Raw genomic sequence first — 57,671 nt, forward strand, 5'->3', positions numbered from 1 at the left:
AGACCGATGAAGACGTACGGGAGGTCCTCGGCGGCCCGGCGGTCCATGACCGCGGTGATCTCCTCGCGGGCCTCCTCGACGGTGCGCGGGTCGTCCGGGGAGCGGTGGGCGACCTCCAGGTCGATCATGTGCTGTCAGTAGTTGGCGCCGGACTGGGAGATCTGGCGGGGCTTGATCCGGGCGTGCACGCGCAGGTCGTCCAGGGGCCGCCAGTCGAGGGTGTCGTCGTCCGCGAGGGAGCGCAGGACGGGGAGGGTCTCCTCCCACCGCTCCACCACGTCGCGCAGGCCGGACGGTGCCCGGTCCAGGGTGCTGCTCAGGTCGAGTACGCGTTCCTTCGCCAGGAGGCCGGGAAACGGATCACCGTCCTGGGCGGAGAACGTGCCGAGCGCGAACGGGCCGGCAGGTTGCGCGAGCGTTGCCATCAGATTTCCTCCTGCTGGGTTGCGGTCTACTGTGGCCTCGATCGACCAATCACGGGAATAGATCCTGTGGATGTGCCGAATCCATGGCGTGGATGGTCCTTGCTCGCGTACGTCTCGCATGGGTGGTGCCTGGTGAACCTGTCCCGACTCGACCTCAACCTGGTCCTCGCCCTGCGCGCGCTGCTGGAGGAGCGCAACGTCACCCGGGCCGGCGAGCGCGTCGGACTCAGCCAGCCCGCGATGAGCGCCGCGCTGTCCCGGCTGCGCCGCCACTTCGACGACGAACTGCTCGCCCGCACCGGCAACGCCTACGAGCTGACGCCCCTCGGGGTGGCCCTGAGGGATCGCAGCGCCACCGCCTGCGACCTGCTGGAACGGGTCTTCGCCAGCCAGGCCGACTTCGATCCGGCCGTCGAGAGCCGCGAGTTCACCCTGCTCGCCTCCGACTACGGCGCCGCCGTGTTCGGCTCCGCGCTCGCCCGCGCCCTGCACCGGGAAGCGCCCGGCATCCGGCTCGCGTTCCAGCACTCGACGCCCGCCGCGGTCGAGAACACCGCCACGGTGCTGAGCACCGTCGACGGTCTGCTGCTGCCGCACGGCATCATCGACGGCTTCCCCGCCGTCGACCTCCACCAGGACCGCTGGCTGTGCATGGTCGCCGACGACCACCCCGACGTCGGCGACGAACTCACCCTCGACCAGCTCGCCCGCCTGCCCTGGGCCGTCTACCAGCGCCCCTACGACGCCCCCGCCGCCCGCCAGCTCAGCATGATCGGCATCAGCCCCCGGGTGGAGGTCTCGGTGCAGACCTTCCAGTTGCTGCCCCACATGGTCGAGGGCACGAGTCGCGTCGCGATGATCCAGGAGCGCCTGGCGCGCCGGGCGGTTCGCGCGGCCGCGGTACGGGTTCTGCCCTGTCCCTTCGAAGCGGTGCCCGTACAGGAAGCGATGTGGTGGCACCCGGTGCACACCCAGGACGCCGCCCACATCTGGCTCCGCCGGAAGGCCGGGGAGGTGGGGGCGACGCTCATGGAGCGGTAGCCGCACCCGCCGATGCGCAACCCGTCGGGGACGCGGCTGCGGCTTGCGCGTGGCTGGTCGCGCAGTTTCCCGCGCCTTTGAGGGGGGTGCTCTGCCGTATCTGAATGAGGTCAGGCCAGTTGCTCCGGCAGGGGGCGGGGACCGGCCGTGGCCGCCCGGCGCCGGGACACCCACAGCCCTGCCGCGACGAGGGCGGCGAACAGCCCCAGCACGCCCACGGCTCCCGCCAGGCTTTCCACCGCCGACTCCCCGGCGAGCAGCACCAGCGGGCAGATGAACTCGCCGCCGAAGAAGGCCGCCGTCCACAGTCCCGTACCGCGGCCCCGGTCCTCGAACGCCAGCCGGGACATGGCACTGGTGAGAAGGGCGGGAAGCAGCATGCCGGTGCCCACGCAGTTGACGACGGCCCCGAGGACCAGCAATGGCGCGTTGGCCGCCAGGAACATCACCCCGAAGCCGGCCGCGCAGACCGCGAGAACGACGGGCAGCATCGGGTCGGGAGAGCGCTTGAGACGGGCGAAGGTGACCGCACCGCCCACGGTGGCGGCACTCGCGACCGCGGTGGCCAGGCCGATCACGCCGGAGTTCTCCACCCCCAGGGTCGTCGAGCAGATACGCCATCTCCACCGGGACGGTGTAGAAGACCATCGCCCCGAAGAAGGTGAGGGCACAGATGCCCGCCAACTGCCGCCAGGGGAAGGTGCGTTGGAGTGCGACTGCGGCGGAGGTCTTCTCCGCGGCCGGGTGGGACGGCGGGTTGGTCAGGACGGTGGCCATCAGCGGGGCGAGCGCCAGGCTCACGGCGTAGACCCAGAAGGGCATACGCCAGCCCGCGGATCCGGCGGCGCCTCCCAGCACGAAGAAGACGGTGGCCGACGCGGAGGCGCACATGGTCTGCAGGGCCAGGTACTTCACCCTCCGGTGGCCCGAGTAGTAGTCGCCGATCAGCGTCGTGCAGCACGTCATGATCGCGGCCTCGGCGACACCGACGAGGGCGCGACTGGCGATGATCGCCCCCAGCGAATCCAGCCACAGCGGCGCGGTGCCGAACACGGCGTACAGCAGGGTCGCCACGATCACCAGCCGTGTGCGGCCGAGCCGGTCCACGATCACGCCGGCGAACGGGGCCAGCAGGGCCAGTGCCAGCGCCGGAACGGTCAGCGCGAGCGGCACCAACGCCTTGGCTCCCGGTACGGACGCGAAGTGGTCCTGCATCTTCGGCAGTACCGGGGCGATGAGCACCGCCCCCAGGATCGGAAGGCAGCTGCCCGCCATCAGCAGGGTCACACGCAGCACATGAGCCGGGCCCGAGACGGGGACGGAGGACGGAGGGACATCGCCGACCGCGGTGGGAGACGGCGACGGAACGGAACCGGGCATGGCGACTCCAGGGACGGTGTACGGAAGCAGGCATGCCTGACACGGGCGCCGACGGCGCACGGCATGCCGGGGACGGCCGCACACCGGCCGACTGGTCCGGACAGCGGCGTGCGGGTAGGGACGACTATGGGTCGCCGGGTCCCCGGTCGCCATCCTCTCCGCGATCCGAATCCGCTATCCCGCTCATCCACGCCATGGATGAGCTGCTGGTACACCCCGGGTGTCACGAGGGCATGCCGCAGAGCGGTTCCACCCTCGTGCCCGTGGTGGAACCGCTCCGGGTCCGGTCTGAGTAGGGGTCAGAACGCTCCGGGCGTACGGCCCAGGGTTCCGTCGGGGTCGCCGGGGTCGGCGCCCTTGACCTGGCCGAAGTAGAGCTCGACCTGGGAGCGGAAGCGCTCGACGGCGGCGCGGTCGCTCATGAACTTCGCGAAGGCGTCGGGGTCGGTGTTCTTGTACGAGGCCAGGGGCTGGAGGCCGGCCGGCGGGGCGACGTCCTTGCGGACGGACCAGGTCCAGGTGGCGATGGCGTTCTTCTGTACGGCCTGGGAGTCGAGCCAGCTCAGGAAGAGCTTGGCGCCGGCCTTGTGGGGTGCGTTCTTGAAGACGGCGCCGCGCTGGGTCCAGGAGTTGAAGCGCTCGGAGTTCGAGAAGACCTGGGTGCCGTTGGGGCGGGCGTCGCCGCCGACGGCGACGGAGGCGAGGTAGTCGCCGCTCGCCACCCCTGCGGCCGATCCCGGGACGCCACGGATCAACTTGGGGTTCTGCTTGACCAGTTGGGCGAGGTAGTTCCAGCCGTACTTGTCGACGATCTGCTTGTAGCCGAAGAGCACGGCGTCGTCGTCGTTCGGGTAGGTCAGGATCAGCTTGTTCTTGAAGGCGGGCTTCAGCAGGTCCGTGGCCTTGAAGTCGCCTGGCTTCGTGGGGAGTTGCTTGGTGTTGACCAGGTAGGAGAAGGCGCCGTAGAAGACGCCGGTGTAGTAGCCGTCCCTGTCCTTGGCGTTGGGGAAGACCTTGTCCCAGCCGACCGGCTTGTACTTGAGCAGCTCGCCCTGGTTCTTCCAGCGGTCGAAGTCCTGGGTGGTCTGGAGGATCGCGGCGTCGGCGACGAGGTGGCCGGTGGCGAGCTGGTTGTCGATGCGGGCGTCGTGGTACTTGCTCAGGTCGGTGACCAGGTGCAGTCGGACGTCCGGGAACTGCTGGTGGAACGCGGCGGCCAGGCTGTCCCACTGGCCGGGGGCGTCGCCGCCGATGTAGACGGTGACCTTGCCGCCCTCGGCCTTGGCCGCCTTGTGGAGCGCCTGGAGCTGGTCCTGCTCGCTCGCGGTGGCGGGTCGGTGCGTGGCCGTGTCGGCCATGGCGGTCGTGGTGACTGCGGTGAGGGCCAGGGCGGTGGCGATGGCCGCGCCGATCAGCTTGTTCCTGTGCTGCATGGCGTTGTGCTGCCTTTCCTGTGCAGGCAATCGTTTGATAGTTCAAACGTTGCGATGTGCGGCACGCTACGTCGATTGGTTTGAAGATTCAAACAAGGATCGATAGGATGTGACCATGCCCACTACGCCACGCTGGCTGGATGCCGAGGAGCGGCGAGCCTGGCTCGCCTACGTCGAGTTCTCCACTCATCTGTCCGACCACCTGAACCGCCAGCTGCGGCGCGACGCGGGGCTGACGCACGCCGACTACACCCTCCTCGCCCACCTCTCCTCGCTCCCGGACCAGACTCTGACCATGTCGGAGCTGGCCGAGCGCCTGAGGATCACGCGTAGTCGGCTCACTCACGCGGTGACCCGCCTCCAACAGGCCGGCTACGTGGACCGCCGCGACGACCCCGCGAACCGGCGCAACCAGCTCGCCGTGCTCACCGAGGGAGGGCGACGGCTCCTGGAACGGGTGGCACCCGGCCATGTCGAGGCCGTACGACATGCGATCTTCGACGCGCTGACGCCCGAGCAGGTCCGCCAGTTCGCGGAGATCGGCGAGGCGATCAACGCCGCACTGCAACATGTGGACGCCGCTCAGGACGACGAAGAGGCGCTGCCCTGGCGTCGCCGGTAGGGGCGGATCACGGAGCTTGCGCCTGTGCCGTGTGGTCGGTCCTGTACGTCACCGGGTGCGCCAGGACTCCAGCCGTTGGGCAGCCGTTGGGTGATCGTGCGCAGGTCGGCCTCCTGTGCTCGGACGGCCTGGGCGAGTTCGTGCAGGTTGCGGTGCAGGAAGGTCGCGGCCCGGGAGGCCACGAGGCGACCGGCGTGCGCACTGGGCGCCGATGGCGGCGTCGGCCCGCCGGTGGCGCTCCAACAGCTCGCGTGGTGCCTGCCGGTTCTGCGCTGACTGAGCGAGCTGGGCCTGACCGTGGCCTGGATCCCGGGCTGCTGACGTCCGCACTCCACTGCGAGTCGGCCGGAGCGCACGTTCATCCACGTCCGTCATCCTCGTCATGATGGCGTCGCGTTGTCGGCCTGAGCTCGGCGGCCATCCTCTGTCGGTGTCGGTGTCGGCTGACGCTTTGGGCAAGGCGCTACAGGCCGCCTGATTCGTTGTTCGCGAACTCCAGGTGTTCCCGCAGCCACCGCTCGGTGCTGTTGATGTGCATGAGCGCGGCGGCCTGGCTGAGAGAGGCGTCGCCGATGGCCAGTGCCTCGTAGATGGCTTCGTGCTCGGCCAAGGTCCGTCCCGCGGCCTGGGAGTCGACCAGTCCGCGCCAGACGCGGGCGCGGAGAGTACGGCCCGAGATCCCGTCCAGGATGGTCAGGAGCGTTTCGTTCGCGGTGGCCGAGACGACAGCGCGGTGGAAAGCCGCGTCATGGACGTTCAGCGACTCGACGTCCTCATGTGCCTCTCGCATCGCGTCCAGGTGTTGCTTCACCTCGGCCAGGGCTGTGTCCGACATGCGAGTGGCGGCCGGCGAGGTGGCAGCGGGCTCGAGCAACCGTCGCACCTCCATCAGATCCAGCAGTGCACCCGAGTCGCCTTGGAGCAGATCCAGCAGTGCACCCGAGTCGCCTTGGAGCAGTTCCACCGCGCCGCCGAGGCCTTCGAGCAGGACACTGGGCTGAAGACTGGTGACGTAGGTGCCGTCGCCGCGCCGCACCTCCAGGACCCTCGCCACGGCCAGGGCCTTGACGGCCTCGCGGGCCAGGTTGCGGGACAGGCCCAGCTGAGCGGCCAGATCCGGTTCCGGTGGCAGTTTCGACCCGGGAGGCAGTGCTCCCGTCCGGATGAGCTCCCGGATCTGATCGATGGCTCTGTCCGTCAGGGACAAATGGATCTCCTTGCCTCGACGGCGTCAACGCGTATGTCCGCTTCGGCCGGCACTTGGAGGCGCGCGGACTGGCCCAGAATCGCACCGATGGTCACTGAGGCGGAGTTCCTCGTTCCGAGTGATCTGCTCCCGATTCCGCATGCCGGCAATGACGTTGATGGTAACCGCGCGTTTGGACGGAATGGCGACGGCGCCGGCGGCAGGGTCGCGCAGTGCTTCTCACAGGTCCGAGGGAGGGTCCTGACGTTTGTCCGCCGACCGGTCGCCAGAGAGCAGACAAAACGATGTCGGCACCGAGATGAGCCCGTCCCGTGGACGAGAGGTACGGGACCTCGTGACTCCGATTGGGCGTGCGGCAACACGCATACATGGAATGCCTGGTGAGTAATGAAAGCCTCCATATATGGTCATCATGCCTAAAGCGCCTTTGTGTGGAAGGGTTTTCATCCCTTCAAAGCCGTTGACACCGGTGGGTCACATGCTCGAACTTCATGCGTAACACCTGGCGCCTGGGTCTCGTGAGTGCGGCGCCTCAACACCCGTTCAGCCCTTGGGATTTCCCTGCGCACTCTGCCCCGGTGCGCACGGTCTCTTCCCGCCACATGGAACTGGGAGTGCGATCATGTCTTCTGGAGGACTGTCCCGGCGAACGCTGTTGGGCGCCGCAGGTGCCGCAGCGGCGACCGCGCTGCCTGTGCTGCCGGCCTTGTCCGGCCTTGTGACCGAGGCAGCGGCGGCCGGCCCGCAGACCAATCTGAGCAACCTGGCGAACATGCGGTTCGGCATGTTCAACCACTTCAACATGGGCACGTTCACCGACGAGGAGTGGGCCGCTCCGAACCAGAACCCGATGCTGTTCGCCCCCACGGCGGTGGACTGTGAGCAGTGGGCGGCGGCGGCCGAGGCGGCCGGGATGAGCTACGGCGTGCTGACGACCAAGCATCACGACGGGTTCTGCCTGTGGCCGACCGCGTACAACGACTACAACGTCGCGAACAGCTCCTACCCGCACGACATCGTCGCCCAGTACGTCACGGCATTCCGAGCCAAAGGCCTGAAGGTGGGCCTGTACTTCTCGATCTGGGACCGCAGTTACACGGTGCAGGCCTACGACACCCGTCACGGTGTGGCCGCGGACCAGGTGATCCAGCCGGGCGATCTGACGTACATCCTGAACCAGATCACCGAGTTGCTGACCAACTACGGCGCCATCGACATGTTCGTCACCGACGGCTACGCGTGGCAGATGGGCCAGGCGGCCGTCTCGTACCAGCGCATCCGGGAGCACGTGAAGTCGCTCCAGCCGGACATCGTCATGGTCGACCACGGCGGGCTGTCGGTGCCCTTCCTCGGGGACGCGATCTACTTCGAGGAGCCGCTGGGCATCACCTCTCCCGCCGGTAACACCTACGCGTCCCTGCAGGGGCAGACCATCAGCAACGGATGGTTCTGGCATCCCTCCACGCCGACCACCGACCCGTTGAGCAAGGCGTCGATCCTGTCCCATCTGGCGGATCTGGAACCGAAGTACACCTCGTTCATCCTCAACTGCCCGCCCGGCCGTACCGGTGTCCTGGACACGAACATCGTGACCCGGCTCTCCGAGGTCGGAGCAGCCTGGAGCCCCGACACCTCACGGCCGGCGCTCCCGACGCAACTGCCGCGCGCGGAGCACCCGGTGACCCCGGTCAGTGCGTACGCGACCGGCTTCCACACCGGCGAAGGGCCGATGAACGCGATCGACGGGCTGAGCGACAAGGGTTTCGAGACCTGCTGGTCGACCTGGAACCTGTCGCTCCCGCAGGCGATCACCATCGACCTGGGCGGAGTGTGGAGCGACGTCTCGACGCTGGAGTACCTGCCCAAGCAGTGGAACCGCACCGGGACCACGGACGGAGACATCACTTCCTATACCGTCCACACCAGTACCGACGGCACCACGTTCACCCAGGTCGCGACCGGTACGTGGACCGGCGACCACGCCACCAAGGTGGCAGAGTGGCCGGCCGGGCTCGTGGGGTATGTGCGTATCCAGGCCGACGCCGGCACCGGCGGATACGCCAACGTCGGCGGGATCAGAATCGGCGGAAGGACCGCCAAACCCGTTCTGCAGTCGCGGGTCCTGCCCGGCGACTCGACGGTCTACCGCCTGGTGAACCGCAAGAGCGGTCAGGTGGCCGACGTCTACAACTTCGGCACCGCGAACGGCAGCAACGTCCAGCAGTGGCCCTGGCTGAACAACACGGCACAGAAGTGGACCTTCATATCCACCGGCGACGGCTACTACAAGATCAAGAACGTCAACAGCGGCAAGCTGATGGAAGTTGCCGGCCTTTCCCGCGCCGACGGCGGCAACGTGGGTATCTGGTCGGACGACAGTGTGCCGCAGCAGCACTGGGCCGTGACTCCCACCGGCGACGGCTACTACTACCTCACCAACCGCTTGAGCGGACTGTCGCTCAACGTGGACGGAGGTTCCACTGAGGGCGGGGCCAACGTCGATCAGTGGACCTACAACCGAGCGGCACAGGAACAGTGGCAGATCCTCGCTCTGTGATGAGTCGTTCGGCGAAGACGAGCGATCCGCCGCAGACGCCCGACCGCGTGCCGTAGGACGCTCCCGCGGCCGGGCGAGGCGCGGCGATGACTAGGGGACCACCGGCAGCAGCAGGTGGGAATCGTAGGCATCGCCCGTGCGGATCAGGTGGGCGCCCTTGTTGCGGGTCGGCGTGCCGAGGTCGCCGCCGGGCAGGCTGTCGGCCGCAAGGTCGCCCACCGGATGCCCGGCGATCTCCACCACCAGCGTCTCCCCGGCGTGCAGCATCATCGACGTGGGCCACAGGCCCAGTTCGACCACCACGGGCTCACCGGGCGTGAGCAGGTCCTCCTCGGTGTGCAGGAGATACGGCTCACTCGGTGTGGAACGCTCCGGGTCCAGAGCGCGGTGGGAGGCCCGGATCCGGCCCAGTGGGCCCGAGTAGGCCACCATCGCGGGAAGTGTCGCCCCCTTCGCCGCCGCGGCGGTGAGTCCCGCGCGCTGCTAGCCGGCCACCGTGACGCGGTACAGCCGCCGCCCCTGGGCGTCGGTCTTGCAGACCGCGGCGAACAGGTCGGCGTCGTCCGCGTCTTCGGTCTCCACCCACAGGTGCAGGTTGAGGCAGCCGGAGATCTCGGTGTCCTTCGCCGCCCTGTAGGCGAACTTCACCGAGGACGTGAGGTCGTCGCCCCGGTAGCGGGCCACCGACTCCTGAGCCGGCACCTTGTCGGAGAGTGTGTTCGAGGACGACGCGTCGAGGTGCAGGGTGCGCCACTGCTGACGAGCCAGTGGCCACTCGCTGTCTTCGTGCTGTTCCAGTTCCGCAGGATCCACGAGATGGCCGCCGCCAGCATCGCGGCGACAAGTGCGACGCCTGCCGAACTCCGGGCGATGGAAGTGGCCGTGGAGACGTGCCGTCAGGGCTTCGTCCACGGACAGGTCGAGGTGTTCGACCAGGCCGACGACGACTTCCATGCCGCGGTCGCGGCGGCCTCGCACAACAGCTTCCTGGTCGACGCGGTGCCTGACGCACGCCGGCTGGTTCTTGGTGAACTGGCCGGTCTTGACCGTGATTTCGGCTTCGGCGGGGAGCGCCGCCTTGGACGCCGTCTGCCGTGCGGCGGACGGAGGCTGCTCGGCGAGGCGAACGCGGCCCGGAACAAGGCCCGTTGGAGTGGCTGGGCTGTCGCCGCGGGGCGGTCCTTCGCCGCGGAGCGAGCCTCGTGCGCAGGCTGTCGACCGCCGACGATCCAACTCGAAGGAAGGTCGACGGCAACCTTTTCGCCTCGCGCGGCCACTGAGCAGCGGAACACCGGCTCGCTCTTCCGAACGGATGCACATGCAAGGAACAAGACAGGCCGCGCGGCAGCGCAGACGTCGACGCGGACTGATGATGGGCACTACAGCGGTGCTGATCGCCGCAGGCCTTCTGGTCTGCCTGTTCGTGGCGATGAAACCCGACCGCAAGGCGGACGAAGGGCAGGCCCGAGCCACGTCCGTCGCCGAGTACCAGGGGACCGTGCCGCCGACGTCGCCCGGGCGGAAGCCGTCCACGCCGTCCCCGTCCGCCGCCTCCCCGAGCGTTTCAAAGAGCTCTGCGGCCACGCCGACGACCTCCGCGACCGCACCGACGGCGCGGTCATCGGCTCGGCCGCGGACGGCTCCCGCCACACCGTCCCTGGCCGGGCGAATCCGGCCCAGGACCACATACCAGGGAGTCGCCACCGTCTACAAGGCCGGGGTGGGAGACGGCGCCTGCTCGTACGGGCCGAGCGGCGACATGATGATCGCGGCGATGAACACCACCGACTACGAGACGTCCAGAGCCTGCGGGGCATACGTGCTCGTTCGGACGGCGAGCGGCGCCTCCGTCACGGTCCGGATCACCAACGAATGTCCGCTGCCCTGTGCGCCCGGTCAACTCGACCTCAGCGAACAGGCCTTCGCCAAACTGGTCCCTGTCTCGACGGGCCGGATCGCGATCACCTGGAGCCTGCTGAGCCCAGCCACGGCGGGCACGCTGTCGATCCGCTACAAGACCGGTTCCAGCCCCTACTGGTGCGGCATCCAGGCAATGGGCCACCGCAACCCGCTGGCTCGGCTGGAGGTCCGCGCAGGCGGTGGCTGGCGCCAACTGGTCCGCACCGACTACAACTACTTCCTTTCCCCCGACGGAAGCGGATGCGGCGGCGCGATCAGACTCACCGACATCTACGGGGAACAACTGACCGTCAACGGGATCGCGCTGCGGCCTGAAGTCGTGCAGCCCACGCGGGTCCAGTTCGCCCGCCACTGACTCGCCCGCCGATCCCGTCGGCCTTCGGTGTGCCGACGGGATCAGCGGGGGCGGGCACGGGCCAGGCCCGGTGGCAGTGCAGGACCATGTGGTCGCCTTCGGTGAAGGCGCGCTCGACGAGCCGTGACCTTGGTCTTCTTCAGGTCGCTCATGACGCCGCCGTCGGGTCGGGTACCGGGTGTGGCCCGGCGAGTGCGTCGAGCAGGCGGTCGGCCCCGGCAGGGACGGACAGGGTCCGGCCGGCGAGGTCGGTGGGAGTTTGGCCCGAGTTGAGAACCGCCCACCCGAGAGGCCGTACAGGTCCGCCGTACGGTGCGCCGTGGTGCAGCGGTGCCCCCAGCGAATCGTGGGAGCACTTTCGGTCACAGATCTGACTCCCCGTCAGTTCTCGGTATTCTCCCCCGGCCCCCACAGGCGAGGCGGCAACAGTGAGGCTCCGGCCCTGGACCAGGGCCTGTGAGCCGCAGTCTGCCGTCCCCTCATGCCTGAGGAAGCCATGACTCCCACCCCCCACCTCGCCGAACACGCCGCTCGTGTGGAGCGTCCCGCCCCCTTCCAGCCCGTCGAACACTCGCTTCTCGCGCACGCCGGGACCACGACGGTGGACGTCGTGGTCCCGGTCTACAACGAGGAACGCGCCCTGCCCGGGTGCCTACGTACCCTCCACGCCCGCCTGTCCCAGGGCTTCCCGTTTCCCTGGCGGATCACCGTCGCCGACAACGCGAGCACCGACGAAACCCTGGCCACCGCCCGTCGCCTCGCGGACGAACTGCCCGGTGTCTCCGTCGTCCACCTGGACCGCAAGGGCCGGGGACTCGCACTGCGCACGGTCTGGGGAGCCAGCGACGCGGACATCGTGGCGTACATGGACGTGGACCTCTCCACCGGCCTCGACGGGCTGCTCCCACTGGTCGCGCCCCTGGCCAGCGGCCACTCGGACCTCGCGATCGGCTCCCGGCTGGCTCCCGGCGCACGCACGGTGCGCGGGCCGCGCCGCGAGTTCGTCTCCCGCTGCTACAACGGCATCATCCGGCTCACTCACGGAGTCCGCTTCACCGACGCCCAGTGCGGCTTCAAGGCGGCCCGCACGGAGGTGCTGCGGCCACTGCTGGAAGTGACCCGCGACGACGCGTGGTTCTTCGACACCGAGCTGCTCCTGCTCGCCGAGCACAACGGACTGCGGATCCACGAGGTCCCGGTCGACTGGGTCGAGGACATCGACACCCGGGTGGACGTGGTGAGCACGGCCAAGGACGACCTGCGGGGCCTGTGGCGCATGGCGCGGCTCAAGGCGTCAGGTGACGCCCGGGTCGAAGTGGTGCCGCGCCCCGAGCCGGCCGCCGAGCACCCCGACGCCGTCCTCGCACCCTCCACCGGACGCGGCGCGCTGTCGTGGGAGGTCGGCTGCTTCGTCGCGATCGGTGTCGTCTCCACGGCCGGACAGGCCCTGCTGTACTGGTTGTTGCGCGGTTGGTGGTCTCCGGCCGTCGCCAACCTGATCTCCCTGTTCGTCCTCACAGTCCTGAACACCGAGGCGAACCGGCGCCTCACCTTCCGCCACTCCACCTCCCCGCCCGCCCGCGTGCACCTCGGCGCAGGGGGCCTGTTCCTGCTCGGCTACGTGGTCACGTCCGCGGCGGTGCTGTGGTTCAAGTGGCTCGATCCCGGCGCCTCACCGGCCGCGGAGACCGCGGTCCTCACCACCGCCTCCGTAGCGGTCACCTGTGTCCGCTTCGCCGTTCTGCGACTGGCGGTCTTCGCCGACCCCCGTAGCCGTAACCGTTGACGAGAGCGAATCCCCACATGAGCAACCACGCGCACATCAGGCCCGCACCGGCGGCGTCGGCACCCGACGGGAACAGCGCGCAGACGACTACGGCCGTCCGCCGGCTCCCCGGCTGGGCAGCACCCGCCGCGCTCGGAGCCGTCCTCGTCCTCGCGGCCGTTCTGTACGGTTGGGCGCTGAACTCCCTCGGCTGGGGGAACAGTTACTACTCGGCCGCCGTGAAGTCGATGGGGAAGAACTGGACCAACTTCCTCTTCGGCTCCTTCGATCCCGCGGGCGTGATCACGGTCGACAAGCCGCCGGCCGCGCTGTGGCCGCAGGTGATCAGCAGCAAGATCTTCGGGATGCACGGCTGGGCGCTGATCCTCCCTCAACTCCTCGAAGGAGTGGCCGGGGTGCTGGTGCTGCACCGCACGGTGCGCCGCTGGGCGGGGGAGGCGGCGGCACTCGTCGCGGCTCTGGTACTCACGCTGACGCCCATCACCGTGGCCATCAACCGGGACAACAACCCCGACACACTGTTGATACTCCTTCTGGTGTCGGCGGCGTACGCGCTCACCCGTGCGCTTCAGGCCGAGGGCAGGGCCGCGACCTGGTGGCTGTGCGCGAGCGGGTTTCTGATCGGGTGCGGGTTCCTCACCAAAATGCTCGCCGCCTGGATGGTCGTTCCCGCGTTCGCCGTCGCCTGGCTCGTGGGAGGAAGCGGCGCCTGGATACCGCGAGTGCGGCGTCTGCTGGGCGCGGCGGCCATCCTGGCGGCGTCCTCCCTGTGGTGGGTCGCCATGGTCGACTGGTGGCCGGGCGACCGCCCCTACATCGGTGGCAGCAAGGACGGCTCGGCCTGGGATCTCGTGATCGGCTACAACGGGCTGGGGAGGGTCTTCGGGTCCAGCGACGGAACGCCGCAGGGGATGGGCGGATCAGGCGGCGGATTCGCCGGCGGATTCGGCGGCCAACCGGGCCTCAGCCGTCTGTTCGAGGCGCAAGTGGGCGGTCAGATCAGTTGGTTGCTGCCGGTCTGCGGGCTGGCTCTGGTCGTCGCCGTCGTCGGCGCGGTACTGCGCCGACGCGGCAGGGTGTCCGACTCCGCCGTGCTGCCGGCCTCCGGCTGGCTGCTGTGGGGGACCTGGCTGGTGGTGTGCGCGGCCGTGTTCTCGACCCAGAAGGGCATCTTCCACCCCTACTACACCACTCAACTCGCCCCGGCGATCGCCGCGTTGTGCGGCGGGCTGACGGCCGCCCTGGTCCGCGTCCACCGTGCCGGCCTGCGCTGGGCGCCTCCGGTCGGTGTGGCCGCGGTCGTGGTGAGCGTGGCCTGGGCCGTGGTGCTGATCCGCCGGGAGCCCGACTGGAACGGCTGGCTGGTGTGGCCCGTGCTGTTGATCGCCTGCGCCGCGGTCGTTCTGCTGGTGCTCTCACGGCGCCGTGGCCGGCTGCTGACGGTCGCCGGCTGTGCCGCGGTCGCCTCGGTGCTGCTGGCGCCGGGGGCGTGGGCGGTGACCGTACCCGCCTCGACCGGCATGGGGGGTTCCAACCCGACGGCCGGTCCGACGACGCTCGGGTTCGGCGGTGGCGGTGGTCTGCCCCAGCAGGGCGGGAACAGCGGCGACCTTCCCTCGGGCATGCCGTCCGGGATGCCGTCGAACGTGCCGGGCGTCCCCGGCGGTGGTGCCTCTTCGGGACAGACCGGTGAACCCCCGTCCGGCGGAATGCCCTCCGGCATGCCCACCGGGGGAGGGAACGGCATACCCGGTGCACCCGGGGAAGCGGGCTCGAACGATCGCGGCACACCCTCGTTCCCGGGTGCCGGTTCGGGAATGGCCCCTGGTGGGGGCCGCGGCTTCGGCGATGGGGACCTCACCGCCGACCAGCGCAAGATCATCCGCTACGCCGTCGAGCAGGCACCTGACGCACGCATCAAGCTCGCCGTCGAGGGCGGTGCCCTCAGCGCCAGCGCCTTCATCCTCGGCACCGACGAGACCGTCATCGCCATGGGCGGCTTCACCAACAGCGACAACTCGCCGTCGGTGGCCGAGTTGGAGAAATGGACCAAGGACGGCGAACTACGCTACATCCTGGGCTCCAACACGAACGGCGGCAGCGCGCCGGGCCTGTCCGGCGGATACACCAAGCAGCGCTCCGACTGGATCGCCGAGAACTGCACCAAGGTTCCGGCGTCGGCATACGGCGGCACCTCCGACACGTCGGCGCAGAACAACGCCGGTGGTGTGATGGGGTTCGGAGGAAGCAACGTGCTCTACGACTGCGCCGCCAAGTAGCCGTCGTCCGAGCGACGGCCGCCACACAGCAGAACGGACCAGCAGACGCATGACCGAGCAGCTCACAGCAGCGCGGCCGCGACGTCGACTCCTCGTGGTCGAGGACGAGCCCAGCATCCGCACCCTGTTGGAGGCGACGCTCCGCCTGACCGGATACGAGGTGCGCAGCACCGACACCGGTCAGGCGGCCCTCCTGGAGATCGAACGCCTGGAACCGCATCTGGTGCTGCTGGACGTGATGCTTCCCGACCTGGACGGCTTCGAGGTGACCCGCAGGCTGCGGGCGGCGGGCAACGACTGTCCGATCCTGTTCCTGACCGCCCGCACCGGCACCGACGACCGCATCACGGGACTCAGTGCCGGCGGGGACGACTACGTCGCCAAACCCTTCAGCATCGAGGAGGTGCTGCTGCGCATCGAGGCCATCCTGCGCCGCACGGCGCCGGCCACCGAATGGCAGGCGGTGGAGAGCGTTCTGCGCTACGCCGACCTCGAACTCGACGAGGGCGCCCACGAGGTGCACCGGGCGGGACAGTACATCGCCCTGTCGCCCACCGAGTTCAAACTCCTGGCCTACCTCCTGTCGAACGCGGGCCAGGTGGTGAGCAAGGTACAGATCCTCGACCACGTCTGGAGCTACGACTTCGCGGGCGACTCCCGGATCATCGAGACATACGTCAGGTACCTGCGCAGGAAGATCGACTGCTTCGAGCCGCCGCTGATCCACACCGTGCGCGGCGTCGGCTACTGCCTCCGGCGTCCCCGCGACCACGCAGGGGCGCCGGACCAGTGACCCGCTTCCTGCCCCGGCCGCCCAAGTCGGTGCGGCGGCGCCTCGTCCTCGGCGCCACCCTGCTCGCCACCGTGGCGGTTCTGACCTCCCAGGCGATCGGCTACGTGGTGCTTCACTCCTGGCTGCTGGACCGCGTCGACGCGCAGCTCGTCGAATTCCATCCACCGGATCCCGCCTACTTCGACGCGCTCCGGGACACGCTCCCAGCCCCGGGAGCACGACAGGACGTGCTCCCCTCGGACTTCCACATCTACTTCTACGACGCCTCCGGGGCCCACCTGCCTAGCTCCCTGGGTTCCGCGACCAGGCCAGGACCTCGGCTGGCCGATCGGGCGAAGGACCTCGGGCTGCGGGACGGGCACCCCGAGACCGTGGCCGCCGTCAGTGGTGACGGCCGCTGGCGGGTGCTGCTGAACCCTGGTCCGGACGGCATGAGCGCGGTGGTCGCCCTGCCGCTCGACACCGTCGACGGCGCCACCTCGAAACTCCTGTGGCTGAACGCCGTGTTACTCGCCGTCACGGTCGTCGCCCTGATCGCCCTGGGCCGGTGGGTGGTTCGGCTGGGACTCCTGCCCCTGACCAGAATGGAACGGACGGCTCAGGACATCACCGCGGGCCGGCTCGATCTTCGGTTGGCCGACACCGATGCGCGTACCGAGATCGGACGGCTCGGACGGGTCCTGAACTCCATGCTCGACCGCCTGCAGAAGGCGCTCTTGGCACGGGAGACCTCGGAGGCCCGCCTTCGCCGGTTCGTCGCCGATGCCGGACACGAGCTGCGCACTCCGCTCACTGTCATCCAGGGCTACGCCCAACTCGGCCTCCGACCGGAACCGCGCTCGGCCCTCGAACAGTTCGAGGCCAACCGGTTCATCGCCCAGAACGCGGAACGCATGAGCCTGCTCGTCGACGACCTCCAGTTGCTCGCGACCCTGGACAAAGAGCCCTCCTACCGCAGGGAGCGGGTCGACCTGCTGTCCCTCGCGGCGGACGCCGTCAGCGCCGCAGCCGTCCACAGTGAGTCCCACCCCGTCGGCCTCGGCCCGCTGCACACCCCGACGGACCCCACCGGGGCGGAAGAGCTGGACGTAGCGGAGACCGTCGGCGACCCGCACCGACTGGGTCAGATCGTGGAGAACCTGCTCTCCAACGCCCGCACCCACACCCCGCCGGGCACCCGCGTCCAGGTGCGCGTCGGCACGACCCAGGCAGGTCCCGGAACCGGGGGTACGGACCGGCCCGGACGCACCACCGCGTCGCGCCCCCTGCCGGAAGGGCTGCCGGTCAGTGTGATCGAGGTGGCGGACGACGGACCCGGCCTCGAACCGGTCGAAGCCAAGCTCGTTTTCGAGCGCTTCTACCGCGCCGACCCCGCCCGCTCCCGCATCCATGGCGGCAGCGGCCTCGGCCTGGCCATCGCCGCGACCATCGCCGAGGGGCACGGCGGCCGCCTCGAACTCGACACGGCCCCCGGGCGGGGCTGCGTCTTCCGCCTGGTCCTGCCCGCGGTCGACTAACGACAGGGGGTGACAGAGACCGCTGCGGTCAGCGGAACTCAACGGGTATGTGCGGAAGGATCCTTGGGGATGCCGGCTCGGGATGCGAGCGGCCGACCGGTCACCAGGAGTGCGTCGACGGCGAGCGCATCCTCGTTCTGAGCCGGATCCGGCCCATCGCGGCGCCGTCCCACCAGACTGCCCGCCCACCCCAGCAGGAAGGCCGTGGGTACGGAGATCGTGGCGGGGTTGCTCGGGCCGAACCACGCGAAGTCGGCCGCCGGGAAGAGTGCCGTCGGACTGCCCGACACCGCCGAGGAGAACAGGTACAAGCCGATCGTCAGCGCTGTTCCGCCTTAGATCGTCCACAGCACACCCGTGCGGTTGAACCGGTTCCAGTAGAACGTGTACAGCAGGGCCGGTGCCGCGGTCGACGCGGATGTGGTCGTGGCGAGTTGGGCCAGGAAGCCGGCGGAGTGGCCCTGGGCGATCACCGCGAGTGCGATGCCGGCGGCGCCGAAGAGCGCCACGGCGAGGCGGGCGGTCTTGAGTTCGCCCGACGGGTCCGACTGCCTGTGCCGCGCGACGTAGTGGTAGGAATCGCGGGCGAGGGCACCGGCAGCCGCCAGTGTGGTGCCGCCGACGACCGACAGAACGCACAGGAACAGGGCGCAGGCCACCGTGGCGAACATCAGGTTGCCGAGTCCGTTCGCGGTCCCGCCTGTCAGGTTCCGTGCCAGGAGCATCAGCGCGCCGTCGGCATGGGCCTGCCCGCTGAAGATCTCACGAGTGCCGATCCGTGCCGAGGCCGTGAATCCCAGCAGTATCAGCGCGACGCACAGGAAAGCGACGACACCGGCCGCGTATCGGATGGAACGTCGTGCCGTGGCGGAGTCCTTCATCGCGTAGACCCGGCTGAGGACGTGCGGCATGCAGGCGCTGCCCAGGACGAGCGCCAACTGCCCTCCGGCGAAGTCGAGGCGCGTGCTGCTCCCGACGCCGATCGTGCCGCCGGGGGACATGTACCGGCCCTGCTGGGTGCTGCCCTGCGAGGCGGCGCTGATCAGGGCGTCGACGTCGCCGTGGAACGCGCGGACGGCGTAGGCGCAGAGCACGAACATCGCTGTGCCGATCACCGTGACGGCCAGTACCTGCACGGAGGTGAGCCCCTTGGCGCCGCTGAGCACTCCGCAGGTGACGACCAGACAGCCGATCAGTACGGTGCACAGCTTCTGGACGCCGATCCCGGTGAAGCCGAGCAGGGAGGCGGTGATGCTGCCGGCGGCCATCAACTGCACGATCGCCTCGCCGAATCCCGGCCCTGGTGGGAGCCGGTACGCGTCTCATCACTTGACCTTTCGGTGAACCCTACCGTACGGTACAAATTTACTGAACGGTGCAGTACAGCTATGGGTGGTTGGGATGCCCGCCGGCTCCGGATCCCGGGGCACTCAGGTGGCCCCGGATCCGGAGGCTCTCAGGTCCCGTCCGGACGAGACAGGGCGACGCCGAGGCGGTGTGCGAGGCCGTCGTACGGAATGCCGAAGGTCTCCAGGACGGTGGCGCCCCCGGGACCGATCTGGAACGTCGCGACGTCGGTGTAGACGCGGTCGACGCAGCCGACGCCGGTGAGCGGGTAGGTGCACTCCGGGACCAGTTTGGGCGCGCCCTGCTTGGTGAACAGCGTCATCATCACGAACACCCGCTTGGCGCCGATCGCCAGGTCCATCGCTCCGCCGACGGCCGGGACGGCGTCGGGGGCGCCGGTGTGCCAGTTGGCGAGGTCGCCGGCTGCGGACACCTGGAAGGCGCCCAGTACGCAGATGTCGAGGTGACCGCCGCGCATCATGGCGAAGGAGTCGGCGTGGTGGAAGTAGGCGGCTCCGGGCAGTTCGGTGACCGGGATCTTGCCCGCGTTGATGAGGTCGGGGTCGATCTGCCCGTCTCGGGCCGCCGGTCCCATGTTGAGCATGCCGTTCTCGGTGTGCAGCACCACCCCCGCACCCGCCGGAAGGTGGTCGGCCACCAGGGTCGGCTGGCCGATGCCCAGGTTGACGTAGGAGCCGTGCGGGATGTCACGCGCCACCCGTGCGGCCATCTCGTGCTTGGTCAGCGGACCCCGGTCGAGGTGCTCCACGAGGGGCGGAGGTGAACTCGTCGGATTCGTCATGCTGCGGGCACCACCTGTACGACGCGGTCGACATAGATGCCGGGGGTCACCACGGCCTCGGGATCGAGTGTGCCGATATCGACGATCTCGCCCACCTGGGCCACCACCGTGGCCGCCGCCGTGGCCATGACCGGCCCGAAGTTGCGGGCGGTCCTGCGGTAGACGAGGTTGCCCATCAGGTCGGCCCGGTGGGCCCTGATCAGGGCGACGTCCCCCTTGATCGGGTATTCCAGCACATGCGTCCGGCCCGCTATCTCCCGAGTCTCCTTGCCCTTGGCGAGCAGAGTGCCGGCTCCGGTGGGGGAGTAGAACGCGCCGATCCCGGCACCGGCCGCGCGCAGTCGCTCGGCGAGCGTGCCCTGCGGGACCAGCTCCAGTTCGACGCGTCCCTCGCGGTACAGCCGGTCGAAGACCCATGAGTCGGCCTGCCGGGGGAACGAGCACACCATCCGGCGCACCCGCCCCTTGTCCAGCAGGGCCGCGAGTCCGGTGTCGCCGTTTCCGGCGTTGTTCGACACCACCGTCAGCCCGGTCGCGCCCTGCCGGATGAGTGCCTCGATCAGGTCGGCCGGCATGCCGGCCGTGCCGAACCCGCCCACCAGCACGGTCGAGCCGTCCTGGATGCCGGCGACGGCCTCGTCGGGATCCCCGCACGTCATGACGTTCACACCGCACTCTCCAGGACCACGGCCAACGCCTGTCCGACGCCGATGCAGATCGCGGCGACACCCCACCGCTGTCCCGACGCGCGCAGACGCGCGGCCAGCGTGCCGAGGATCCGGCCGCCCGAGGCCCCGAGCGGATGACCGACGGCGATGGCGCCCCCCTTGGTGTTGACGATCGCCGGGTCGATCTTCCAAGCGTCCACGCAGGCCAGCGACTGCACGGCGAAGGCCTCGTTCAGCTCGACCGCCGACACGTCGGCCCAGGAGATCCCGGCCCGCTTCAGCGCCCGCTCGGCCGCCTCGACCGGCGCGAACCCGAACATCTGCGGGTCGAGCGCCGACACCCCGCGCCCGGCGATACGGGCCAGCGGCGTGCTGCCGATCCGGGAGGCCGCCGCTTCCGAGCCGATCAGCACGGCGGACGCGCCGTCGCTGAGCGGCGAGGCGTTGCCCGCCGTGATGCGGCCGTCGGGCCGGAAGGCCGGCTTGAGCCCGGCCAGCTTCTGCGGCGTGGATCCGGGCCTGATCCCCTCGTCACGGGAGAGGACGGACTCGCCGTCCACCACGACCGGCACCACCAGGTCGTCGTAGAAGCCCTCCTCCCAGGCGGCGTGCGCGAGGGTGTGGGAGCGGGCGGCGAACACGTCCTGGCGCTCCCTGGAGATCCCGAACCGGTCGTTGAGCTGCTCGTTGGCCTCACCGAGGGAGACGGTCCACTCCTTCGGCATGCGTTCGTTGACCTGTCGCCAGCCCAGGGTGGTCGACAGGGCGGTCACATGGCCCGCGGGGAAGGCCCGGGACGGCTTGGGCAGGACCCATGGAGCCCGGGTCATCGACTCCACGCCGCCGGTCAGGACGATGTCGGCGTCGCCGCTCTCCACGGCGCGCGAGCCGATGATCGCCGCGTCGAGGGAGGAGCCGCAGAGCCGGTTCACGGTCTCCGCCGGCACCGTCGTCGGCAGCCCCGCCAGGAGGACCGCCATCCTGCCGACGTTGCGGTTGTCCTCGCCCGCACCGTTGACGTTGCCCCAGACCACGTCGTCGAGGGCGGCGGGATCGAGCGTGGGCACCTTGCCCAGCACCGCTGTGACCGCCGTGGCGGCGAGGTCGTCGGGCCTGATCTCGGCGAGCGCCCCGCCGTAGCGGCCGAAGGGCGTGCGCACTGCGCTGTAAACGAAGCTGGCAACCATGGACGCGACGCTAGGTCCCTGCTATTAATCACGTCCAATATCTATTGGCGCATGATTTATCACTGAGGCAGATAAGCTGCGGTCATGGAGCTCCGCCAGATCCGCTACGTCCTCGCACTCGCCGAGGAGTGCCACTTCGGCCGCGCCGCCGAGCGACTCCACGTGGCCCAGTCCGCCCTCTCCCAGCAGCTGAAGCAATTGGAGCGCGAGCTGGGCACGACGCTGTTCACCCGGTCGACGAGGCGGGTCGAACTCACCGAGGCCGGCCGTCAGCTGGTCGCCTACGGACGGTCGATCGTGGCCGAGGTCGGACGGGCCGAGGAGCAGATGGCGCTGCTTGCCACCGGCCGTGCGGGGCGGGTGTCCATCGGCTTCGTCGGCACCGCCACGTACGACGTCCTGCCGCAGATCGCCCGGCGGGTACGGGAGCGGCTCCCGAACGTGGCCCTCGAACTGCACGGTGAACTGCTCAACCCCACGCTGGTCGAAGGCCTTCGCGAGGGCGTCTACGATCTCGCCCTGCTGCGCTCCGACGCCCTGCCGGACGTCGGCCTGAACCTCACCGCCCTGCGGTCCGAACGACTGGTGGCCGCCCTGCCCGCCGGGCACCGGCTCGCCGACCGGAGCCGGGTCTCCCTCGCGGAACTCGCCGACGAGTCCTTCGTCGTCCACCCCTCGCAGGGCCGGTCCTCCATGCACGGCCGGGTCCTGGCGGCCTGCGCCCGTGCCGGCTTCGTACCCTCACCGCTGACGGAAGTGGGCGAGACGTCCACCCTGGTCGTCTTCGTCGCGGCCGGCCACGGAGTCGCACTGGTCCCGGAATCGGTACAGAGCCTCCGCCTCGACAGGGTCGTCTACGTCCCGCTCGCCGAGACCGAGACCGTCACCCTGGGGCTCGCACGCCGACAACTGCGGAACTCGCGGGCCACCGAACGGATAGCGGCGATGATCGAGCAGTACATGTCGAGCAGCGCCGAACAGCGGTAGGCGACACGGCGGGGGACCGGTGACGGGGAGTCGGTGGGCGCCCTGTGCACGCCCCGGCGCGCTCGGAGCCGGTGGTGCCGTCTCGACCCTTGGCCTACACGTTCCCCGGACGCACACTGTGGTGGTGTTGGTATTGAGCCAGGCAGGTGCAGCTTGATCGGCTCCGTCAGGATTCCCCGAGCCCATCGCTTCGCCACCGCGCAGATCGAGCCGGACCGTCAGGTGGAGCTCTGGGAGCGGCACAACGCGGAGTCCTTGATCGCCCTCGCCTGCCGGCCGCCGGTCGCCGGGTCGTTCTCGGCCGCCGAGGTGAACCTCCAGCTCGAGCGGGTCCATCTCGCCCGGGTCCGTGGCACCCGGCACGTGGTCGAGCGCTCCTCCGAGCTGGTCGAGGCCAAACCGACCGGGGCGATCGTCGTCTACATGGCCATCACGGGAGAGGCGGTCTTCGAGCAGAACGGACACCGTCGCGTGCTGCGGCCCGGGCAGCTCCTGGTCTGCGATGCCGACCGCCCCTTCGTCCGTGGGTTCGGCCACGGACTGGAGGAGCTGGCGGTGAAGGTTCCCCGTGCGGAGTTCTCCGCGCTCACCGGCCTGCCGAGCGTGCCCACCCCCGTCGTCGTCGACGTGGGCGTCGGCGAGAACGCACACGGACGGGCCCTGGCCAGGCTCGCGGGACGGGCGGTCCGCCGCGACCGACCGGTGCCGGCCGACGAGCAGGCGATCGTCGAACTCGTTTCGGTGCTTGCCGCCTGTGACCATGTCGGGCTGCCCGTGACCCACAGAGCGACGGCCCGGATGTTCATCGAGGAGAACTTCACCGACCCGACGCTCCGCGCGGCCGACATCGCGTCCGGCACGGGCATCAGCGAGCGGCATCTGTCGCGTCTGTTCGCGGCCGCCGGCACCAGCGTGCCCGCACACATCCTCTCGCGCCGGCTGGACACGGCGTACAGCATGCTGACCTCCGGCTCCGCGAGCGGCCGGCGCACGTCGGACGTGGCGGCACGGTGCGGCTTCACGTCGCTCGCGTACTTCTCCCGCACCTTCCACGAGCGGTTCGGCATCACCGCGGGCGAGGTGCGCGCGGGGTCCGTCTGACGGATCCGCGGCCCGGCATCCTCATTTCCGCCATGTCGGCGCGGATCGTTGGAGCCGCCGGGGTGTGACCGCCGACACTCGACGCACCAGCCCGGTGCCCCTGACCGGGACGAAGAAAGGTGTGTCACATGCCCGTGTTCGACGATGGCCAATCCGAGACCCGTCCGCCCGCGTCATCGGTGGTCGAGACCGACGTCCTCATCGTCGGCTCAGGACCGGCCGGCGCGTCGGCGGCGTTGTTCCTGTCGACCCTGGGCGTCGACAACATGGTGATCACGAAGTACCGGTGGACGGCGAACACCCCGAGGGCCCACATCACCAACCAACGGGCGATGGAGATCTTCCGGGACATGGGCATCGAGGACCAGGTTCTCGCCGATTCCACGCCCCACCACCTGGTCGGCGACACGGTGTTCTGCACGTCGATCGCCGGCGAGGAGATCGGGCGCATCCACACCTGGGGGACCCACCCGGCCCGCGAAGCCGACTACCAGCTGGCGTCGCCCTGCCTCGTGGTGGACATCCCACAGACCTATCTCGAACCGATCCTGGTCAAGAACGCGACCGTACGAGGCACCCAGACGCGGTTCTCCACGGAGTACGTCTCGCACGTGCAGGACGCGGACGGCGTGGACGTCCTGGCCCGGGACCGGCTGACCGGGGCGGAGTACACCATCCGGGCCAAGTACCTGATCGGTGCCGACGGTGCCCGCTCCAAGGTCGCCGCGGACATCGGCCTGCGCTACGAGGGCGCGATGGACATCGCCGGGTCGATGAACATCACGTTCAAGGCCGACATCGAGGCCTACGTCGGTCACCGGCCGTCGGTCCTCTACTGGGTGATCCAGCCGGGCGCGAACGTCGGAGGCATCGGGGCCGGCCTGGTGCGCATGGTGCGGCCGTGGAACGAGTGGCTGATCGTCTGGGGCTACGACATCAACGACGAGCCCCCCGTCGTCGACGAGGCCTCCGCGACGCAGATCGTGCGCGACCTGCTCGGCATGCCCGACATCGACGTCGAGATCACCGGCACCAGCCTGTGGGGCAACAACGAGATGTACGCCGAGCACATCCAGAAGGGCCGCGTCTTCTGTGCCGGGGACGCGATCCACCGGCACCCGCCGAGCAACGGTCTGGGCTCCAACACCTCGATCCAGGACTCCTACAACCTGGCCTGGAAGCTCGCCCTCGTGCTGCGCGGCCAGGCCGACCCGAGTCTGCTCGACACCTACTCGGCCGAGCGGGCGCCGGTGGCCGAGCGCATCGTCCGGCGGGCGAACCGGTCCAGCCGTGAGTTCGTGCAGTTCTTCGAGGTGCTCGGGCTGCTCGACGCCACGACCGAGGACGAGATGGTCGCGGCGATCGAGGAGCGGAAGGCGAACACGCCCGAGGGCGCGGCCAAGCGCGCCGCCCTGGTCGACGCGATGGAGCTGAAGAACTACGAGTTCAACGCCCACGGGGTGGACCTCGGACAGCACTACGAGTCGGCCGCGGTCGTCTCCGACGGATCCTCGCTGCCCGAGCCCAGCCGCGATCCCGACCTGTACTACGAGATGTCCACCGTGCCCGGGGCGCATCTGCCGCACGCCTGGGTCGGCGACACGATGGAGCGGAAGGCGATGATGGACCTCGCCCCCTACGACCGGTTCACCCTCGTCACCGGCATCGCCGGCCAGGAGTGGGCCTCGGTGGCGGACAAGGTCGCGCACGAGTTCGGGATTCCCCTCGCGACCGTCGTCATCGGGCCGGGCCAGGAGGTCACCGACCTGTACTACGACTGGGCGAAGCTGCGCGAGGTCGACGAGAGCGGGGTCGTACTGGTGCGTCCCGACAAGCACATCGCCTGGCGCTCGACGACGATGCCCGAGGACCCCGGGAGCGCCCTGCGGACGGCGCTGCGGCAGATCCTGGGGAAGGCGTGAAGGGCATGCGCTTCGACCACGACACCCTCGCTCAGCGTGTGCGGTTCGCCTCGGCCTCGGCGGCGGAGAACCTCCTGGACGAGATCAAGGAGCTCGGCGCGGCCCGGGTCATGGTGATCGCCGCGGAGGCCGAACGCGAACTGGCCCACCGGATCGCCGGGCAGTTGCCCGTGGCGCACTGGCACCACGAGGTGGCCATGCACGTGCCGGTCGAGGTCGCCGAACGGGCCCGAGAACAGGCCGCGGCCCATCGCGTCGACGCCCTCGTCTGTATCGGCGGCGGCTCGACGACCGGCTTGGCCAAGGCCGTGGCGCTCACCACCGGTGTGCCCATTGTGGCGGTGCCGACGACCTACGCGGGCTCGGAGGCCACCAACGTCTGGGGACTCACCGAGCACGCCCGCAAGACCACCGGCACCGACCCCCGGGTGCTCCCGCGAACGATCGTGTACGACGCGACGCTCATGCTCACCCTGCCGGTCGACCTGAGTGTGGCGTCCGGGCTCAACGCCCTGGCCCACTGCGTCGATTCGATGTGGGCGCCGCGGGCCGACCCGATCGACCGGGCACTGGCCGGCGAGGGCATCCGGGCCCTGAACGTCGGACTGCCGCTGGTCGTCTCCGAGCCGGGCGGCCTCGACGGGCGTGAACACGCCCTGTACGGCGCCTATCTCTCCGCGGTGGCGTTCGCCTCCGCGGGCTCGGGGCTGCACCACAAGATCTGTCACGTGCTCGGCGGCATGTTCGATCTTCCGCACGCCCAGACCCATGCCGTCGTCCTGCCCCACGTACTCGCCTTCAACGTGCCGTCGGCACCGGACGCCGAGCGACGTATCGCCGCCGCCTTCGACGCAGGGTCGGCGACCGACGGGCTCGCCCGGCTGCGCACCCGGCTCGACGCGCCCCGGGCTCTTCGCGACTACGGCATGCCGGAATCCGGCATCGGCCCCGCCGCGGAGGCGATCCTCGCCGCTGTGCCGCCGGGCAATCCGACCCCCGTGACCGCCGACAACATCACCGGGCTGCTGCACGCGGCCTGGGAAGGAGCAGAGCCCCGATGACCGACACCGTCTCCGCCGAACAGGAGCGTCGCGAGGCGGACCTGGTCGAGCGCGTCGTCCGTTCGTTCGACGGCTGTTCCGACCCGCGGCTCAAGCAGCTGATGACCTCGCTCGTGCACCATCTGCACGCCTTCGCCCGCGAGGTCCGTCTGACCGAGGAGGAGTGGACCAAGGGCATCGAGTTCCTGACCGCCGCCGGACACATGACGGACGACAAGCGGCAGGAATTCATCCTGCTCTCCGACGTACTCGGACTGTCGATGCAGACCATCGGCATCAACAACGAGGCGTACGGCGACGCGACCGAGGCGACCGTCTTCGGACCGTTCTTCGTCGAGAACAGCCCCGAGATCCCCCCAGGCGGCTCCATCTCCGGCGTCGCGTCCGGAGAACCGTGCTGGGTGGAGGGCACCGTCTCCGACAGTGACGGCGCGCCGGTCGCCGGTGCGCGCATCGAGGTCTGGGAGGCCGACGCCGAGGGCCTCTACGACGTCCAGCACGACGACGGCCGGACCGCGGCCCGCGGCCATCTCTTCTCCGACGCCGAGGGACGCTACTCGTTCTGGGGCGTCACGCCGACGCCGTACCCCATTCCCCACGACGGTCCCGTGGGCAAGATGCTCGCGGCCGTCGGCCGATCCCCCATGCGAGCCTCGCATCTGCACTTCATGGTCAGTGCCGCGGGGCAGCGCACGCTGGTCACCCACATCTTCGTCAGCGGCGACGAACTGCTCGACTCGGACACGGTGTTCGGGGTCAAGGAGTCCCTGGTGAAGAAGTTCGAACGCCAGGCCCCCGGCTCCCCGACGCCGGACGGCCGCGCGGTGGACGACTCATGGTCACGAGTCTCCTTCGACATCGTGCTGGCCCCGGCCGGTACGTGATCGTTCGGCACGGGCCGAGGGGGTCGGGCCGCTCGACGCGGTGAGCGCGTGCGCCCGGCCCCCTGGGCAGCAGTGCCCTCCCGGCCGGTACGGGTCTCCCGAACGCGTGCGGCCGGGATCGGGCCCGGCGGCGTCCGGCCGCCGCGCCCGTAGCAATCCCGCCTTCCCGCACGGAGGAGAACCGTATGACGGGCACCGTCACCAACTTCAGTTACGGCGTCGTGACGCCGATCGCCGCCTACCTGATGGCCACCGTCGGGTCGGCACTCGGGCTGAGGTGTACGACACGGTCGCTGCGCCGCCCACATCACAGAGGCAGATGGCTGGCTCTGGGCTCCATATCATTCGGCTGCGGCATCTGGGCCATGCACTTCACCGCCATGATCGGCTTCGACATCGAGGGTGTGGCGGTTCGCTACGACCGCGACCAGGTGTTCTTCAGCCTCGCGGTCGTCATCGTCTGCGTCGCCGTCGGCATGTTCCTCGCCGGCTACCGGGGCCGGTCGGCGGTGATCCTGACAATCGCGGGCATCATCACCGGGAACGGGGTGGTGACCATGCAGGGCCTCGGTATGAGTGCCATCAAGATCGACGGCAGCCTCCACTACGACGGCACCATCGTGATTCTCACCTTCGTCTTCACCCTCGTCATCACCACGGTGGCGCTGTGGGGAGCGGTCTCCATCCACGCCCTGTGGTCCAGCATGGGCGCGAGCCTGATCATGGGCGTGGCGGTGACCGGCATGCACTACATCGGCATGACCGCCCTCACCATCCGGCTCAACGGCCACACCACGATCGACGAGTCGACGAGCAATCTTGGGTTCCTCATGGTCATGCTCGCCGGCCCGCTCCTGGTCCTCCTGGTCGCCACGACCATCGTCATGTTCGACCCCGACATGCTGGACGCCGAGGGCGACGTGGACTGGGCGGCACACGCGCCGCGCGGGTCCGGCTCCGCCCACCCCGTGCGCTAGGAGCCCCCGCCGCGCCGCGTGCAAGCGGGCGCGCGCCGGCTGTCGTACGCCTCCACCGAGCAACGAGAACGCGGTCGCCGAGCACTCGCCCGGCGGCCGCGTCGTGGTTTGGCGGGCCCGCCGGTTCCTGGTCCGTGTACTCCTCCCCGGCGAAGTAACCCTCGCGACACACGGACGAAAGAACTGTCCGCCGAACGCTCGACATGGCGAGAGCTGAGGTCTATTTTGGAATCAGATTTCACCTGACGGAATGGAGGTCAAGTGTGAGCAGGGCACCTATAGAGGGGTCTGCCTCGGTGGCGATCGCCGGCGGTGGGCCCGTTGGCATGGCGCTCGCCATCGACCTTGCACAGCGCGGCGTGGCAAGCGTGGTCTTCGAAAGCCGTGCGGAAGCAGACCGCTTCTCGGCGCGCACCAACATGACAAATGTCCGTTCGATGGAGCACTTCCGCCGTTGGGGGATAGCCGACGCGCTGCGGGAGAACGACCCCGTGAGCCCGCGGATCCAACGCGACGTGGCCTTCGTGACACGGCTGAACGGGCATCTGATCCAGCACTTCCCCCGGGCCTACGAGTGGTCCGAGCGGCTGCCGATCGCCTCGGAGGTCGCCGAGTGGGCGCCCAACGAGGCGATCGAGAAGACCCTTCGGGCCCGGGCCGCGCAACTCCCGCTGATCGACGTGCGCTTCGGGCACACGGTCGAGTCGTTCGAGCAGGACGACGACGGCGTCACCGTGCACGTGACCGCGCCCGACGGGCCGCAGGTGTTCCGCAGCGACTACCTCGTGGCCGCGGACGGCAGCCGTTCGCGGCTGCGCAGCCGGATCCTCAACGTGCGGTTGGAGGGCAAGGCCAACCTGGCGCGGAGCTTCCTCTGGCATCTGCGTGCCCCCGGGCTGGCCGAGCACTGGAAGGCCTCGCCCATGGTGTCGATGACGCTCTTCTACAACGAGGACCGCTACTGCGACAGCCTGGTACCGCAGTCCGGCGAGGACCAGTGGGCGTACTTCTGTTCTCCGGTGCCCGGTCACATGGACGGTGACGACTGGGAGGCGTGCCGCGACATGCTCTTCCGGTCGGTCGGCGCCGAGTTCGAGGTCGAACCGCTGGAGGGCGGAACGTTCATCACCCACTCGATGCAGGCGCCGCGCTACGACTTCGGCCGGGTACTGCTGGCGGGAGACGCCGCCCACTTGGTCTCCCCGATGGGCGGGTTCGGTATGAACATCGGCATCGGGGACGCGGCCGACCTCGGATGGAAGCTGGCGGCACTCGTCCAGGGATGGGGCGGCCCCCTGCTCCTGGCGAGCTACAGCATCGAGCGGGGTGAGGCGGCCCGGTTCATCCTCGACGGCTGCGAGCGCAACCAGGCCGTGGGCGCGTCGCAGCTGGTGCGCGACGGTATAGAGGACCCCGGTCCTGAGGGCGATGCGGTGCGTGCCCAGGTCGCCGAAGACATCCAGGTGCAGAAGGCGCGACAGTTCAAGCGCATGGGCGGCCAGTTGGGCTACCGCTACTCCAGCTCGCCGATCGTCCTGCGCGACGGCGTCGAGGAGCCGCCGGCCGACTTCGAGGACTACGTCCCTTCGGCGGCGCCGGGCAACCGGGCTCCCCACCACTGGCTCAAAGACGGTTCTTCCCTCTACGACCACATCGGCCCGGGATTCACCCTTCTGGTGCTGGACGAGTTCGACACCGAGCCGCTGCGCCGAGCGGCCGCGGCGCGCGGCGTCCCCCTCGACGTGGTCACCCCCGGCGAGCCCGACCGGGCCGCCCTGCACGACCTGTACCTGGCACCCGCGACGCTGCTCCGCTCGGATCACCACGTCGCCTGGCGCGGCCACGCGATCGACGACGTCGACCGGCTGCTCGACGTCGTCACCGGTTCGTCGGCCTGGCCGACGACCGTCACCCCGTGAATCGCGCCGCTCGGCGCCCCACCACGTAAAGGAGTCTCACCATGCCCAAGGTCACCCGTCTCGGCCACGTCGGCCTGTTCGTCACCGACCCGGAGGTCATGCTCGAGTTCTACTCGGGCTTCCTCGGTATGACCGTGACCGACCGCGACGAGCGGCGCGTCTTCCTCAGCTCGCGCCCCGGCGAGGAGCACCACGAACTGCTCCTGGCGAAGAACGCGGAGCGGCACACCGACCCCCAGCAACTGTCCTTCGTGGTCGAGTCGTTGTCGGACCTGCGGGAGTTCTACGCGCAGATCGTCGAGCGGAAGTACTCGATCGACCACATCAACAACCACGGCAACGCGATCGGCTGCTACTTCCGCGACCCGGAGGACAACCGCGTCGAGGTCTACTGGCACACCGGTATCGACTGGCCGCAGCCCTTCAGCGAGGCGATCGACCTGTCCCTGAGCGAGGCGGAGCTGCTCGGCCTGCTGGACGAGATGCAGGCGTCCGCGTGATCGCGCCCGGACTCCCAAGAGGGGAACGTCCTTGAAGGAAGCCATGTTTGCCGAGGTCGTCGGATTCGCCGGCCATCGGGACACTCCCATAGAGGGCTACCTCGCCCGGCCCGTGACCACCGAGCCGACCCCCGGAGTCGTGGTGCTCCACCACGCACCGGGACTCGACCCGTGGTGCAAGGAGGTGGTGCGGAACTTCGCGGCCCGGGGCTACACGGCTCTCTCTCCGCACCTCTATCACCGGCGCGGTCCCGGCCATTGGGCGGACGTCGCCGCCGCCGCACGTGCGGAGGGGCTCGCCAAGGCGATGCCCAACGACCAGGTGATGGGCGACATCGCGGGCGCCGCAGCGTACTTGCGGGCGCAGCCGGGCGCCAACGGGAAGGTCGGAGTGATCGGTTTCTGCTCCGGCGGCCGGCAGGCGTTCCTGGCGGCCTGCGACGTGCCCTCGCTCGACGCGGCCGTGGACTGCTGGGGCGGGAGCATCCTCCCGCAACCCCCCGATCCCCATCGCCCGGGTCCGGCGCCGAAGGGCGTCATCCACAGGGCGCCGGACATGTCGATGCCGCTTCTGGGGATCTTCGGCAACGACGATCTCAACCCCACCCCGGAGCAGGTCGACGAGATCGAACGCGTGCTGACGAAGCACGGGAAGTCGTTCAGGTTCTTCCGCTACGACGGCGCCGGCCATGCGTTCTTCGCCTCGGACAAGCCTAACTACCGGCAGGAGCAGGCCGTGGACGGGTGGGAGCGGGTCTTCGAGTTCTACGACGAACACCTGCGCTGAAGGAGGACGGTATGTGCACGTGGATGACCGAGCAGATCGGTATCGCCGGTGCCGCGCGGGGAGTGCCGGACTGGCTGAAGGTGACGCAGGCCAACGTCTTCTACGACCACCCCGTCAGCGCTCCGTACGACCACGCGTTGATCATCGATTTCGTTAACCCTGAAGCCGGCGTGGGCGCTCGGGTCGGGATCGAGCTCAGCGCCGCCTCGGCGCGGGAACTGGTGCGAGCCATCACGGCAGCACTCGAAAGCCCGGAGGCCCAGGCCGACCTCGCGGCCCAGTCGCAGGTCCCGGCCGGTTCGGAACAGGAAACCGTGTCGTAACTCTTGTGGGGTTCCGGGCACGCTGCTAGGTTCACCGCATTCCATCTAGTGGAATTTGATTCCGCATCTAATCTCCGCCTTGAAGGTCTCAACGGCCGGCCCCGGATGGATCTGCGGGAAACAAGGAGTCGTACATGCACAAGGACGTGTTTGCAGACATTCCGGTAAGTCGGCGCACCAGGACCGCCGTCGTCGGACTGAGCGTGGTGCTCGGTCTGACGGCCGCCGGCTGCGCCACCTCGGACAGCACCGCCGCAACCCAGGGGGCCACCTCGCCCCGTAGTTCCAGCTCCGCCGACCCCTGGGCGGTGACAGATCTGGCCGACTACACCGGCGGCAAGTCGGGGGCGGCCGACACCGGCCTCTCACCGGTGAAGATCGGGTGGGTCAACCAGCAGGGCGGGTCGCTGGAATACCCGAACGCCACGCTCGGGGCCCGGGCGGCGGTGAAGTACGTCAACGAGAAACTTGGCGGGATCGACGGTCATCCGCTCGAACTGAGCACCTGTTACGTGGTGGACAGCGAGCAGGAGGGCAACTCCTGCGGGCTGAAGATGACCAACGACAACGACATCAAGACCGTGCTCGTCGGCACTCTGATCAACGGCGGCCAGTCCATGCGGGCGGTCGTCCAGGGCAGCAAGCCCATCCTGATGTCGAACTCGATCAGCGCGCCGGACGCCACCGGCAAGAACGTCTTCATCTTCAACGGCAACCCGGACTCGATCTTCGGAGGGCTGGCGACCTACCTCGACGACAAGGTCAAGGCCAAGAGCGTGGCCGTCATCTACCCGCAGGACGCCCAGAGCATCGGCGGCGTGGACGTGATCCGCAAGGACCTCAAGAAGCTCGGCATCAAGCTCAAGGCGGTCGGATTCGACCCGTCGACGACCAATCTCACCGCGGCCGCGGTCGCCGCCGGCGTCCAGACGGCCGACGCCGTCGTACCGCTGGTGTCGTCGCCGCCGAACTGCGTCTCGGCGGCCAAGGCCCTGGACTCCCTGGCGGTCAAGGCCCCGATCGTGTCGACCGGCTCCTTCTGCTTCTCCAAGGCAGTCGCCCAGGGGCTGGGCGGCGAAGCGCCGAAGTGGCTGCAACTGTCGACACAGACCAACGTCGCCGACACATCCCTCACCGATGTGCGGGCCTACCTCAAGCAGTCGCAAGCGGCCTCGCTGAGCGCCGGCGCCCAGACCGACTCCGACGCGACGCTCGCCTGGAGCCTGGTCATGACAGCGACGAAGTTCCTCAACGCGGCCGGTGGCGCGGACGCGACCACGAAGACCGTGGCGAAGGCCGCCCAGTCGTTCCACGGTCCGATGCTTCTGGGCAGCGAGACGGTCAAGTGCGGTGCCTACAGCGATCAGCCGGGACTCTGCGGCGCCCAGAGCCGGGTCTTCGAGCACACCGGCGGCAACACCTTCTCCGCGGTCACCGACTGGATCACCCCGTCCGGGCTCTGACGGCGACCACACGTCGTACCCCCACCGCGATCTCGATCAACCCTTTGCAACGACCCGTCCCCGCGACCGCGGCGGACGAAGACGAGGAGACACCATGAGCGCCCCAGCGAGCGCCACGATCCGGCCCCGTGAGCCGAACCCGCGTCCCGAGGACCTGGTGCAGCACGCGGCGGCCTTCCGAGACCGACTGCGGGACGAGCAGGAAGCCACGGAGGAGCGGGGCGCCTACTCGCCCGAGACTCACGAGCTCTTCCGGCAGGCCGGCTTCTACCGGACCCTCCTGCCCCGACGCTACGGCGGCTACGAATTCGACGTACCCACCTTCTTGCAGGTGATCGTCGAGATCGCCCGCGGATGTCCCGGAACCGGCTGGGGCCTGTGCCTCGCGGCCGGGCACGGCCTGCAGATCGGCGGGCTCTACGGCGAGGCCGCCCAGGCCGGTGCCATAGGACCCGACGGGGACTTCGCCGCACCCATGCGCGGCATCCCGATGGGCACGGCCACCCGAACCGAGCAGGGCGCGTGGCGGATATCGGGGACCTGGGACTACTGCTCGGGATCGCCGTACTCCACCCACGCGATGCTCGCGGTCCGCCTCGACGAGGGTGACGGTCCGGCCGGCGGCCAGGGGCTGGCGTTGGTGCCGCGCGCGGACTGGACGCTGATGGACGACTGGCGGCACCGCTCCTTCGGGATGCGGGGGAGCGGATCCAACAGCATCCAGGTCGACGGAGCGGTGGTCCCCGACGAGTTCGTCGTCCGCGGAAACCCGCTGGGGTTCGGCGGGAAGCCGGCGACCCCCGGTTACCGGCTGCACGGGAATCCCATGTACGCCGGCCACTCCATGGGCTACCTGCAACTGGAGATCACGTCGGTGCTGGTGGGCTGTGCCTACGCGGCGCTGGACGAGTACGAGCGGATCATCCGCGCCAAGAAGACCCCCGGACCACACGGCGTCCCGCGGTTCCAGACGGCCGACTACCAGCGCCACTGGGGTGTGGCCAGCGGCAAGGCCAGCGCGGCGGAGGACGTCCTTCTGCGCAGCAGCGAGTTCTACATGGGGCTCTGCCGGGAGGCCGTTGCCGGCGACAAGGGGTTCGCCCCGGAGCAGCTGATGCGGATCCACGCCAGCACCCACCACGCGGTCAACCTCGCCTGGGAAGCGGTCGAGCTGTTGTTCCGCACCTCCGGAACCAGTGAGGGAGGGCGCAACGGCTCGCGCATGCAGCGGTACTACCGGGACATCTCCACGGCACGGACCAACGTCGGGCTGCAGTGGGAGACCTTCGCCACCGCGCTGGCCAAGGAGCACTTCGGTCTGAAGGCCGACGGACTCGTCTGAGCCGGCGGCACGGCCGAAGGAGAAAGCTCATGGAGACACTTGTTCTTTTCGCGCTGCTGGGGCTCGGTTCGGGCGCGGTCATCGCCGGCATCGCGCTGGGTGTGGTGCTCGGCTGGCGCGGCAGCGGAACGATCAACCTGGCCGCGGGCGCGACGGTCATGGTCGCCGGCTATGTGTTCTGGGCGCTGCGCACCGGGTTCTTCGGGTTCGCGCTGCAGACCGTCCCGGCCATCGTTCTGACACTGCTGTTCATGGCCCTCTACGCCGTGGTCGTGGAGTTGGTCGCCGTCAGACCACTGCGCAGCGCCTCCCCGCTGGCCAAGCTCGTGGCGTCGTTGGGTGTGCTGCTGCTGACTCAGGCGTTGGTCCTGCTGACCTTCGGCAGCGCGCCCCGGAACAGCCCGTCGGTGCTCACCGGCGACGTGGTGTCCGTCTTCGGTGTGGCGGTGCCCGAAGCGCAGTTCATCCTGGCCGGCATCGTGGTGGTGCTGGCGGGCGGTCTTGCCGCTCTCTACCGCTTCACCCGGTTCGGGCTCGCCACGCGGGCTGCCTCGGAGAGCGAGAGGTCGGCCGCCCTGGCCGGACTGTCGCCGAACGTCATCTCGCTGGGCAACTCCGTCCTCGGACATGTGGCCACCGGGTTCGTGGGAGTGCTGGCCGCGTCGATCGTCGGACTCAGCGCCACGACACTGCCCCTGCTGATCATCCCGGCGCTGGCCGCGGCACTGTTCGCGCGCTTCACCTCGTTCGGTGTCGCGTGTGCCGTCAGCCTGCTCATCGGGATCAGCGAGTCACTGCTCTACCAGGCGTCCAACGAGTCGTGGTTCCCCACCCAGAACGGCTCCGCCATCCCGGGCGTGCAGCAGGTGGTCGAGTTCCTCCTCATCGTCATCGCCCTTTGGTGGCGGGGCTCCAGCCTTCCCCTCCGCGGCGACCTGGTGGAACGGTCCCTGCCGATGGTGCCCGACCAGGACCGGCTCGCCGCGCGGGTCGCCCCGGTGGCCATCGCGTGCGCCGTGGCCCTCGTGGTGCTCCCCTCCGACTTCCGGCAGGCCGTCGCGACCGGTCTGGTGGCCACCGTCCTGTGTCTCTCCTTCGTTGTGATCATGGGCTACGTCGGTCAGCTGTCGGTGGTCCAGTTGGCGCTGGCCGGAGTCGCCGGATTCGTGCTCTCGCACCTTGAGGCCGCGTACGGTATCGGCTTTCCGCTGGCCCCGATCCTGGCGATCGCCGCGGCGACCGTGCTCGGGGTGCTCATCGGCGCCAGTGCGCTGAGAGTGCGGGGAGTGACGCTGGTCGTGGTGACGCTGGCTGCCGCGATCGCGATCGAGCAGTTCATCTTCGCCAACCCGGACTGGGGTGGTGGCCAGACAGGGGCTCCTGTCGAGTCACCGAAGCTCTTCGGCCTCAACCTCGGTGCCGATGCCTCCTTCCGTGGTCTGGACGGGTCACTGCCCAGTCCGGTCTTCGGCCTGCTGGCACTGGTGGTGACCGTGGTGCTCTACCTGTTCGTGGCGAATCTGCGCAGGGGAGACCTGGGCCGCCGCATGCTGGCCGTGCGCTCGAACGAACGGGCCGCCGCGGCGGCGGGCGTCAACGTGCGAGCCGTCAAGATCCAGGGCTTCGCCATCGCGTCCTTCCTGGCCAGCGTCGCCGGCGTGATGTATGCCTACGACTTCCGCACGGTGTCGGCGAACAGCTACGGCACCATGAGCGCCCTCTCCCTGGTCGCGAGTGTCTACGTCCTGGGAGTGACGCTGGTCCAGGGCGGAGTGCTGGCCGGATTCGGCGCCGCCGGAGCGGTGATCCCACTCATCCTCCAGACCTGGGTGCTGCCGGAGAGCCGGGTCTCCATCTACATGCAGCTCATCATCGGAGCCGGTCTGCTCATCCAGCTGCGGTTCTGCCCCGACGGGCTGTTGGTCGCCTCGGCTGCGAAGCGGGAGCGACGTGCGCGTGCAGCACGAGCCGGCAAGGCGTTGACCGCGGTGGGCGCCAAGCCGCAGGGAGGTGTGTGAGGATGCCGAGTCCTGTGCTGTCCGCACGCGGTATCAGTGTCCGGTACGGCGGGGTGCGGGCGCTCTCCGGCGTCGACATCGAGGTGCGTCCCGGCCAGATCGTGGGACTGATCGGCCCCAACGGGGCGGGGAAGACCACGTTCATCGACGCCGTGACCGGTTTCGCGCGGTGCATGGGCAGCGTCGAGGTGGCCGGCCGCGACATCGGGCGGATGCGCCCGCACGCCCGGGTGCAGGCGGGCCTCGGCCGGACGTGGCAGGCCGTGGAGCTCTTCGACCCCCTCACGGTGGCGGAGAACCTGGCTGTCGCCGCCCGTCGGCCGGCGTTGTGGACGACGATCCGTGAGCTGCTGACCAACGCCGAGGCGACCAGGCCCCCGGTGGGCCATGCCCTGGAGGCGCTCGGCATCGTGGACCTCGCCGATGCGATGCCGGGCGAGCTCTCGGAGGGGCAGCGAAAGCTGGTCGGTATGGCCCGGGCCTTCGTCGGTGAGCCGAAGGTGGTGCTGCTGGACGAGCCGGCTGCCGGCCTGGACACCGACGAGAGCGCGGAGCTCGGTAAACACCTGCGACGGCTCGGTGATCAAGGCACACCGATGCTGCTCATCGACCACGACATCAATCTCGTGTTCGCGACCTGCGATCACGTGGTCGTCCTCGAGTTCGGCCAGGTCATCGCCACCGGGCGCCCGGCGGACGTGCGCCGTGACCCCAGGGTGATCTCCGCCTATCTGGGATCGGCGGCCTCTGACGACATCAAGGTCGGGGAGGAATCATGACCCAACCAGTACTGCGCATCGAGGGTCTGACCGCGGGTTACGGCAGCGTCGACGTCGTTCGCGATGTCCATCTGGAGGTCGGCAAGGGCGAGGTGGTGGCCCTGCTGGGCCCCAACGGGGCCGGCAAAACCACGACGTTGCGCGCGCTCTCCGGCCTGGTGAAGGTCTCGGCGGGTTCGATCTCGATGCGCGGCCAGGACCTGACCGGACTGACCCCCGCCGCACGAGCGCGTTGCGCCATCGCGCACGTGCCGGAGGACCGGGGCCTGTTCAGGGGACTGACAGTGGCCGAACACCTCAGGCTCGGGCCGCGCGGCGAACGACTGGAGGCGGACTTGGCCTACCGGTACTTCCCGGCACTGCCGGCCATCGCCGACCGGCGCGCGGGCGTCCTGTCCGGCGGCGAGCAGCAGATGCTCGCGGTCGGACGCGCGCTGGCCCGCAGACCCTCGCTGCTGGTGCTCGACGAGCTCAGTCTCGGATTGGCCCCCGTGATCGTCGAGCAGCTGCTGCCCGTGATCCGGGCCTACGCGGACGAGAGCGGCTGCGCCGTTCTGCTGGTCGAGCAGCACGTGCACCTCGCCCTGGAGATTTCCGACCGGGCCTACCTGATGGCCCACGGCGTCGGCAGCGACAGCCATGACGCCGCGGTGCTACGGCGGGACCGCAGCGTGATCCAGGCCAGCTACCTCGGGGGACAGGAGTGGACACCCACTGCTGATCGTGAAAAGGAACGAGACGGAGACACGCAATGAGGATCGGAATCATCGGGGCCGGCCGAATGGGCCAGGCGCTCACGGGTCTGCTCGTGGAGGCCGGCCACGACGTCGTGCTCGCGAACTCGCGAGGTCCGCAGTCGCTGGTCGCCCTGACGGCCCAGTTCGGTGAGCACGCCAGTGCGGCCGACGTCCCCGGCGCCGTGGAGGGAAGTGACCTCGTCATTCTGGCCACGCCCTGGGGCAGGACCGCGGAGGCGGTGTCGGCGGTCGAGGACTGGTCCGGCGTGGTGGTGGTCGACACCACCAACAACCGCAGCAAGCCCGGCCCCGACGGCCTCATCGACATCGGGGACCGCATCTCGAGCGAGGTCGTCGCCGAGTTCGTGCCCGGCGCCCGGCTGGTCAAGGCCTTCAACACCACGCCCATCCCGTTCCTGGTCAAGGGTCTGGGAGCGGCGGCGGGCGAGGACAACGCCGTGTACATGGCCGGGGACGACTCCGACGCCAAGGCGCTCGTCGGGGCGCTCATCGCCGGCGTCGGCGGGGAGGCCGTCGACACCGGTGACCTGCACACCGGCGGTTGGCTGCAGGGCATGTCCGGCCCGTTGGCCGGGACTCTGGAAATGCTCACCCCGACGGATGCCCGCAACCGGCTGGCAAAGGCCCTTGAACTGGTGCGCTAGCACCCCACCGACCAAGCACACCCCTTCACTAGGAAAGAGAGAACACCATGGCCATTGTCAACGTCAGCAAGTCCGTAGCGCTCAAGGCCCCGGCCGACCAGGTGTGGGCGTTCGTGAGTGACTTCGGTGGCTATGCCGCGTGGCAGCCGCACATCGCCTCGGTCGAACTGCGCCCCGACGGCGACCGCCTGGTCAACTTCACCCGCGGAGACTCGGTGTTCGACCGGATCTCCGCCAAGGACGACGCGGCACGCACCCTCACCTACGGACTCGTCCCCGGTCAGAAGACGCCGATGACGAAGCTCGAAGCGACGTTCACGGTCACCGGGTCCGGCGCCGGCAGCGAGGTCGAGTACGCCATCGAAGTCGACGTGCCCGACCAGATGCAGGACGCCGCACGCGCCGGGATCGGGGCCGACATCGATGGAGCGCTGGCGGGTCTCGACGCCAAGTTCAATGGGTGAGGCCGACGGCGGGGCGCCCGTCGCCCTCGTCACCGGAGGGGCCGGTTTCATCGGCAGCGCGATCGTCAAGGCGCTGATCGCACGGGGCCACCGTGTCGTCGTGCTGGATCGAGCCGGGCCCGACGCCGTCGATCTCGCGGACGAGAAGCAGGTCCGTGCGGCAGCCCGCACGGTGCTGGAGCGGTACGGCCGCTGTGACGTGCTGGTCCATGCCGGTGTCAACTTCGAGCGAGCGGCCCTCCTCGACCTCGACACCGCACTCCTGCGCCGGATGATGACCGTCAACGTCGAGGCTCCGCTCTGGCTTCTGCAGGAGTTGACGCCGAGCATGGCCGAGCACCATTTCGGCCGGGTCGTGATGGTCGTGTCGGACACGTTCTTCGACCCGCCGCCGGTGCCGGACATGCTGCCGTACGTCATGACCAAGGGCGCCCTGATCGGCGCCGCGCGGGCTCTGGCCCGTTCCCTGGGCGCGGACGGCATCACCGTCAACTGCGTCGCACCAGGCATGACACCCCCACCGGCGTCCGAACCCGGACTCGGTTCCGAGGTGGCCGAGAGAGTGCGCTCGCGACAGGCACTCCCACGGACACTCGTCCCCGAGGACGTGGCCGAAGTCGTGGGCTTCCTCGCCTCACGGGAGGCCGAGGCCCTCACCGGGCAGACCATCTGCCCGGACGGGGGACTGGTACTGCGGTGAACGACCGCATGAGGAGACAGGGCACGTCGTGGACAAAGTAGTCGAGAGCGCCGCCGCGGCTGTCCGGGACATAGCTGACGGAGCCAGCATCGCGGTGGGCGGGTTCGGGACGGCAGGGGTCCCCTGGAAGCTGGTGGCGGCGCTCCTCGACCAGGGCGCCAAGGACCTCACCGTCGTGACCAACAACTGTGGCGTCAACGGCGTCGGGCTGGTGCGGCTGCTCCAGGAGCACCGCATCAGCAAGGTCATCGCGTCCTACTTCGGTCAGAACCTGGAGTTCGCCCGCCAGTACCTGGCCGGCGAGATCGAGGTCGAACTGACGCCCCAGGGCACGCTGGCCGAGCGCCTGCGGGCCGGCGGTGCGGGGATCGCGGCCTTCTTCACTCCGACCGGAGTGGGCACGGTGGTGGCCGAGGGAGGACTCCCTCGGCGCTACGGCGCAGACGGCGTGGTCGCCGTCGCGTCGCCGCCGAAGGAGGTCCGCACCTTCACGGTGAGGGGTCGTGCCAGGGACTGCGTTCTGGAGGAGAGCATCGTCACCGACTACGCCTTCGTCAGGGCGGCGGTCGCGGACCGTCATGGCAACGCCGTCTTCCATGCGGCGGCGATGAACTTCAATCCGGACGTGGCGATGGCAGGGCGCGTCACGGTCGTCGAGGCGGAACGGGTGGTGGAAGCCGGCGAGATCGATCCTGACGCGGTGCACCTTCCGGGTGTCTTCGTCCAGACCGTGATCGCCGCGGACGCCGGGAGGACCGAGTGAGGATCGGCTGGACGCGTCAGGAGATGGCCGCGCGGGCCGCGCAGGAGCTGCGCGACGGCGAATGCGTCAACCTCGGCATCGGACTGCCCACCCAGGTACCCCAGTTCCTGGAGCCGGGTGTCCATGTGGTCGTCCACAGCGAGAACGGCGTCCTGGCCGTCGGGCCGTATCCCGAGCACGGTCAGGGCGACCCGGAAGTGATCAACGCCGGCACCGAGCAGGTGACGACGTTGCCGGGCGCGGCGTTCTTCTCCTCCTCGATGTCGTTCGCCATGATCCGCGGGGGCCACGTGGACACCACGATCCTTGGCGGAATGCAGGTCTCGGCCACCGGAGATCTCGCCAACTGGATGGTCCCGGGCCTCATGGTGAAGGGGATGGGCGGGGCGATGGACCTGGTGAACGGCGCCGGTCGCGTCATCGTCCTCATGGAGCACGTGGCCAAGGACGGTTCGCCCAAGCTGCTGCCCCGGTGCACCCTCCCCCTCACCGGGCGAGGAGTGGTCGACCGGATCATCACCGATCTCGGTGTGCTGGACGTGACCGCGCGGGGGCTGCGGTTGGTCGAACTGGCTGCGCGCGTCGACCTCGCCTTCGTGCTCGGCGCCACCGCGACTCCGGTGATCGTCGCCCCGCAGCTCGCCGACAGCCGTGAGGGGGTTTAGCTCGGACCGCCGTCCTCTGCGAACCGCAAGTTGTCTGTCCCCCCGAGCGCATCGACCAGGCTCAGCGGGGGCAGAGTCGTGACCCGTCGGACAGCGTCACCGCATGCAGGCGATGCTTCTCGACACCGGAGCCGTGTCACATCATCTGTTGGGTGTGACACGGCTCCGGTGTCTTCCCGAGCAGCCCGGCTGTCCCAGGTGGTGACGTGTCTCGTCGGGGCGGCTCGTGGTGAGGTGGCCGACGCGTCGGCGCTGTGCGGTCGCTGGCGCGTGAGACGGCCGACCGGTGCCTCGATGGTGCGGGGGCGTTCAGGCTTCCGGGGCGAGTTCGCTCAGGTCGCCGGGAGCGACTGTCACGAACATCATCCATCGGTCTCCGCGGCCCCGGGTGACATGGCCGGCTCCGGTCACGTCGGCGATGAGCGCGACGTCACCGGTCACCGGGTGGGTGAGGGTGCCGTCGCCGGTCTCGTTCTCACCGCTTCCGTTCAGGGTGATGCCGAACTGCCGGCGCGGACCGTTGTGCCACACGCCCGGAGTGTGGCCGTCCAGTCCGTAGTCGCGTCGGGTGACAAAGGCTCCGATCGACGCCGGCCACTTGTCGACCGGCGGTACCGAACCGAGGGACCACGGCCACCGCAAGGGCTCGGAGCGTGAGCGCCCGCCGTCGTCGTATATCCACGTCAGAAGGGGGCGGCCGGGCCGAGGGTCCTGGTCGGAGCTGACCTCGATGAGCCCTGGTTCCGGCACCCATCCCGGAGTGGCGACGAAGAACAGCCAGGCGTCGTCCGGCCACGTGAGACTGACGCTGTCGACATCGAAGCACACGACGTCGCCGGGACCGAGTTCGGTGACAGGACGCCCGGTGACGGACAGCTCGATGTGGCCGGACAGCACCACGACCAGGTGGCAGCCGAGTGCCGGCAGCGCGGGCATGTTGTCCGCCCGAAGCCGGGCGAGCCAGAAGCGCGATGCCGGGATGACGTCGTACGGACCCTTGTCCCTGGCATCGCGGTAGGGGAGAAGCACCTGACACACATCCGCGGCTCCGGAGACGTCAGTGACGTGCAGTACGCGCACTTCAGGCCTGGACCGTTACGGGCGTGTACTTGCCGCTGAGCTGTGGCGGAGTGCCTTGGAGGCCGGCCAGGGCACGGTCGTGACGCGTCTCGCGCTTCCAGGTGCGCTTGAGGTCGTCCTGGACGTCGATGCGCAGCCGGCCAAGGTTGCCGACCTCCAGTTCGACGAGGTCACCGTCCATGAGCGGGTGCAGGCCGCCATGGGTGGTTCCGGTGGCCACCAGGTCACCGGGTTCGAGGGTGTGCAGCGAGGAGACGAACGCGATCGACTCGGCGATGCTGTAGGCCATGTCGTCGGTGTTGAAGTCCTGCATCAGTCTGCCGTTGGTCCACAGGCGCACCGGCAGGTTCTGCGGGTCCGGCACCTCGTCGGCGGTCACCAGGAAGGGACCGATCGGGCAGAAGGTCTCCCGGGACTTCATCTGATAGAAGGCGTTCTGGCGGGGCGGGATGCCTCGGGCGGAACCGTCGATGAGGTTGGTGTACCCGAAGACGTAGGTCATCGCTTCGTCGACGGAGACATTGTGGGCTCGTCGCCCGATGACGACGGCGAGCTCGGCCTCGCCCTCGAATACCGTCGCGGGGATGTCGGGAAGCACCATCCGGTCGCCGTGCCCGACGATCGAGTGGGGTGTCTTGGCGAAACCGTTGATGGGGGGCCGTTCGGTGGCTCCTTCTATGTAGTTGCGTGCCATGCAGTCGATGTTCAGCGGCCTCGGCACCGGGGGGCGGACGCGGACGGAGTCCAGTGGGACGCCGGTGCCCTGTTGGGCCGCCTCCCGGATCCTGTCCTGGAACTCCGACCACCGGGTGATGACGGTCGTCAGCAGTTCCTGCGGGTGAGCCGGTGACAGATCGGCGACAGCGCCGCTTACGTCGACGACGGAGTCGCCGTCGAAGACGCCGAGCCGGAAGTCGTTGAAGAACAGGAGCTTCACGCGTTGTCCCTTCGGGGTTGGTCGAAGTCGGTGGGGACGAACCGGCCGTACTGGCCTCGGAAGAAGACCAGGGCCCGTCCGTCCCGGGCGGAGGCGAGATCCAGCACCCGTGCGACGGCGATGGTGTGGTCGCCGGCGTCGTGCTCGGTGACCAGCTCGCAGTCGAGCCAGGCGATCGCGTCGTCGAGCGCCGGCCCGGTGTCGCGGTGGTGCCAGCTGATTCCGGCGAACCGGTCCGTGCCGGCTCGCGAGAACTGCCGTGAGATCTGTTCGTGATGCGATGCCAGCACGCTGACGCAGAAGCGCTGCTCGCGTCGGATCTGTGGCCAGGTGCTCGACGTGCGAGCGGCACACACGGCGATCAGGGGCGGGTCGAGCGAGACGGAGGTGATCGAGTTGGCGGCCATCCCCACGGGCTGACCGGGGGTGTCGGCTGCGAGCACCACCACCCCCGTGGGGAGATGGCCGAGCACGGTGCGGAACTCGCTCGGGTCGATGGTCCTGGAGGCTGAGAAGTTGGCGACTCGTTCACTTTGCGGTGACATGTCTGTATTCCATCTGCCGGAATCTGATTCCAAAAAGATTAGTGACGTGTTTCATGGCCGTCAAGGGTGGCGGGGGATCGTCACGTGGAGGTGGGCGCGACAAGGCGGCTCTTCGACGAGGAACCGATCCAGGACACGATGGTCCGCACCAGGTGCTATGAGGGCGGCGCCGGATCAGTATCCTGTGGTGGATCGGAGGTCATGTGAAGGAAGAAGGCTCGTCTTCGGCTGGTTCGCCCGGCGAGGGTCGGGATGTCGGGCATGTGCGGGCGGTTCAGCGGGCGGCTCGCATCATGACGGCGCTGACCGAGCATCCGTACCCTTTGGGCATAGTGGAGTTGGCGAAGTTCGTGGGGCTGTCTCCGGGCAGTGTTCACCGGTTGCTGGCGACGTTGGTCAGTGTGGGGTGGGTGGAGCAGAACTCGCGGACCAGCAAGTATCGGCTGGGGATGGGCGCTGTGGGCATCGGCAGTGTTGCGCTGGTCAGCAACCCTGTCGTGCAGGACAGCCGCGGGCATCTGGCGCGGGTCGCTCAGTGGTCCGGTCATGACGCGGTGCTGAGCACGCTCGTCGGTGGCAAGACGGTGCAGTTGGCGCGTTCGGCCGGTGTGAACACGGAGCTCATCGAGTTCGAGCCGGGGCACCCGCAGCCTGCTCATGCGATGGCCGACGGGAAGCTGTTGCTGGCGTACCTGCCGGAGGACGAGGTCCGTGATGCCGTCGGGACCGAGGAGTGGCGGCGTTTCACCCGGAACACGATCACCGATCTCGACCGGATGCGGCGTGAGTTCGAGGAGATCCGGGCGCAGGGGTACGCGGTCGACAATTTCGAGAGGTTCGACACCGGGCGGGGGATCGCTGTTCCGGTGGTGGATTCGGGTGGGCGTCCGCTGGCGGCCATGATGTGTCTGGGCAAGCTGGATCCGGCTCAGGACGCGGAGTTGGTGCAGCAACTGCAGTCTGTGGCGCGTGAGATGTCAGACCGTTTGAACGCGACCGGAGACCTGCCCTCGTCATCGCTGGAACCGACCTAGCCCCGGGCAGGGACCGGCTGCTGAGCGAGCGTCTCTCCTGCCGGCATGCGGCGAACGCGGCCTACAGGGTCGCGTTGTCCCACAATGCGACAAAGGCGGCTTCTGGTGTCGGAAGGGCCGTGATCGATTCTTCCGCCCAGATGGTCTTGCCTGTCTGGTGGTAGCGGCTTCCCCACCGTTTGGAGAGCTGGGCCACCAGGAACAGGCCGCGGCCACCCTCGTCGCCGGCGCGCGCCCGCCGTAGCCGGGGCTGGGTGTTGCTGCTGTCGGTGACCTCGCACACCAGCGTCGCGTCGTCGTGGAACAGGCGCAGGCCGATGGTGCCGCCCGCGTAGCGAATCGCGTTGGTGACCAGCTCACTGACGATCAGTTCGGTGCTGAAGGCCATGTGGTCGAGCTCCCACGCGGCCAGTTGTGCGGTGACGGCCTTGCGCGCGTCGGTGACCACGGCGGGATCGTCGGGAAAGGTCCAGTCGGCGATGGCGGACGCGGGGATCCTCCGGGTGCGGGCCAGGAGGAGCGCCATGTCGTCACGGGACGGCGTCTCGGTGAGCTCGTCCAGCACAGTCTGGCCGATGTCCTTCAACGTCCCGTCTTGGCGGCACAGCGACGAAAGCCGGTCCAGAAGGTCTTGGGTGCCCCGGTCGATGTCGTCGGACTGGGCACGGACCAGGCCGTCGGTGTAAAGCGCCAGCGTGCCGTCAGGTTCCAGGTCGACCGCGGTCTCCTCGAAAGGCATGCCGCCCACTCCGAGCGGCGGCCCCGGGGAGACTGTGATCGGGCGGCCCGTTCCGTCGGGCCGGATCACGGCAGGGGGCGGATGCCCCGCGGAGGCGACGGAACAGGCGCCGGTGACCGGGTCGTACAGCGCGTACAGACAGGTGGCGCCGATGGAGTCCTTGAGCTGAGGGTCTACTTCGTCGGCGAGTTGCTGGACGAGATCGTCGAGATGGCTGAGGAACTCGCCGGGTGGGAACTCCAGGTCGGCCAGAGTGTGGATCGCGGTCCGCAAGCGGCCCATGGTGGCAGCGGCGTGCAGTCCGTGCCCCGTGACGTCGCCGACGACGAACGCCACCCGCAGGGACGGCAGCGGGACCACGTCGAACCAGTCGCCGCTGATGTCCGCCCCACCGCCCGCGGGTACGTAGCGGCCGGCCGACTCCGCCGTCGTCGTCCGCGTGACGGCCCTGGGCAGCAACCGCTGTTGCAACGCGACCGCGGCCCGATGCTCACGGGTGTATCGGCGGGCGTTGTCCAGACTCAGCGCGGCACGTGCGGCGATGTCGAACAGGAGGGGCGCTGGTGTCGATGTACACGTTGGCGTGCTTGTCGGCCACCGCGATCATCTCCGTGGTCCACGGATACCCGATGTGCCCGCACACGATGGTCAACTCGAGGAAGTCCAGCGCGACTTGGTCGATGTAGGGGATGGGTCGGCCGGTTTCGGAGGGCCGCAGCGGGCCGGTGTGCCCGACCTGGGTGCAGAAGGGGATGCCGAGGTCGACGCAGGCGGCGTACAGCCGGTCGGTGGGCGGGAGTTGCCACAGCCAGGGCACGATGCGCAGGGCCACGAAGCCGAGTTCCTCCACGGCACGGCGGAGTTCCCGTACCGCCCGGACCGGGCGGGTGAGGTTCGCGCCGGCCACCCCGCGCAGCCGCCCTTGGGACTGGACGACGAACTCGGCCACCTCATCGTTGCTGATCAATGGCCCCTGAGGTCCGTACCAGGCCGCCGACAGGCCGATCTCAACGTCCGCCGCGGCCATCGCGGCCACCGTGGCCTTCACCGGCAACGGCTCCTCCAGCAGACCTCCGCCCGTCCACCGGCGCAACGACTCGAACATCTCGTGGTTGGAGTGACGGAGGGTGGGGTGCTGCATCCATGCGTCGATGACCGCCATCAGACTCCCTGCCTCTCCCGGCGCCGCCGACCGCGCTGCTCCCGAAGAGCTAAGCGATCGCTTACCAAGACCCTAACCTCCGAGTGGCGCGCACAACCAGCCCTCTCCCATGGGGTGTCCGATCTGAGTCAGCGTGCGGTTCCCATCAGGCTTCCAGGGCCCGCCGGTCCGTGCGGCGGACAGGCGAGCCCCGGAGAGTGAACGTGTGTCAGACGGCGGTGCAGGCCGTCCCGTTCAGGTTGTAGCCGGAGGGCTTGGCGAAGGCTCCGTCGGTTGTGCCCTGGAACCCGAACGACACCTGGCCGCCGGCCGCGATCTGGGCGTTGTGGCTCACGTTGCTCGCTGTGACGGCTCCCGAGGACGAGGACAGGTTCGCGTTCCAGGCGTTGGTGATCCGTTGCCCGGAGGGGAGGGTGAACGCGAGCTGCCAGCCGCTGACGGGGGAGGAGCCGGTGTTGGTGATGGTGACGTCGGCGGTGAAGCCGCCCTGCCAGACGTTCGTCGCGTACGCCACCTTGCAGGCCGTGGAGCCGCCGGGGTTGCCACCACCGGAGGAACCGGTGTTCACGGCGGAGGAGAACGAGTTCACGGCGAGACCGGCGCCGTTCTGCCAGGGCTCGAACCCGGCCTGAACACTCGTCAGATACCAGTTGTTCTGGGCCAGTCCGCGCGACACGGCCTGCCGGGCGAAGTCCATGACGTCGAAGGACCAGCTGCTGACCGCCGACGGTGCGACGAACGACAGCACGTCGTTCGAGCCGTTGTTGCCGGACCACACCTGCCAGTCGCGCCCGCCCACGCTGGCGTTGCCGACCGGGGAGCCGATCGGCTGGATGGATCCGACCTTGTTGAACCAGATCATGATCTCGGTCCTGTTGACGCCGTCTGTGCGTGGCGTGGGGTCGAGCCAGATGTCGTACGCGGCGTCGTACACCGCGTCGTTCACATAGCTGTAGGAGATGCTCGAAGGTGCGGTGGAGACAGCGCTGAGCTGGGCGGGAAGGTTGGTACCCGGCGAGCAGTTGGTGTAGTGGCAGCCGTTGTAGACGGACGGATACGACTTCGGAGCGCCGTTCGTGGGGACGGACCCGTCGGCCTGGGCGATCCTGAACCCCGAGTCCGTCGCGGTGATGCACTGGGCGGCACTGGTGCCCCAGCGGTTGTTCTGGACCACGTACCGGCCCTGGATGGTCGTAGTACCGAAGGGCTGGCAGATCGTGGTGTCGGCCTGTGCCGCCGACGCCGTGGTCAGAAGCGCGGCCAGCGAGACGAGCGAGGTGAGCAGCGCGCCGAGCAGGCCACGCGCGCTGCGGGCATGGTGCGGTGAAGGACGCATGCGGATCCTCTTCAGAGGGATGGGGGGTAGTGGGGTGGTGCTCCCGCGACTATCTGAATGGGAGCGCTCCCAAACCTTGGCTCGGCAGGACTGTAGGGATGGTCCAGGTCCATGACAAGACTGTGGGCATGAACCCGTTGAAGCGATTTCGGAGGTGCAGGTCGGACGCGGGGACGAGACACGGCGCGCCGGCCTGCGGTGCTTTCCCCTGCGGATGTGGCGACGGACGTCAGGTGGAGTCGCGAACCACGAGCTCGGTACGGAGGATGACGTGACGCCAGGCCACGGCGCCCTCCTCCATCTCCTCCAGGAGCAGCCGGATCATGGCCCGCCCGATCTCCTCGATCGGCTGACGCACCGTCGTCAGTCGTGGTTCGGTCTGCTGGGCCAGCGGAAAGTCGTCGAAGCCGATGACGGCGACGTCCTCGGGTACCCGGCGTCCGGCCGCGCGCAGGGCCTCCAGAGCGCCCGCTGCCGTGGTGTCCGACGCGGCGAGGACGCCGTCGATGTCCGGATGCCGATCGATGAGCTCGGCCATGGCGCGGCGCCCGCTGTCCGCCGTGAAGTCGCTTTCGGCGGCAAGGGTCGGCTCGCTCTTCAGCCCCGCGAGCTTGAGTGCTTCCTCGTAGCCGCGCAGCCGGCACTGGGCGGCGTACAGGTCGAGCGGCCCCGTGATGGTGGCGATGACTCTGCGGCCTCGTTGGACGAGATGGGAGACGGCGCTGCGTGCGCCGCCGATGTTGTCCGCGTCGACGTAGCTGACGTACTCCTCTCCGGAACGGCGCCCCAGCAGCACGGTCGGCAGCCGGGCCTCGGCGAGCATGTCCGGCAGGGGGTCGTCGGCGTGCACGGACATCAGCAGGACACCGTCCACCCGGCCGCCGCGCGCGTACTCGAGGAAGCGCTGCCGCTCGGTGTCCGAGCGGACCAGGGTCAGCAGCAGTTGCATTCCGGTGTCTGTCAGCGCGTTCCCGAGCGAGTTGACGATCTCGGAGAAGAAGGGTTCGGCGAACTGCCGCCAGTCCGGCTCCGTCATGACCAGGGCGACGGCGTCGGCCCGCCGGCCCGCCAGGGAACGGGCCGCGAGATTGGGCACGTAACCCAGTTCCTCGATGGCCTGCTGAACCGCCCGGCGCGTCGAATCCTTCACGCCCGCCGCGTTGTTGATGACGCGGGAGACCGTGCCCCGCCCCACCCGCGCGTGGGCGGCCACCTCTTCCAGCGTCGGTGCCCCCGGGCGTCGCCTGCCCATGACCACCTCCCCCAAGAGATCACCGATCTTACCGGCCGGAGGGGGACGAGCACACGAATTCACCGCTGGCATAGTTGCAGGCGGGGTTGGCCTGCCTTCATGGATTGGGAGCGCTCCCGATTTGTGGGTGGCCCGAGCTTGTCCTGGGATGGCCGGGCAGTCCCCTGCGCGGGAGGGGCCGCCCGGCCGGTGACCCCGTCGTCAGGTGACGGGGTCCGTACGCGGAGCGCCGGCGGGGGGCTGCTCAAGCAGCTCCGCGTACGAGCCCATGGCCAGGGCGATGTCCGCCTGGGCCCAGAATCGGTGGTAGGTGAAGACGGGCGCGGCGCCGCCCTTGAGATAGGCCTCGACCTTCGACCAGGCCGGGTCGTTCTTGTAGAAGGCCCGGATGGAGGCGAACGTCGAGGACGAGTTGATCGCTTCGCCGTTCGGCATCTTGCCGGTCCAGCCGCTGGGCACGTAGACCGGGTCGTTGAACCGGCTGTAGTCGGTGCGGGTCTCCGGAACGGCGATACCGAGGCTGTCCTGGTAGTTGCCCCACATCCCGTCCAGCAGCGCCTTCGCTGTCGACTTCGCCTTCGCGTCACCGGACTTGGCGCCGTAGTACGTCAGGGTCTTGGCGTACGCGGCGGCCACGCCGACGTCGTTGGTGTAGTCGGCGACGGTGACGTGAAGTCCCGCATTGGCACCGGGACTTGACGCGTTCCAGGTGTCGGGCTGCCCCGACCACTGCAGCGTCGAGGGGATCAGATACGTGCCGTCCGGGTTGATCGTGGTCTTGGACAGCGCCCACGCCACCCACTTGTCGAGGACCGCTTTCGCGCTGGCGTTCCCCGTCTGCTGGTAGTACTCCGCGACCCGCTCCATGGACCACGCCTGGAAGCCGAACCACTGGTTGGACGGCGGGTCGTGGTAGACGGGCTGCTGGTCGTAGTACATGCCGTAGAACGTCGACGTCCCGGCCGGCGGACTCGCGTACCGGCCCGCCCAGCTGTTGGTCGAGCCGCCGGCGATGGCGCCCTCGTCCGACTGGAGCCAGCGGTAGAACTCCAGTTGCCGCTGGAGAGACTTGCCCCAGTCGGCCGCGCCGGTCGACGACTTGGGCTTCAGGTCGGCGTCGGCGCTGAGCGCGTACGCGGCGAGCGGGTTCTGGTAGCCGCTGTGGGCGTAGCTCGACCCGATCCGCCAGGCCCAACCACCGCTGGTGTCGTTGGAGCCGCCCCAGGCGTAGTACCAGGAGAGCAGGTAGTGCGAGGCGTCCTTGCCGGTGCCGGCCGGGCAGGTGGCCGGGCCGACACAGTTGCCGATTTTCTTGAAGTACTTGTCGTACATGGCGTAGCGCAGGTAGTCGCCCATCTTCGCGGCCTTGCCGACGGTCGTGGAGACATCGCTGCCCTTGCCCTGCTGCTTCGCCCAGGTGTCGGCCCAGTACGCGGCCTGGACGGCGCGCGCGTCGGCGTCCGGGGCGTCCGTGTACTTCCACTGCTTGGCGTACGAGGAGTCACCGGTGAAGAGGTCCAGGTACCCGTTGGTTCCGCCGTACTTGAAGGCGTCGCAGGTCGGCTGCGGCACCGTCTCCCACACCGATTCCTGCGGGCCGCGCTGGAAGGTGTTGAGGTAGGACGGTCCGGTCTCCGTCGGGCCGGCCTCGCACTTGCCGCCCGGGGTGTTGCCGAACCCGTAGGTGTTGTCGACGTCCTGGATCCAGTGCATGCCGTAGACGTCGTCGGTGTTGTAGGCCGATTTCAGTTCACCGGCCAGCGGGTCCGAGCCTACGGGCACGGAGGAGTCGAGCGCGGTCGGGTACTGGTTCGGCGTGTCCTCCTCGGGCGCGTAGGTGGCCGGCTTGGAGGCGTTGTAGAAGGAGTTGGTGGGCTGGTCGGCGTGGGTGGGGATCATGTACTTCTCCATGATGTCCCAGGCGCCGTTGAACTTGGTCCAGTCACCGGTGACCTTGCCGTACATGGCCTGGAGCCACAGGAGGTAGCTGTACGCCTCCGACGTGGTCTCGTGGCCCTGGTCCGGGGCCTCGACGATCAAGGTCTCCACCGAGTGGTAGGGGATGCCCTCGGGGGAGAAGTAGCCGTTGGCCGGGTTGGTGATCTTGCCGTACAGATCCAGGAAGCGGGCGTTGTACGTGCCCGTCGCCGCGATCTGGGTGACCGTCACCGTGGCCTTGGCGAGCCCTGCGGCCGTCGACTCGAAGGTCGCCGCCCCCGTGCCGGAGGAGTCCGCCGTGACGGTCACCTTCTGCGCGGTGTTCCAGTTCGACTGGGTGAAGGTGAGCGAGGCCCCGCCGGTGACCGACAGTCCCGAGTTGCCGCCGGTCCGGGCGGTCGTCACGGTCACGTTCGCCGACGGCTGGGTCGAGAGCTTCACGTCGTACGTCGCCGTCTTGCCCTGCTGGACGGCGAGTTGGGAGGTCGAGGCCACGATGGCAGGACCCGCGGCGACGGTGATGCCGACCGGCGTGGATTCCGCGGACGCGCCCAGACTGTCGTACGCCTTCGCCAGCAGGGAGTGACTGCCCACGGTCAAACCAGAGGCCGAGTACGCGTAGGGCGCGCTCGTGTCGGTGGCGAGCAGCGTGGTGTCGTCGTAGAACTCCACCTTGCTGATCGTCGCGTTGTCGGCCGCCGCCGCGGTCGCCGCGAGCGGGATCGCGGCCCCCTGCGTGTAGATCGCGCCCGCGCTCGGGCTGGTCAGCACCGTGATCGGTGGCTGATGGGCGCCGGCGCAGGTGGTGCCGTTGAACGCGAACGAGGTGGGTGCGGTGTTCGTCCCGCTGTAGCTGAACTGCGCGCCGGTCGAGACCGCGGCGCCCGCGGCGACGGTGCCGTTGTAGGAGGCGTTCTGCACGGTGATCGACCGACCGGACTGCGACCAGATGCCGTTCCAGCCGTTGCTGAGCTTCTGGTTGCCCGCGTAGCCGTAGGTCAGGGTCCAGCCGTCGATGGCGGCCGTGCCGCGGTTGGTGAGGGTGAGCTCGGCGGTGAAGCCGGAACCCCAGTCATTGGTCTTGTAGTCGACGCTGCACTGCACGGTCGCCGCGTTCGCGGTGGTCGTGCCGGTGGTGAGCATCGTCAACGGTAGGGCGAACGCGGCGGCGACGGCGGTCCAGAGCCGGCGTACGGCTCTTCGTTTGCGTCCGGGATCCATGTGCTGTTCCTCCTTGCGTCACGCGACTCACGGAGAGATGCCAAGGCCTGAATCCAGTGGGAGCGCTCCCATCGTGGGGATGAAGGCGGGCACGGTCAAGATGCCGGGCGTTCAAAGTTCGAACTGAGCCGATCCGGCGAAAAGTTTCGCAAGGACCCTATGAAACCTCGTCAGTTGACGCTAACTTCCTCCCCACCAGTGGGAGCGGTTCCATCAGTGACGCGTCCGTAGCGGCGCGCCAAGCTGTAAGGACTCGCTCATGCGACACCCCCCGCATTCGGTACTTTTAGTCAGCGACGCGCTCTCGCGCACTGTTCCACCAGGTGCTCACTCCGAGACAGCGCCGTCGACCGATCCGCGAACGCCCCGCCGTACTTCGCGAGCGCCGCGCATTCTCCGCACCGTGCCGGTCACCAAGGCCGGGAACGAAACCCCGAACGGCGGCCGATGCCGCCGGTGTCCCGGTGGCCCGCCACGAGACGCAGGGCATGAAGTCCCGCCTCGAACCGTAGGGAACCCCAGTCGTCGGTCGGCGCCTGCGCGCACGACCGGGCGCCCCTGAACCTGACTGGACGTCCCCTCCCAGTACGACGGAGGCCTCGAAACGCCGACCGGACGGCGGTGTCTTCGAGGCGATGCCGGACGTACCAGCTCACCGATCACCGCAACGTCACGCGTGCCCCGGGCAGGGGTTCGCGCGATCGTTCGCGCGCTCTTCGTCCGTAAGTCCCCCACGAGAGAAGGAAGCACCCGCACATGAGTCACACCAGGACAACGCTGCTCGTCGCCGTGGCGCTGGTCGCCGGGACGACGGGGTCGGCGTTCCTCGTCGGCCAGGCCGGCGCCGCCATCTCGTCCATCCCCTGCACCGTCGACTACAAGGTGCAGAGTCAGTGGGACACCGGCTTCACCGCCGCCGTGACCATCATCAACAACGCGGCCGCCAAGTCGAGTTGGGCCGTGAAGTGGTCGTATGCCGGCAACCAGAAGGTCACGAACGCCTGGAACACGAAGCTCAGCCAGAGCGGTGCCGACGTCACCGCCGCCAATGAGAGCTACAACGGATCTCTCGCGAGCGGAGGTTCGGTCAGCTTCGGGTTCAACGGCTCCTACAGCGGCACCAACAGCGTGCCCGCCACGTTCACGCTCGACGGCGTCGCCTGCAACGTCGACAACGGTGGCGGCACCGGAGGCGGGAGCGGCGGCGGTACGGGTGGTGGCACCGGAGGCGGCGGTGGAGGTGGCGACACCGGCAGCCGTGCCGACAACCCCTACACCGGTGCCAAGGTGTACGTGAACCCCGAGTGGTCAGCGAAGGCGGCCGCTGAACCGGGCGGCAGCCGCATCGCCAACCAGCCCACCGCCGTCTGGCTGGACCGCATCGCCGCCATCAACGGTGTGAGCGGAGGCATGAGCCTGCGCGCCCACCTCGACGAGGCGCTGAGGCAGAAGGGCTCCGGCGATCTCGTCGTCCAGCTCGTCATCTACGACCTGCCCGGCCGCGACTGCGCCGCCCTGGCGTCCAACGGCGAACTGGGACCCAACGACCTCGACAAGTACAAGTCCCAGTACATCGACCCCATCGCGTCGATCCTGTCCGACGCCAAGTACGCAGGTCTGCGGATCGCCACCGTGATCGAGCCCGACTCGCTGCCCAACCTGGTCACCAACGCCGGCGGCACCGCCACGTCCACCGACGCCTGCGTGACCATGAAGTCCAACGGCAACTACGAGAAGGGCGTCGGCTACGCCCTGGACAAGCTGGGTGCCATCCCCAACGTCTACAACTACATCGACGCCGCCCACCACGGCTGGCTCGGCTGGGACAGCAATCTCGATCCCGCGGTGCAGGAGTTCCACAAGGTCGCGACGTCGAACGGCGCGAGCGTGAACGACGTGGCCGGCTTCATCGTCAACACCGCGAACTACAGCCCCACCAAGGAGCCGTACCTCAAGGTCACCGACACGGTGAACGGACAGACCGTACGCCAGTCGAAGTGGGTGGACTGGAACCAGTACGTGGACGAGCAGTCCTTCGCCCAGGCGCTGCGCAGCAAGCTCGTCGCGTCCGGATTCGACTCCGGACTCGGCATGCTGATCGACACATCACGCAACGGCTGGGGCGGCTCCGCCCGGCCCACCGGTCCTGGGGCGCAGACCACCGTGGACGGCTACGTCGACAGCAGCCGTGTCGACCGGCGGATCCACGCAGGTAACTGGTGCAACCAGAGCGGGGCAGGCATCGGGGAGCGGCCGACAGCGGCTCCGGCTGCCGGCATCGACGCCTACGTGTGGGTCAAGCCGCCGGGGGAGTCCGACGGCAACAGCGCTGCCGTCCCCAATGACGAGGGGAAGGGCTTCGACCGGATGTGCGACCCGACGTACGGCGGCAACGCGCGCAACGGCAACAACCCCACGGGTGCGCTGCCGGACTCGCCGCTGGCCGGACACTGGTTCTCCGCCCAGTTCCAGCAGTTGATCCAGAACGCGTACCCGCCGTTGTCGTGACCTGCGGACGTGGTGTGTGACCGCCGGGATCCGTTCCTCGACAGGGTCGAGGAACGGATCCCGGCGGATCCCGCGCCTCGCGGGCGGCGGGATCGTCCGGGAGCGGTCAGCAGGCGGAGTTGGTCTGTGTCAGCAGGCCGAGCCGCCACGGCAGAGTGTCGTAGTCGCCGCTCGCGTTCGGGTCGTGGCCCTGGTAGAGGTACTGGAGCTTGCAGGCGGGGATGGTCAGCGTCTGGTCGTAGCCGGCGCGGATCATCTCACCGTGGCTGATGTCCTTCGTCCAGGCACCGGCCGGGAAGGCGACGTTGCCCGCCCGGGCGAACGGGTTGCTCTCGGAGGCGGCCAGCGCGCTCCACGAGCCCGCGAGACCGCTGGCGGTCCAGGACCGGAAGTAGCGTCGTCCGTCCGAGCCGATGGCCTCGACGAGGAGGAGGTACTGGTTGGCGCCTTGCACCTTGTACACGTTGCTCGCCTCGAAGAGGGCGTACTTGTTGGTGTCCTGGGCGGCGATGACGGTGTTGGTGAAACCGTTGGGGAACTGCGAGACGGACGTCTGGGAGCGGTACAGGTGCCCGTTGTCGTCCGAGGAGAACAGGTAGCAGTTGGTGCTGTCGCAGATCACCCACATGTCGACCCAGTACCCGTTGCCGATGTTCTGCGCGATGATCGGCGGCATCGAGGAGTAGAAGTTCCGCGGGGCGCTCCAGCCGTTGGGATTGCTGATGTCCGCGTTGGTCGAATACGAGGCGTTCCCGGTCTGGTAGACGAGGTACCACAGGCGCTGCGGCGCGTAGTAGAACACCTGCGGAGCCGCGCGGTATCCCGTGCCGATGGCGCTGCGGTCGAGGTAGTAGTGCGTGGCGGAGCCCGCCTGGGACCAGTCGCTGAAGCTCAGGTACACGAGGTTGTACCCGGAGGCGCTCGCGGTGCTGGCGAACACGTGGTACTTGCCGTTGTAGTACACGACCGACGGGTCCTTGATGCCGGCGATGGTGTGCGTCGCGTCCGACTTCGGGGCGATCAGAGCGCCGCTGGAACTCCAGGAGAAGGAGGACGGCAGTGCGGCCGCGGCCGAGGGGCTTGGGGGCGTGGAACTGCGGGCCGTGGTGGCAGTGCCTCCCAGAGCCGACAACACCGCGTTGTACGCGGGCTTCTTGTTGCCGCCGTTGTCGAACAGCAGCGGGTTCTGGCCGGTACGCCAGGAGTCGCTGTCCCGGATGCCCCACACCGTGATGCCGGTGCAGCGGGCGACGTTCATGCACGCCTTGACGGTGTTCGTGTACGCGGCCGAGGGTGCCTGCGCGATGTCCAGTTCGGTGATCTGTACGTCCACACCGAGCGCGGCGAAGTTCGACAGCGTGGTCTGGAGACTCGCGGGCGGCCCGCCGGTGCCGAAGTGGGCCTGGAAACCGACGCAGTCGATGGGGACGCCACGCGACCTGAAGTCGCGCACCATGCGGTAGACGCCCTGGGTCTTGGCGTCGCTCCAGTTCTCGATGTTGTAGTCGTTGTAGCAGAGCTTTGCCGCCGGGTCGGCCGCGCGGGCGGTACGGAAGGCCTGTTCGATGAAGCCGTCGCCGAGGACGTTCTGGAAGACCGAGCTGCGGTGCTGGCCGCTGCCGCCGTCGGCGAACGCCTCGTTGACCACGTCCCAGGCGTAGATCTTGTCCTTGTAGTGGTTCATGACGCTGGTGATGTGGTTGTTCATCACGGTCCGCAGGGTGTTCGCGTCGGTGATACCGCTGACCCAGCCGGGCAGTTGGGAGTGCCAGACGAGGGTGTGTCCGCGCAGGCGCTGTCCGTGGGCGGTCGCATGGTTGACGATCTGGTCGGCGGGGCCGAAGTTGAACGAGCCGCGGGAGGGTTCCGTCGTGTCCCACTTCATCTCGTTCTCGGGCGTGACCATGTTGAACTCGCGGTCCAGGATCGTCGCGTACGTCCCGTCACCGAGCTTGCCGGCCGCGACGGCGGCCCCGAAGTACCGTCCGGACTGGGCGGCTTGGGCGCCCAGGGTGGTGGCCCGGACGGCGGTGGGAGTGGCGGCGGCATGGCCCGCCGCCACCAGTGTGGTGGCGGCCAGCAGGCCCAGGGCCGCGGTCTGACGCAGGCCGAGTCTACGCAGAAGGTTCACGGTTCTCCTCGTACGGTCGGGTGCGGGTGCGGGTGCGGGTGCGGGTGCGGGTGCGGGTGCGGGTGCGGTGCGATGTGTGACGTGGTGCGTGTGCCGGGGCTGGACGTCTCGGCGGGATGCCGGCGTTGGCGTACGGGCAGGCGGGGCCCGAGACGTGCGGGTTCGTGGCGCGGAAGCCGTGCCGGTACCGGGCGGGTTCGGGCCCGCTGCCGACGGTCGACCCGGTGTCGTCGGGAGTCGGATACGGCACGCCCCGGGCGCTGTTGGCGGGTGAGGGGGATGCAGGGATTCCGGATGGGTGTGCGTGGGTCGGAGGTCCGGGCGAGCTGGATGAACGTCCTGTTGCTCGGGTGGGAGGCGGGCTTCGATGCCCGGATGATGCCTCTGACGTAGCCGCGCGATCCCCGGTCGA

The 57,671-nt window shown here is 68.9% G+C and carries 47 protein-coding genes and 5 pseudogenes; 32 read left to right on the plus strand and 20 right to left on the minus strand.

What is annotated here, in order from left to right:
• A pseudogene (locus ACWDEW_RS30210) lies at positions 1-425 on the minus strand (fumarylacetoacetate hydrolase family protein); the annotation flags it as partial.
• A gap of 132 nt (positions 426-557) precedes the next feature.
• Between ACWDEW_RS30210 and ACWDEW_RS30215 the strand changes: the two are divergent.
• A complete protein-coding gene (locus tag ACWDEW_RS30215; RefSeq protein ID WP_450516767.1) occupies positions 558-1,466 on the plus strand; it encodes a LysR family transcriptional regulator in 909 nt (302 codons plus the stop codon).
• Positions 1,467-1,576: 110 nt separating this feature from the next.
• On the opposite strand, the pseudogene ACWDEW_RS30220 reads toward ACWDEW_RS30215, so the two are convergent.
• Positions 1,577-2,846: pseudogene (locus tag ACWDEW_RS30220) on the minus strand (MFS transporter).
• 299 nt (positions 2,847-3,145) lie between these two features.
• A complete protein-coding gene (locus tag ACWDEW_RS30225; RefSeq protein ID WP_450516769.1) occupies positions 3,146-4,279 on the minus strand; it encodes an ABC transporter substrate-binding protein in 1,134 nt (377 codons plus the stop codon).
• A gap of 115 nt (positions 4,280-4,394) precedes the next feature.
• Between ACWDEW_RS30225 and ACWDEW_RS30230 the strand changes: the two genes are divergently transcribed.
• Positions 4,395-4,901 (plus strand): MarR family winged helix-turn-helix transcriptional regulator, encoded by a 507-nt coding sequence (locus ACWDEW_RS30230; protein WP_450516771.1) that lies wholly within the window; start codon positions 4,395-4,397, stop codon positions 4,899-4,901.
• On the opposite strand, the gene ACWDEW_RS30235 is transcribed toward ACWDEW_RS30230, so the two are convergent.
• A complete protein-coding gene (locus ACWDEW_RS30235) occupies positions 4,862-5,263 on the minus strand; it encodes a hypothetical protein (RefSeq protein ID WP_450516773.1) in 402 nt (133 codons plus the stop codon). The two genes, ACWDEW_RS30230 and ACWDEW_RS30235, sit on opposite strands and share 40 nt — an antisense overlap.
• 101 nt (positions 5,264-5,364) lie before the next feature.
• Complete coding sequence (locus ACWDEW_RS30240) at positions 5,365-6,108, minus strand: FadR/GntR family transcriptional regulator (RefSeq protein WP_450516775.1); 744 nt, start codon at positions 6,106-6,108, stop codon at positions 5,365-5,367.
• A gap of 622 nt (positions 6,109-6,730) precedes the next feature.
• Between ACWDEW_RS30240 and ACWDEW_RS30245 the strand changes: the two genes are divergently transcribed.
• Positions 6,731-8,665: an alpha-L-fucosidase gene (locus ACWDEW_RS30245; RefSeq protein ID WP_450516777.1), complete on the plus strand. Its 1,935-nt coding sequence runs from the start codon at positions 6,731-6,733 to the stop codon at positions 8,663-8,665.
• Positions 8,666-8,755: 90 nt separating this feature from the next.
• Here ACWDEW_RS30245 and ACWDEW_RS30250 read toward each other — a convergent pair.
• Positions 8,756-9,478 (minus strand): annotated as a pseudogene (locus ACWDEW_RS30250) (CocE/NonD family hydrolase C-terminal non-catalytic domain-containing protein).
• A 3-nt stretch (positions 9,479-9,481) separates the two neighbouring features.
• Here ACWDEW_RS30250 and ACWDEW_RS30255 point away from each other — a divergent pair.
• From ACWDEW_RS30255 to ACWDEW_RS30285, 7 genes and pseudogenes are all read left to right on the plus strand, one after another.
• Positions 9,482-9,622 (plus strand): annotated as a pseudogene (locus tag ACWDEW_RS30255) (FCD domain-containing protein); the annotation flags it as partial.
• A gap of 361 nt (positions 9,623-9,983) precedes the next feature.
• A complete protein-coding gene (locus tag ACWDEW_RS30260) occupies positions 9,984-10,940 on the plus strand; it encodes an expansin EXLX1 family cellulose-binding protein (protein WP_450516779.1) in 957 nt (318 codons plus the stop codon).
• A 496-nt stretch (positions 10,941-11,436) separates the two neighbouring features.
• Positions 11,437-12,726, plus strand: a complete 1,290-nt coding sequence (locus ACWDEW_RS30265) for a glycosyltransferase (RefSeq protein WP_450516781.1) — start codon at positions 11,437-11,439, stop codon at positions 12,724-12,726.
• Between the two features lie 17 nt (positions 12,727-12,743).
• Complete coding sequence (locus ACWDEW_RS30270; protein ID WP_450516783.1) at positions 12,744-15,005, plus strand: ArnT family glycosyltransferase; 2,262 nt, start codon at positions 12,744-12,746, stop codon at positions 15,003-15,005.
• Between the two features lie 49 nt (positions 15,006-15,054).
• Entirely contained in the window at positions 15,055-15,798 is a 744-nt protein-coding gene (locus ACWDEW_RS30275; RefSeq protein ID WP_019073979.1) for a response regulator transcription factor, read from the plus strand.
• Positions 15,795-17,315, plus strand: coding sequence for a sensor histidine kinase (locus tag ACWDEW_RS30280; protein WP_450516785.1), 1,521 nt, complete (start codon positions 15,795-15,797; stop codon positions 17,313-17,315). The genes ACWDEW_RS30275 and ACWDEW_RS30280 overlap by 4 nt, the downstream gene beginning before the upstream one ends.
• A 204-nt stretch (positions 17,316-17,519) precedes the next feature.
• Positions 17,520-17,654, plus strand: coding sequence for a hypothetical protein (locus ACWDEW_RS30285; RefSeq protein WP_450516787.1), 135 nt, complete (start codon positions 17,520-17,522; stop codon positions 17,652-17,654).
• On the opposite strand, the gene ACWDEW_RS30290 is transcribed toward ACWDEW_RS30285, so the two are convergent.
• The 4 genes from ACWDEW_RS30290 to ACWDEW_RS30305 form a co-directional block, all read right to left on the minus strand.
• Entirely contained in the window at positions 17,651-18,583 is a 933-nt protein-coding gene (locus tag ACWDEW_RS30290; RefSeq protein WP_450516789.1) for a sodium:solute symporter family transporter, read from the minus strand. The two genes, ACWDEW_RS30285 and ACWDEW_RS30290, sit on opposite strands and share 4 nt — an antisense overlap.
• 188 nt (positions 18,584-18,771) lie before the next feature.
• Complete coding sequence (locus ACWDEW_RS30295) at positions 18,772-19,464, minus strand: 3-oxoacid CoA-transferase subunit B (protein WP_450516791.1); 693 nt, start codon at positions 19,462-19,464, stop codon at positions 18,772-18,774.
• Complete coding sequence (locus ACWDEW_RS30300) at positions 19,461-20,123, minus strand: 3-oxoacid CoA-transferase subunit A (protein WP_450517006.1); 663 nt, start codon at positions 20,121-20,123, stop codon at positions 19,461-19,463. Before ACWDEW_RS30300 ends, ACWDEW_RS30295 begins: the two co-directional genes overlap by 4 nt.
• 5 nt (positions 20,124-20,128) lie before the next feature.
• The gene (locus ACWDEW_RS30305; protein ID WP_450516793.1) at positions 20,129-21,319 is read right to left on the minus strand and encodes a thiolase family protein; all 1,191 of its coding nucleotides are present in this window, start codon (positions 21,317-21,319) and stop codon (positions 20,129-20,131) included.
• Positions 21,320-21,403: 84 nt separating this feature from the next.
• On the opposite strand from ACWDEW_RS30305, the gene ACWDEW_RS30310 reads away from it, so the two are divergent.
• The 20 genes from ACWDEW_RS30310 to ACWDEW_RS30405 all read left to right on the plus strand — a co-directional run bounded on the left by ACWDEW_RS30310 (position 21,404) and on the right by ACWDEW_RS30405 (position 41,376).
• Positions 21,404-22,306 (plus strand): LysR family transcriptional regulator, encoded by a 903-nt coding sequence (locus tag ACWDEW_RS30310; RefSeq protein ID WP_450516795.1) that lies wholly within the window; start codon positions 21,404-21,406, stop codon positions 22,304-22,306.
• A gap of 153 nt (positions 22,307-22,459) precedes the next feature.
• Positions 22,460-23,407, plus strand: coding sequence for a helix-turn-helix domain-containing protein (locus ACWDEW_RS30315; RefSeq protein ID WP_450516796.1), 948 nt, complete (start codon positions 22,460-22,462; stop codon positions 23,405-23,407).
• A gap of 128 nt (positions 23,408-23,535) precedes the next feature.
• A complete protein-coding gene (locus ACWDEW_RS30320; protein WP_450516798.1) occupies positions 23,536-25,329 on the plus strand; it encodes an FAD-dependent oxidoreductase in 1,794 nt (597 codons plus the stop codon).
• A gap of 5 nt (positions 25,330-25,334) precedes the next feature.
• Entirely contained in the window at positions 25,335-26,390 is a 1,056-nt protein-coding gene (locus ACWDEW_RS30325) for a maleylacetate reductase (RefSeq protein ID WP_450516800.1), read from the plus strand.
• A complete protein-coding gene (locus tag ACWDEW_RS30330; RefSeq protein WP_124003286.1) occupies positions 26,387-27,274 on the plus strand; it encodes an intradiol ring-cleavage dioxygenase in 888 nt (295 codons plus the stop codon). Before ACWDEW_RS30325 ends, ACWDEW_RS30330 begins: the two co-directional genes overlap by 4 nt.
• A 185-nt stretch (positions 27,275-27,459) precedes the next feature.
• Positions 27,460-28,251: an MHYT domain-containing protein gene (locus ACWDEW_RS30335; RefSeq protein WP_450516802.1), complete on the plus strand. Its 792-nt coding sequence runs from the start codon at positions 27,460-27,462 to the stop codon at positions 28,249-28,251.
• A gap of 263 nt (positions 28,252-28,514) precedes the next feature.
• Entirely contained in the window at positions 28,515-30,170 is a 1,656-nt protein-coding gene (locus ACWDEW_RS30340; RefSeq protein WP_450516803.1) for an FAD-dependent monooxygenase, read from the plus strand.
• Positions 30,171-30,211: 41 nt separating this feature from the next.
• Complete coding sequence (locus ACWDEW_RS30345; RefSeq protein WP_450516805.1) at positions 30,212-30,670, plus strand: VOC family protein; 459 nt, start codon at positions 30,212-30,214, stop codon at positions 30,668-30,670.
• A gap of 43 nt (positions 30,671-30,713) precedes the next feature.
• Entirely contained in the window at positions 30,714-31,457 is a 744-nt protein-coding gene (locus ACWDEW_RS30350; RefSeq protein ID WP_450516807.1) for a dienelactone hydrolase family protein, read from the plus strand.
• A 23-nt stretch (positions 31,458-31,480) separates the two neighbouring features.
• Positions 31,481-31,780, plus strand: a complete 300-nt coding sequence (locus ACWDEW_RS30355) for a DUF6295 family protein (protein ID WP_450516808.1) — start codon at positions 31,481-31,483, stop codon at positions 31,778-31,780.
• Between the two features lie 134 nt (positions 31,781-31,914).
• A complete protein-coding gene (locus tag ACWDEW_RS30360; protein ID WP_450516810.1) occupies positions 31,915-33,243 on the plus strand; it encodes an ABC transporter substrate-binding protein in 1,329 nt (442 codons plus the stop codon).
• A 94-nt stretch (positions 33,244-33,337) separates the two neighbouring features.
• Positions 33,338-34,585, plus strand: coding sequence for an acyl-CoA dehydrogenase family protein (locus ACWDEW_RS30365; RefSeq protein WP_450516812.1), 1,248 nt, complete (start codon positions 33,338-33,340; stop codon positions 34,583-34,585).
• Positions 34,586-34,614: 29 nt separating this feature from the next.
• Complete coding sequence (locus tag ACWDEW_RS30370; protein ID WP_450516814.1) at positions 34,615-36,603, plus strand: ABC transporter permease; 1,989 nt, start codon at positions 34,615-34,617, stop codon at positions 36,601-36,603.
• A 2-nt stretch (positions 36,604-36,605) separates the two neighbouring features.
• Positions 36,606-37,382: an ABC transporter ATP-binding protein gene (locus ACWDEW_RS30375; protein ID WP_450516816.1), complete on the plus strand. Its 777-nt coding sequence runs from the start codon at positions 36,606-36,608 to the stop codon at positions 37,380-37,382.
• Positions 37,379-38,137: an ABC transporter ATP-binding protein gene (locus ACWDEW_RS30380; protein ID WP_450516818.1), complete on the plus strand. Its 759-nt coding sequence runs from the start codon at positions 37,379-37,381 to the stop codon at positions 38,135-38,137. The genes ACWDEW_RS30375 and ACWDEW_RS30380 overlap by 4 nt, the downstream gene beginning before the upstream one ends.
• A complete protein-coding gene (locus ACWDEW_RS30385) occupies positions 38,134-38,784 on the plus strand; it encodes an NADPH-dependent F420 reductase (protein WP_450516820.1) in 651 nt (216 codons plus the stop codon). Before ACWDEW_RS30380 ends, ACWDEW_RS30385 begins: the two co-directional genes overlap by 4 nt.
• Positions 38,785-38,831: 47 nt before the next feature.
• Positions 38,832-39,248, plus strand: coding sequence for an SRPBCC family protein (locus tag ACWDEW_RS30390; RefSeq protein WP_450516822.1), 417 nt, complete (start codon positions 38,832-38,834; stop codon positions 39,246-39,248).
• On the plus strand, positions 39,241-39,948 hold the full coding sequence (locus ACWDEW_RS30395; RefSeq protein WP_450516824.1) for an SDR family NAD(P)-dependent oxidoreductase: 708 nt from the start codon (positions 39,241-39,243) through the stop codon (positions 39,946-39,948). Before ACWDEW_RS30390 ends, ACWDEW_RS30395 begins: the two co-directional genes overlap by 8 nt.
• 28 nt (positions 39,949-39,976) lie before the next feature.
• Complete coding sequence (locus tag ACWDEW_RS30400) at positions 39,977-40,711, plus strand: CoA transferase subunit A (protein ID WP_450516826.1); 735 nt, start codon at positions 39,977-39,979, stop codon at positions 40,709-40,711.
• A gap of 2 nt (positions 40,712-40,713) precedes the next feature.
• Positions 40,714-41,376 carry a 3-oxoacid CoA-transferase subunit B gene (locus ACWDEW_RS30405; RefSeq protein WP_450517008.1) on the plus strand — a complete coding sequence of 221 codons (663 nt, stop codon included), beginning with the start codon at positions 40,714-40,716 and terminating at the stop codon, positions 41,374-41,376.
• A gap of 309 nt (positions 41,377-41,685) precedes the next feature.
• Here the strand turns inward: ACWDEW_RS30405 and ACWDEW_RS30410 are convergent, their stop codons facing one another.
• The 3 genes from ACWDEW_RS30410 to ACWDEW_RS30420 are packed head-to-tail and all read right to left on the minus strand — an operon-like array spanning position 41,686 to position 43,938.
• Positions 41,686-42,405: a hypothetical protein gene (locus ACWDEW_RS30410; protein WP_450516828.1), complete on the minus strand. Its 720-nt coding sequence runs from the start codon at positions 42,403-42,405 to the stop codon at positions 41,686-41,688.
• Between the two features lie 52 nt (positions 42,406-42,457).
• Positions 42,458-43,393 carry a fumarylacetoacetate hydrolase family protein gene (locus tag ACWDEW_RS30415; RefSeq protein ID WP_450516832.1) on the minus strand — a complete coding sequence of 312 codons (936 nt, stop codon included), beginning with the start codon at positions 43,391-43,393 and terminating at the stop codon, positions 42,458-42,460.
• A complete protein-coding gene (locus ACWDEW_RS30420) occupies positions 43,390-43,938 on the minus strand; it encodes a flavin reductase family protein (protein WP_450516834.1) in 549 nt (182 codons plus the stop codon). Before ACWDEW_RS30420 ends, ACWDEW_RS30415 begins: the two co-directional genes overlap by 4 nt.
• A 203-nt stretch (positions 43,939-44,141) precedes the next feature.
• Between ACWDEW_RS30420 and ACWDEW_RS30425 the strand changes: the two genes are divergently transcribed.
• Positions 44,142-44,972: an IclR family transcriptional regulator gene (locus tag ACWDEW_RS30425; RefSeq protein ID WP_158697294.1), complete on the plus strand. Its 831-nt coding sequence runs from the start codon at positions 44,142-44,144 to the stop codon at positions 44,970-44,972.
• Between the two features lie 61 nt (positions 44,973-45,033).
• On the opposite strand, the pseudogene ACWDEW_RS30430 reads toward ACWDEW_RS30425, so the two are convergent.
• The 5 genes and pseudogenes from ACWDEW_RS30430 to ACWDEW_RS30450 all read right to left on the minus strand — a co-directional run.
• Positions 45,034-46,272, minus strand: a pseudogene (locus ACWDEW_RS30430) (SpoIIE family protein phosphatase); the annotation flags it as partial.
• A complete protein-coding gene (locus ACWDEW_RS30435; protein ID WP_450516836.1) occupies positions 46,202-46,873 on the minus strand; it encodes an amidohydrolase family protein in 672 nt (223 codons plus the stop codon). The gene ACWDEW_RS30435 and the pseudogene ACWDEW_RS30430, both read right to left, overlap by 71 nt.
• A gap of 208 nt (positions 46,874-47,081) precedes the next feature.
• The gene (locus ACWDEW_RS30440; RefSeq protein WP_450516838.1) at positions 47,082-48,209 is read right to left on the minus strand and encodes a GH12 family glycosyl hydrolase domain-containing protein; all 1,128 of its coding nucleotides are present in this window, start codon (positions 48,207-48,209) and stop codon (positions 47,082-47,084) included.
• Positions 48,210-48,438: 229 nt separating this feature from the next.
• Positions 48,439-49,461 carry a LacI family DNA-binding transcriptional regulator gene (locus ACWDEW_RS30445; protein WP_450516840.1) on the minus strand — a complete coding sequence of 341 codons (1,023 nt, stop codon included), beginning with the start codon at positions 49,459-49,461 and terminating at the stop codon, positions 48,439-48,441.
• A 201-nt stretch (positions 49,462-49,662) separates the two neighbouring features.
• Positions 49,663-52,620 carry a glycoside hydrolase family 48 protein gene (locus ACWDEW_RS30450; RefSeq protein ID WP_450516842.1) on the minus strand — a complete coding sequence of 986 codons (2,958 nt, stop codon included), beginning with the start codon at positions 52,618-52,620 and terminating at the stop codon, positions 49,663-49,665.
• Positions 52,621-53,376: 756 nt separating this feature from the next.
• Here ACWDEW_RS30450 and ACWDEW_RS30455 point away from each other — a divergent pair.
• The gene (locus ACWDEW_RS30455) at positions 53,377-55,128 is read left to right on the plus strand and encodes a glycoside hydrolase family 6 protein (RefSeq protein ID WP_450516844.1); all 1,752 of its coding nucleotides are present in this window, start codon (positions 53,377-53,379) and stop codon (positions 55,126-55,128) included.
• Positions 55,129-55,234: 106 nt separating this feature from the next.
• Here the strand turns inward: ACWDEW_RS30455 and ACWDEW_RS30460 are convergent, their stop codons facing one another.
• Positions 55,235-57,259 carry a non-reducing end alpha-L-arabinofuranosidase family hydrolase gene (locus tag ACWDEW_RS30460; RefSeq protein ID WP_450516846.1) on the minus strand — a complete coding sequence of 675 codons (2,025 nt, stop codon included), beginning with the start codon at positions 57,257-57,259 and terminating at the stop codon, positions 55,235-55,237.
• Positions 57,243-57,509 carry a hypothetical protein gene (locus tag ACWDEW_RS30465; RefSeq protein ID WP_450516848.1) on the minus strand — a complete coding sequence of 89 codons (267 nt, stop codon included), beginning with the start codon at positions 57,507-57,509 and terminating at the stop codon, positions 57,243-57,245. The genes ACWDEW_RS30460 and ACWDEW_RS30465 overlap by 17 nt, the downstream gene beginning before the upstream one ends.
• Between the last annotated feature and the right edge of the window lie 162 nt (positions 57,510-57,671).

The sequence above is a fragment of the Streptomyces sp. NPDC001100 genome (assembly GCF_053598575.1).

Bases quoted from the DNA above. Each gene is read 5' to 3' on its own strand.
- ACWDEW_RS30225 (WP_450516769.1), bottom strand. From the start codon at position 4,279: ATGCAGCACAGGAACAAGCTGATCGGCGCGGCCATCGCCACCGCCCTG.
- ACWDEW_RS30230 (WP_450516771.1), top strand. From the start codon at position 4,395: ATGCCCACTACGCCACGCTGGCTGGATGCCGAGGAGCGGCGAGCCTGG.
- ACWDEW_RS30235 (WP_450516773.1), bottom strand. From the start codon at position 5,263: ATGAACGTGCGCTCCGGCCGACTCGCAGTGGAGTGCGGACGTCAGCAG.
- ACWDEW_RS30245 (WP_450516777.1), top strand. From the start codon at position 6,731: ATGTCTTCTGGAGGACTGTCCCGGCGAACGCTGTTGGGCGCCGCAGGT.
- ACWDEW_RS30260 (WP_450516779.1), top strand. From the start codon at position 9,984: ATGCAAGGAACAAGACAGGCCGCGCGGCAGCGCAGACGTCGACGCGGA.
- ACWDEW_RS30265 (WP_450516781.1), top strand. From the start codon at position 11,437: ATGACTCCCACCCCCCACCTCGCCGAACACGCCGCTCGTGTGGAGCGT.
- ACWDEW_RS30270 (WP_450516783.1), top strand. From the start codon at position 12,744: ATGAGCAACCACGCGCACATCAGGCCCGCACCGGCGGCGTCGGCACCC.
- ACWDEW_RS30275 (WP_019073979.1), top strand. From the start codon at position 15,055: ATGACCGAGCAGCTCACAGCAGCGCGGCCGCGACGTCGACTCCTCGTG.
- ACWDEW_RS30290 (WP_450516789.1), bottom strand. From the start codon at position 18,583: ATGGCCGCCGGCAGCATCACCGCCTCCCTGCTCGGCTTCACCGGGATC.
- ACWDEW_RS30295 (WP_450516791.1), bottom strand. From the start codon at position 19,464: ATGACGAATCCGACGAGTTCACCTCCGCCCCTCGTGGAGCACCTCGAC.
- ACWDEW_RS30300 (WP_450517006.1), bottom strand. From the start codon at position 20,123: ATGACGTGCGGGGATCCCGACGAGGCCGTCGCCGGCATCCAGGACGGC.
- ACWDEW_RS30305 (WP_450516793.1), bottom strand. From the start codon at position 21,319: ATGGTTGCCAGCTTCGTTTACAGCGCAGTGCGCACGCCCTTCGGCCGC.
- ACWDEW_RS30310 (WP_450516795.1), top strand. From the start codon at position 21,404: ATGGAGCTCCGCCAGATCCGCTACGTCCTCGCACTCGCCGAGGAGTGC.
- ACWDEW_RS30320 (WP_450516798.1), top strand. From the start codon at position 23,536: ATGCCCGTGTTCGACGATGGCCAATCCGAGACCCGTCCGCCCGCGTCA.
- ACWDEW_RS30325 (WP_450516800.1), top strand. From the start codon at position 25,335: ATGCGCTTCGACCACGACACCCTCGCTCAGCGTGTGCGGTTCGCCTCG.
- ACWDEW_RS30330 (WP_124003286.1), top strand. From the start codon at position 26,387: ATGACCGACACCGTCTCCGCCGAACAGGAGCGTCGCGAGGCGGACCTG.
- ACWDEW_RS30335 (WP_450516802.1), top strand. From the start codon at position 27,460: ATGACGGGCACCGTCACCAACTTCAGTTACGGCGTCGTGACGCCGATC.
- ACWDEW_RS30345 (WP_450516805.1), top strand. From the start codon at position 30,212: ATGCCCAAGGTCACCCGTCTCGGCCACGTCGGCCTGTTCGTCACCGAC.
- ACWDEW_RS30350 (WP_450516807.1), top strand. From the start codon at position 30,714: ATGTTTGCCGAGGTCGTCGGATTCGCCGGCCATCGGGACACTCCCATA.
- ACWDEW_RS30355 (WP_450516808.1), top strand. From the start codon at position 31,481: ATGACCGAGCAGATCGGTATCGCCGGTGCCGCGCGGGGAGTGCCGGAC.
- ACWDEW_RS30360 (WP_450516810.1), top strand. From the start codon at position 31,915: ATGCACAAGGACGTGTTTGCAGACATTCCGGTAAGTCGGCGCACCAGG.
- ACWDEW_RS30365 (WP_450516812.1), top strand. From the start codon at position 33,338: ATGAGCGCCCCAGCGAGCGCCACGATCCGGCCCCGTGAGCCGAACCCG.
- ACWDEW_RS30370 (WP_450516814.1), top strand. From the start codon at position 34,615: ATGGAGACACTTGTTCTTTTCGCGCTGCTGGGGCTCGGTTCGGGCGCG.
- ACWDEW_RS30375 (WP_450516816.1), top strand. From the start codon at position 36,606: ATGCCGAGTCCTGTGCTGTCCGCACGCGGTATCAGTGTCCGGTACGGC.
- ACWDEW_RS30380 (WP_450516818.1), top strand. From the start codon at position 37,379: ATGACCCAACCAGTACTGCGCATCGAGGGTCTGACCGCGGGTTACGGC.
- ACWDEW_RS30385 (WP_450516820.1), top strand. From the start codon at position 38,134: ATGAGGATCGGAATCATCGGGGCCGGCCGAATGGGCCAGGCGCTCACG.
- ACWDEW_RS30390 (WP_450516822.1), top strand. From the start codon at position 38,832: ATGGCCATTGTCAACGTCAGCAAGTCCGTAGCGCTCAAGGCCCCGGCC.
- ACWDEW_RS30395 (WP_450516824.1), top strand. From the start codon at position 39,241: ATGGGTGAGGCCGACGGCGGGGCGCCCGTCGCCCTCGTCACCGGAGGG.
- ACWDEW_RS30420 (WP_450516834.1), bottom strand. From the start codon at position 43,938: ATGTCACCGCAAAGTGAACGAGTCGCCAACTTCTCAGCCTCCAGGACC.
- ACWDEW_RS30435 (WP_450516836.1), bottom strand. From the start codon at position 46,873: ATGGCGGTCATCGACGCATGGATGCAGCACCCCACCCTCCGTCACTCC.
- ACWDEW_RS30440 (WP_450516838.1), bottom strand. From the start codon at position 48,209: ATGCGTCCTTCACCGCACCATGCCCGCAGCGCGCGTGGCCTGCTCGGC.
- ACWDEW_RS30445 (WP_450516840.1), bottom strand. From the start codon at position 49,461: ATGGGCAGGCGACGCCCGGGGGCACCGACGCTGGAAGAGGTGGCCGCC.
- ACWDEW_RS30450 (WP_450516842.1), bottom strand. From the start codon at position 52,620: ATGGATCCCGGACGCAAACGAAGAGCCGTACGCCGGCTCTGGACCGCC.
- ACWDEW_RS30455 (WP_450516844.1), top strand. From the start codon at position 53,377: ATGAGTCACACCAGGACAACGCTGCTCGTCGCCGTGGCGCTGGTCGCC.